The 57,177-nt window shown below is 64.6% G+C and carries 51 protein-coding genes (2 of these 51 only partly in view); 22 read left to right on the forward strand and 29 right to left on the reverse strand.

What is annotated here, in order from left to right; genetic code table 11:
- Both AAHK21_RS18640 and AAHK21_RS18645 read right to left on the reverse strand, forming a co-directional pair.
- Positions 1-570: the 5' end (the start) of an ABC transporter substrate-binding protein gene (locus tag AAHK21_RS18640; protein ID WP_367858001.1), read on the reverse strand. 1,056 nt of this gene lie to the left of the window's left edge; 570 of the gene's 1,626 nt are visible here — the first part of the coding sequence; the start codon lies at positions 568-570; its stop codon lies beyond the left edge, outside the window.
- A gap of 312 nt (positions 571-882) precedes the next feature.
- Entirely contained in the window at positions 883-1,605 is a 723-nt protein-coding gene (locus AAHK21_RS18645; protein WP_102684911.1) for an SIMPL domain-containing protein, read from the reverse strand.
- 201 nt (positions 1,606-1,806) lie between these two features.
- Here AAHK21_RS18645 and AAHK21_RS18650 point away from each other — a divergent pair, with 201 nt between their 5' ends.
- Positions 1,807-3,063: an ATP-binding protein gene (locus tag AAHK21_RS18650; protein WP_038706754.1), complete on the forward strand. Its 1,257-nt coding sequence runs from the start codon at positions 1,807-1,809 to the stop codon at positions 3,061-3,063.
- Positions 3,063-3,623, forward strand: coding sequence for a response regulator transcription factor (locus AAHK21_RS18655; RefSeq protein ID WP_023632665.1), 561 nt, complete (start codon positions 3,063-3,065; stop codon positions 3,621-3,623). The genes AAHK21_RS18650 and AAHK21_RS18655 overlap by 1 nt, the downstream gene beginning before the upstream one ends.
- A gap of 134 nt (positions 3,624-3,757) precedes the next feature.
- On the opposite strand, the gene AAHK21_RS18660 is transcribed toward AAHK21_RS18655, so the two are convergent.
- Together AAHK21_RS18660 and AAHK21_RS18665 are read right to left on the reverse strand one after the other, a co-directional pair.
- Positions 3,758-3,949, reverse strand: coding sequence for a hypothetical protein (locus AAHK21_RS18660; protein ID WP_367858002.1), 192 nt, complete (start codon positions 3,947-3,949; stop codon positions 3,758-3,760).
- 14 nt (positions 3,950-3,963) lie between these two features.
- Positions 3,964-5,598: a phospholipase gene (locus AAHK21_RS18665; RefSeq protein ID WP_367858003.1), complete on the reverse strand. Its 1,635-nt coding sequence runs from the start codon at positions 5,596-5,598 to the stop codon at positions 3,964-3,966.
- A gap of 190 nt (positions 5,599-5,788) precedes the next feature.
- On the opposite strand from AAHK21_RS18665, the gene AAHK21_RS18670 reads away from it, so the two are divergent.
- The 6 genes from AAHK21_RS18670 to AAHK21_RS18695 all read left to right on the forward strand — a co-directional run bounded on the left by AAHK21_RS18670 (position 5,789) and on the right by AAHK21_RS18695 (position 11,504).
- Entirely contained in the window at positions 5,789-6,730 is a 942-nt protein-coding gene (locus AAHK21_RS18670; RefSeq protein ID WP_367858004.1) for an AEC family transporter, read from the forward strand.
- A gap of 49 nt (positions 6,731-6,779) precedes the next feature.
- The gene (locus tag AAHK21_RS18675; protein ID WP_046854285.1) at positions 6,780-8,135 is read left to right on the forward strand and encodes an amino acid permease; all 1,356 of its coding nucleotides are present in this window, start codon (positions 6,780-6,782) and stop codon (positions 8,133-8,135) included.
- A gap of 480 nt (positions 8,136-8,615) precedes the next feature.
- Positions 8,616-9,284, forward strand: coding sequence for a FadR/GntR family transcriptional regulator (locus AAHK21_RS18680; protein WP_367858005.1), 669 nt, complete (start codon positions 8,616-8,618; stop codon positions 9,282-9,284).
- A 13-nt stretch (positions 9,285-9,297) separates the two neighbouring features.
- A complete protein-coding gene (locus AAHK21_RS18685; protein WP_367858006.1) occupies positions 9,298-10,578 on the forward strand; it encodes a CynX/NimT family MFS transporter in 1,281 nt (426 codons plus the stop codon).
- Between the two features lie 115 nt (positions 10,579-10,693).
- The gene (locus AAHK21_RS18690) at positions 10,694-11,164 is read left to right on the forward strand and encodes a nuclear transport factor 2 family protein (protein WP_046854288.1); all 471 of its coding nucleotides are present in this window, start codon (positions 10,694-10,696) and stop codon (positions 11,162-11,164) included.
- Positions 11,165-11,207: 43 nt separating this feature from the next.
- Positions 11,208-11,504 carry a GIY-YIG nuclease family protein gene (locus AAHK21_RS18695; protein ID WP_102685471.1) on the forward strand — a complete coding sequence of 99 codons (297 nt, stop codon included), beginning with the start codon at positions 11,208-11,210 and terminating at the stop codon, positions 11,502-11,504.
- A gap of 115 nt (positions 11,505-11,619) precedes the next feature.
- On the opposite strand, the gene AAHK21_RS18700 is transcribed toward AAHK21_RS18695, so the two are convergent.
- Both AAHK21_RS18700 and yejK read right to left on the reverse strand, forming a co-directional pair.
- Positions 11,620-11,856, reverse strand: coding sequence for a hypothetical protein (locus AAHK21_RS18700; RefSeq protein ID WP_367858007.1), 237 nt, complete (start codon positions 11,854-11,856; stop codon positions 11,620-11,622).
- A gap of 353 nt (positions 11,857-12,209) precedes the next feature.
- Positions 12,210-13,217: a nucleoid-associated protein YejK gene (yejK, locus tag AAHK21_RS18705; protein WP_046854292.1), complete on the reverse strand. Its 1,008-nt coding sequence runs from the start codon at positions 13,215-13,217 to the stop codon at positions 12,210-12,212.
- 392 nt (positions 13,218-13,609) lie between these two features.
- On the opposite strand from yejK, the gene AAHK21_RS18710 reads away from it, so the two are divergent.
- On the forward strand, positions 13,610-13,891 hold the full coding sequence (locus tag AAHK21_RS18710; RefSeq protein WP_004882926.1) for an HU family DNA-binding protein: 282 nt from the start codon (positions 13,610-13,612) through the stop codon (positions 13,889-13,891).
- Positions 13,892-13,938: 47 nt separating this feature from the next.
- On the opposite strand, the gene rlmF is transcribed toward AAHK21_RS18710, so the two are convergent.
- From rlmF to AAHK21_RS18735, 5 genes are all read right to left on the reverse strand, one after another.
- Positions 13,939-14,889, reverse strand: a complete 951-nt coding sequence (rlmF, locus tag AAHK21_RS18715; RefSeq protein WP_367858008.1) for a 23S rRNA (adenine(1618)-N(6))-methyltransferase RlmF — start codon at positions 14,887-14,889, stop codon at positions 13,939-13,941.
- A gap of 119 nt (positions 14,890-15,008) precedes the next feature.
- Positions 15,009-17,855 (reverse strand): valine--tRNA ligase, encoded by a 2,847-nt coding sequence (locus AAHK21_RS18720; RefSeq protein ID WP_367858009.1) that lies wholly within the window; start codon positions 17,853-17,855, stop codon positions 15,009-15,011.
- Positions 17,856-18,014: 159 nt separating this feature from the next.
- A complete protein-coding gene (locus tag AAHK21_RS18725; protein WP_046854295.1) occupies positions 18,015-18,386 on the reverse strand; it encodes a hypothetical protein in 372 nt (123 codons plus the stop codon).
- A gap of 5 nt (positions 18,387-18,391) precedes the next feature.
- Positions 18,392-18,820 carry a DNA polymerase III subunit chi gene (locus tag AAHK21_RS18730; protein ID WP_023629112.1) on the reverse strand — a complete coding sequence of 143 codons (429 nt, stop codon included), beginning with the start codon at positions 18,818-18,820 and terminating at the stop codon, positions 18,392-18,394.
- A 50-nt stretch (positions 18,821-18,870) separates the two neighbouring features.
- Positions 18,871-20,364 carry a leucyl aminopeptidase gene (locus AAHK21_RS18735; protein ID WP_094011699.1) on the reverse strand — a complete coding sequence of 498 codons (1,494 nt, stop codon included), beginning with the start codon at positions 20,362-20,364 and terminating at the stop codon, positions 18,871-18,873.
- Between the two features lie 290 nt (positions 20,365-20,654).
- Between AAHK21_RS18735 and lptF the strand changes: the two genes are divergently transcribed.
- A complete protein-coding gene (gene lptF, locus AAHK21_RS18740) occupies positions 20,655-21,770 on the forward strand; it encodes an LPS export ABC transporter permease LptF (protein ID WP_023632478.1) in 1,116 nt (371 codons plus the stop codon).
- Positions 21,763-22,824, forward strand: coding sequence for an LPS export ABC transporter permease LptG (lptG, locus tag AAHK21_RS18745; protein WP_046854297.1), 1,062 nt, complete (start codon positions 21,763-21,765; stop codon positions 22,822-22,824). The genes lptF and lptG overlap by 8 nt, the downstream gene beginning before the upstream one ends.
- Positions 22,825-22,904: 80 nt before the next feature.
- On the opposite strand, the gene AAHK21_RS18750 is transcribed toward lptG, so the two are convergent.
- From AAHK21_RS18750 to arcD (AAHK21_RS18805), 12 genes are all read right to left on the reverse strand, one after another.
- Entirely contained in the window at positions 22,905-23,393 is a 489-nt protein-coding gene (locus AAHK21_RS18750; protein ID WP_046854298.1) for an RDD family protein, read from the reverse strand.
- Positions 23,394-23,486: 93 nt separating this feature from the next.
- A complete protein-coding gene (locus tag AAHK21_RS18755) occupies positions 23,487-23,699 on the reverse strand; it encodes a cold-shock protein (protein ID WP_046854299.1) in 213 nt (70 codons plus the stop codon).
- Between the two features lie 348 nt (positions 23,700-24,047).
- On the reverse strand, positions 24,048-25,169 hold the full coding sequence (gene gcvT / locus AAHK21_RS18760) for a glycine cleavage system aminomethyltransferase GcvT (protein ID WP_367858010.1): 1,122 nt from the start codon (positions 25,167-25,169) through the stop codon (positions 24,048-24,050).
- A gap of 26 nt (positions 25,170-25,195) precedes the next feature.
- Positions 25,196-26,572: an L-serine ammonia-lyase gene (locus AAHK21_RS18765; protein ID WP_367858011.1), complete on the reverse strand. Its 1,377-nt coding sequence runs from the start codon at positions 26,570-26,572 to the stop codon at positions 25,196-25,198.
- Between the two features lie 141 nt (positions 26,573-26,713).
- Positions 26,714-29,569 (reverse strand): aminomethyl-transferring glycine dehydrogenase, encoded by a 2,856-nt coding sequence (gcvP, locus tag AAHK21_RS18770; RefSeq protein ID WP_367858012.1) that lies wholly within the window; start codon positions 29,567-29,569, stop codon positions 26,714-26,716.
- Positions 29,570-29,580: 11 nt separating this feature from the next.
- Complete coding sequence (gene gcvH, locus AAHK21_RS18775) at positions 29,581-29,964, reverse strand: glycine cleavage system protein GcvH (RefSeq protein WP_367858013.1); 384 nt, start codon at positions 29,962-29,964, stop codon at positions 29,581-29,583.
- 302 nt (positions 29,965-30,266) lie between these two features.
- The gene (locus tag AAHK21_RS18780) at positions 30,267-31,775 is read right to left on the reverse strand and encodes a sigma-54-dependent transcriptional regulator (protein WP_263160179.1); all 1,509 of its coding nucleotides are present in this window, start codon (positions 31,773-31,775) and stop codon (positions 30,267-30,269) included.
- Between the two features lie 105 nt (positions 31,776-31,880).
- Positions 31,881-32,249 (reverse strand): DUF5064 family protein, encoded by a 369-nt coding sequence (locus AAHK21_RS18785; protein WP_031315061.1) that lies wholly within the window; start codon positions 32,247-32,249, stop codon positions 31,881-31,883.
- 56 nt (positions 32,250-32,305) lie between these two features.
- A complete protein-coding gene (gene arcC / locus AAHK21_RS18790; protein WP_367858014.1) occupies positions 32,306-33,235 on the reverse strand; it encodes a carbamate kinase in 930 nt (309 codons plus the stop codon).
- A gap of 85 nt (positions 33,236-33,320) precedes the next feature.
- Positions 33,321-34,331, reverse strand: a complete 1,011-nt coding sequence (locus AAHK21_RS18795; RefSeq protein ID WP_046854307.1) for an ornithine carbamoyltransferase — start codon at positions 34,329-34,331, stop codon at positions 33,321-33,323.
- A 68-nt stretch (positions 34,332-34,399) separates the two neighbouring features.
- Positions 34,400-35,656: an arginine deiminase gene (gene arcA / locus AAHK21_RS18800; RefSeq protein WP_367858015.1), complete on the reverse strand. Its 1,257-nt coding sequence runs from the start codon at positions 35,654-35,656 to the stop codon at positions 34,400-34,402.
- 32 nt (positions 35,657-35,688) lie between these two features.
- Positions 35,689-37,116 carry an arginine-ornithine antiporter gene (gene arcD, locus AAHK21_RS18805; RefSeq protein ID WP_046854309.1) on the reverse strand — a complete coding sequence of 476 codons (1,428 nt, stop codon included), beginning with the start codon at positions 37,114-37,116 and terminating at the stop codon, positions 35,689-35,691.
- Between the two features lie 425 nt (positions 37,117-37,541).
- On the opposite strand from arcD (AAHK21_RS18805), the gene arcD (AAHK21_RS18810) reads away from it, so the two are divergent.
- Entirely contained in the window at positions 37,542-38,969 is a 1,428-nt protein-coding gene (gene arcD / locus AAHK21_RS18810) for an arginine-ornithine antiporter (protein ID WP_367858016.1), read from the forward strand.
- Between the two features lie 24 nt (positions 38,970-38,993).
- Here the strand turns inward: arcD (AAHK21_RS18810) and AAHK21_RS18815 are convergent, their stop codons facing one another.
- From AAHK21_RS18815 to gap, 6 genes are all read right to left on the reverse strand, one after another.
- On the reverse strand, positions 38,994-39,407 hold the full coding sequence (locus AAHK21_RS18815) for a YbaN family protein (protein WP_046854311.1): 414 nt from the start codon (positions 39,405-39,407) through the stop codon (positions 38,994-38,996).
- Positions 39,408-39,456: 49 nt separating this feature from the next.
- The gene (locus tag AAHK21_RS18820) at positions 39,457-40,062 is read right to left on the reverse strand and encodes a biliverdin-producing heme oxygenase (RefSeq protein ID WP_038706745.1); all 606 of its coding nucleotides are present in this window, start codon (positions 40,060-40,062) and stop codon (positions 39,457-39,459) included.
- Between the two features lie 181 nt (positions 40,063-40,243).
- Positions 40,244-42,850 carry a TonB-dependent receptor gene (locus AAHK21_RS18825; RefSeq protein WP_367858017.1) on the reverse strand — a complete coding sequence of 869 codons (2,607 nt, stop codon included), beginning with the start codon at positions 42,848-42,850 and terminating at the stop codon, positions 40,244-40,246.
- Positions 42,851-42,975: 125 nt separating this feature from the next.
- Positions 42,976-43,938, reverse strand: a complete 963-nt coding sequence (locus tag AAHK21_RS18830) for a FecR domain-containing protein (RefSeq protein ID WP_367858018.1) — start codon at positions 43,936-43,938, stop codon at positions 42,976-42,978.
- 93 nt (positions 43,939-44,031) lie between these two features.
- Positions 44,032-44,544, reverse strand: a complete 513-nt coding sequence (locus AAHK21_RS18835) for an RNA polymerase sigma factor (RefSeq protein ID WP_023632569.1) — start codon at positions 44,542-44,544, stop codon at positions 44,032-44,034.
- 190 nt (positions 44,545-44,734) lie between these two features.
- Positions 44,735-45,736: a type I glyceraldehyde-3-phosphate dehydrogenase gene (gene gap / locus AAHK21_RS18840; RefSeq protein ID WP_217868516.1), complete on the reverse strand. Its 1,002-nt coding sequence runs from the start codon at positions 45,734-45,736 to the stop codon at positions 44,735-44,737.
- 266 nt (positions 45,737-46,002) lie between these two features.
- Between gap and edd the strand changes: the two genes are divergently transcribed.
- From edd to AAHK21_RS18890, 10 genes are all read left to right on the forward strand, one after another.
- Complete coding sequence (gene edd, locus AAHK21_RS18845; protein WP_367858019.1) at positions 46,003-47,829, forward strand: phosphogluconate dehydratase; 1,827 nt, start codon at positions 46,003-46,005, stop codon at positions 47,827-47,829.
- Positions 47,826-48,782: a glucokinase gene (locus tag AAHK21_RS18850; RefSeq protein WP_367858020.1), complete on the forward strand. Its 957-nt coding sequence runs from the start codon at positions 47,826-47,828 to the stop codon at positions 48,780-48,782. Before edd ends, AAHK21_RS18850 begins: the two co-directional genes overlap by 4 nt.
- A 68-nt stretch (positions 48,783-48,850) precedes the next feature.
- On the forward strand, positions 48,851-49,573 hold the full coding sequence (locus AAHK21_RS18855) for a response regulator (RefSeq protein WP_046854317.1): 723 nt from the start codon (positions 48,851-48,853) through the stop codon (positions 49,571-49,573).
- Positions 49,557-51,011, forward strand: a complete 1,455-nt coding sequence (locus AAHK21_RS18860; RefSeq protein WP_367858021.1) for an ATP-binding protein — start codon at positions 49,557-49,559, stop codon at positions 51,009-51,011. Before AAHK21_RS18855 ends, AAHK21_RS18860 begins: the two co-directional genes overlap by 17 nt.
- 121 nt (positions 51,012-51,132) lie before the next feature.
- Positions 51,133-52,350, forward strand: a complete 1,218-nt coding sequence (locus tag AAHK21_RS18865) for an AGE family epimerase/isomerase (RefSeq protein ID WP_367858022.1) — start codon at positions 51,133-51,135, stop codon at positions 52,348-52,350.
- A 115-nt stretch (positions 52,351-52,465) separates the two neighbouring features.
- The gene (locus AAHK21_RS18870) at positions 52,466-53,752 is read left to right on the forward strand and encodes an ABC transporter substrate-binding protein (RefSeq protein ID WP_367858023.1); all 1,287 of its coding nucleotides are present in this window, start codon (positions 52,466-52,468) and stop codon (positions 53,750-53,752) included.
- Positions 53,753-53,886: 134 nt separating this feature from the next.
- The gene (locus tag AAHK21_RS18875) at positions 53,887-54,795 is read left to right on the forward strand and encodes a carbohydrate ABC transporter permease (protein WP_023630395.1); all 909 of its coding nucleotides are present in this window, start codon (positions 53,887-53,889) and stop codon (positions 54,793-54,795) included.
- Entirely contained in the window at positions 54,788-55,633 is an 846-nt protein-coding gene (locus AAHK21_RS18880) for a carbohydrate ABC transporter permease (protein ID WP_217868522.1), read from the forward strand. Before AAHK21_RS18875 ends, AAHK21_RS18880 begins: the two co-directional genes overlap by 8 nt.
- A gap of 3 nt (positions 55,634-55,636) precedes the next feature.
- Positions 55,637-56,791 (forward strand): ABC transporter ATP-binding protein, encoded by a 1,155-nt coding sequence (locus AAHK21_RS18885; RefSeq protein ID WP_367858024.1) that lies wholly within the window; start codon positions 55,637-55,639, stop codon positions 56,789-56,791.
- A gap of 43 nt (positions 56,792-56,834) precedes the next feature.
- Positions 56,835-57,177, forward strand: the 5' end (the start) of a protein-coding gene (locus tag AAHK21_RS18890; RefSeq protein WP_111532118.1) for a carbohydrate porin. 1,001 nt of this gene lie beyond the right edge of the window; only the first 343 of its 1,344 coding nucleotides appear in the window; the start codon lies at positions 56,835-56,837; the stop codon falls past the right edge of the window.

The raw sequence follows: 57,177 nt of genomic DNA on the forward strand, positions 1-57,177 counted from the left end.
CTGGTCGGCGTATTCGGCCGACTGGATCGAGGCGAAGTGCATGGCCATGTTCTGGATGAACGCGGCGTCGACGTCGTTGAGGGTGAACTTCACAGTGTGCTCGTCGACCTTCTCCACCTTGGCGATGTTCTTGTCCATGCCCATGTCGGTGAAGTACGGGAACTCGGTAGGGTAGGCCTTGCGGAAGGGCTGGTCCTTGTCGAGCATGCGGTTGAAGGTGAACAGCACGTCGTCGGCGTTGAAGTCGCGGGTCGGTTTGAAGTAGTCGGTGGTATGGAACTTGACGCCTTCACGCAGATGGAAGGTGTAGGTCTTGCCGTCCTCGGAGACGTCCCAACTGGTGGCCAGGCCCGGAATGACCTTGGTGCCGCCGCGCTCGAATTGCGTCAGGCGGTTGAAGATGGTCTCGGCGGAGGCGTCGAAGTCGGTTCCGGTGGTGTATTGCCCCGGGTCGAAACCGGCCGGGCTGCCTTCGGAGCAGAACACCAGGTTGGACGCGGCGTGGGCGATCGGTGCACCGGCTAGCAAGCCTGCGCCTACCAGGAACGGAATGACTGCGTGTTTGAGCATGGTGGCCTCATTGTTGTCATTTTTCGAATTGAGGCGGCCTCGTGAGCCGACCTGCGGATACTTATGCAGGGGGTATTCCCAATGCAACACTCAGCAGGATGGTTGACGCCAAAAACGTGGTACTGACGTACATGGATGTCGCATCCATATAACTTTGGCGAATGTTGAACGTTTGCGAGGGGGAAAAGGGCGAAAATTTCAGGATATTTCGCACTTTATGTGACAAGCAGACGCACCCGTTTGGTGCGTAGGAAAGGTCTGAAACTGCTGTCCGAGACGGTTTTGACCATCTCGGACATCCAGTCGAGTGGGTCAGGGCACCTGGACTTCGATCAGGCCGTCGGCACTCATGCTCACTTCGCTGGTTCCGGCTTCGATATCCGGTGCCGGCGCGGATTCATCGGCGGCGCCCTTGGCCATCATCGCCATCGGCGCGTTGCGCAGGTAAGGGCGCGGGTAACCGCTGCTGTTGAGGTTCAGGCTGACCACCTTGTAGCCTTTGCCGCCCAGGGCATCGGTGGCCAGTTGGGCGCGGGCCTTGAACGCGGCGACGGCATCCTTGAGCAGCTCGTCTTCATTGGACTTGCGCGTGGCCGGGGCAATGGAGAAGTCCATGCCGCCCATCTTCAGGTCTTGCAGCAGGTCACCGGTGAGCTTGGACAGGGCCGGGAAGTCGGCGCTTTCCAGGCGCAGTTCGGCGCGCTCGCGCCAGCCGGTGATCTTCTGGCCCTTGGTGTCGTAGATCGGGTAGCTGTTGCGGCTGCCCTGGCTGATCTTCACGTCCTTGACCTGGCGGGCCTGCTGCACGGCCTTGTTCATGGTCTCGGTGATCTCTTTGGCCAGCTTGCCCGGGTCGGTGTTCTGCGCTTCGCTGTACAGCGTCACGACCATCAGGTCGCGTGCCACTTCCTTGCTGACTTCGGCACGCAGCGACACCTGGTTGTAGCGTGGCTCGTCGGCCGCCAGGGCCGGCAGGCTGGCGAGCATGCCGCAGGACAGGGCAACGGCGGCGGCGCCGCGACGGGTAATGTGCATGTGGAGCTCCTTGGCAGGGTAAGGCGTGGATGAGCAGATCCGTTCCACGCATGGCCGATCAGACCGGTGACAGTGTAGAGGGTTCAAAAGTGCCATCATGAATCTATGGCAAAGTGTGGCGCTTTGCCGCATCGCTGCAGTGGAGCGCCCGGCTTCGGTATACTCCAGCCGATTTTCCTGGAGCACTCATTGGGAGAGCTCATGCTCGCCGTCGCACATCCGTTGTCCGCCACACGCCAGAACCTCTGGCGCCTGACCTTCATCCGCATCCTCGTCCTGGCGGCCCAGGCGGGCTCGGTAGGCGTGGCCTACTGGACCGAGCTGCTGCCGCTGCCGTGGTTCTCGCTGGCAGTCACGCTGGCCCTGTCGTCGCTGCTGTGCGCGTTCACCGCCCTGCGCCTGCGCCTGTCGCTGCCGGTGACCGAACTCGAGTACGCCCTGCAGCTGGCCTGCGACCTGCTGATCCACAGCGCCCTGCTTTATTATTCGGGCGGCTCGACCAACCCCTTCGTCTCCTATTACCTGGTGCCATTGGCCATCGCCGCGGTGACCTTGCCGTGGCTCTACTCGCTGGTGCTCTCGGGTATCGCCCTGGTGGCCTACAGCCTGTTGCTGGTGCAGTACTACCCGCTGGAAACGCTGCCGCTGGCGCGCGACACCATGCAGGTCTACGGCATGTGGCTGAGCATCGCCCTGGCTGCGGGGGTGATCACCTTCTTCGCCGCGCGCATGGCCGAGGAGTTGCGCCGCCAGGAGAACCTGCGTGCCGAGCGCCGCGAGGAAAGCCTGCGCGACGAGCAGTTGCTGGCCGTGGCCACCCAGGCCGCCGGCGCCGCCCACGAACTGGGCACGCCGCTGGCGACCATGAGCGTGCTGCTCAACGAAATGCGCCAGGACCACGCCGACCCGTTGTTGCAGGAGGACCTGCAGATCCTCCAGGACCAGGTCAAGCTGTGCAAGGAGACCCTGCAGCAGCTGGTGCGCGCCGCCGAGGCCAACCGGCGCCTGGCGATCGTCGAGCAGGACGTCACTGCCTGGCTCGACGAGGCGCTCAACCGCTGGCACCTGATGCGCCCGGAAGCCAGCTACCGTTTCCAGCGCCTGCGCGATGGCGTGGTGCCGCGGCTGACGCCGCCACCAGACCTGACCCAGGCCCTGCTGAACCTGTTGAACAATGCCGCCGATGCCTGCCCGGACGACCTGGAGGTGCGCCTGGACTGGGACGCCCAGGACATCGTCATCAGCATCCGCGACCATGGCCCCGGCGTACCACCGGCCATCGCCGAGGCGATCGGCAAACCTTTCATTACCACCAAGGGCAAAGGCTTCGGCCTGGGCCTGTTCTTGAGCAAGGCCAGCGTGACGCGTGCGGGCGGTTCGGTGAAACTCTATAGTCATGAGCAGGGTGGCACCCTGACCGAATTGCGCCTGCCCCATGGCAAGCGAGGAGATGCATGATGAGCGAAGAAAACCAGGTCGAAGGCGAAGAGCTGCCGCACCTGCTGCTGGTGGATGACGACGCCACCTTCACCCGGGTGATGGCCCGGGCGATGTCGCGTCGTGGGTTCCGTGTGAGCACCGCGGGTTCCGCCGAGGAAGGCTTGAAACTGGCCGAGCAGGACCTGCCCGACTACGCCACGCTGGACCTGAAGATGGAGGGCGACTCGGGCCTGGTATTGCTGCCCAAGCTGCTGGAGCTGGATCCGGAGATGCGCGTGGTGATCCTGACCGGTTACTCGAGCATCGCCACGGCGGTCGAGGCGGTCAAGCGCGGGGCCTGCAACTACCTGTGCAAACCGGCCGATGCCGACGATGTGCTGGCGGCGCTGCTCTCGGAGCATACCGACCTGGACACCCTGGTGCCGGAAAACCCGATGTCGGTGGATCGCCTGCAGTGGGAGCACATCCAGCGCGTGCTGGGCGAGCACGAGGGCAATATCTCCGCCACGGCGCGGGCGCTGGGCATGCACCGGCGCACCTTGCAGCGCAAGCTGCAGAAGCGTCCGGTCCGACGCTGAAAAATCGCGGGGCAAGTCGGGTCGCCGCATCGCCGCTCCCACGCAGGTCATGCCCAGGGCTTCCAAGCTCTGGACGACCTTGTGGGAGCGGCGATGCGGCGGCCCGACTTGCCCCGTGATGGCGTACTACAGCGTTAAGCGGCTTTCCCTCCCGAGCGGTCAACCCGCACCGCCAGCTGTCCTGCTCCCAATGGCGCCTCGAACGCCACCTGTCCGCCTGCCGGCACTTTCGCCCGGCCAATCACTTTGCCATCACGCAGCAATTCCAGCGGCATGCCTTCCATCGACTGGCCCGAAGCCAGTTCCAGTTTGACCTTGATATTCATCGGTGACCTCCTTGTCACGCGTTGCGATCGATATAGAGCGTTGTCTTTGCGTCCAGGCTGGCGATCAGCTCCGGTGAGCCGCCGCGGAACTGGCGGAACAGGTTGCGCCCGCGTTGCTTGCCGTCCGCCGGCACCTGCACGCTCGGGTGGAACTGGTCGGTGAGCTCGGCATAGCCGCTCCATGGGCCAATGTACGACTCGTTGAGCTGGTCGGTGATGCTGAAGGCATAGCGCACCGCGTTGCCCCGTTGCCAGTTCAGGCCATCGGGTTCACGGCGCTCCCAGCCGGTGATCACCGGCGCGGTGGCGGGGGCATCGATGAAACCGGTGGGCTTGTTCGGCTTGTAGTCCTTGAGCAGCAGGTAGGTGCTCCAGCCCCACCAGTCGCCGATGCGGTTGCGGTCGTTGAGGTCGTTGACGTCCTTGCGCCGCAACACCGCCTTGCCGTCCTGGAAGTACAGCGCGGCGAAGTTGCCGGGCACCAGGTCCTGTTCGGCGGCGCGCAGGTCGGGCGCCAGGCGCAGGGCCGAAAAGTCCTTGGCCTGGGGCACGCGGCCCTCGGCGAAGGCCTGGAACACTTCATCGGCCGAGCGCTGCACGGCGCGCGTCACTTGACGACGGTTGGCCACATCGACGCTGTCGAAGTAGCGCTTGTCGCCGTAGGCGCGCCATTGCTCGCCCTCGGCATTGCGCACGGCCAGGCCGTACTTGCTGTCCTCGTCGTGCATGAAGCGCGAGATCAGCGAGCCGACATCGCTCGGCGTGACGGTGTCTGCCAAGGCCTTGCGCGGCACCCGCAGGTGGCCGGCGGAGAACAGGTCGGTGAGGAAGTGGTCGGCGAAGGCGTTCATCGCATAGGCCAGTTGTAGGTCGCGTTCGGCGCCGCTGGCGCGGGCTTTCAGCGCCTGCTGCAGGGCGGCGGCGTGGCCGGCCTGGTAGGCCAGCAGCGCCCAGGGGCCGAAATGGTCCCAGTTGCTGGCGGCCAGTTTCAGGTAGCGGCCAAGGGGGAACAGGTCGGAGGCGAAGCTGCCGCCGCCGGTGATGCGGTTCCAGCGTGCCGACAGGCTGTCGCCCAGTGCGTCATAGGCTTCATGGGGCTGCCGGCCGTCCTTGATGGCCTGGTTGGCGGCGCGGATTTCTTCCTGCATGACCGCGAGGATCTGTTCGGCTTCCGCCTTGGCCGCCGGCAGGCGCGCCAGGGAGTCGAAGGCCTGGATGAAGCGCTCGATCCGTTCGGCGTCGCTGCCGCCATCGGCGATCGGGCGCTCGGGCAGGCCGTAGAAGTCGCCGCCCAGGGCGATCACCTGGCCATAGGTCAGGTTCAGGCCGTTGGGCAGTGGCAGCGGCGACTGATGGGCGGGGATGCCCGGTTGGCCCACCTCGTAACGCAGCAGGGCGTTGTCGCCGATGGCGGTGTGTTCGGCGCCTTCGAAAAACAGTTCCGGGCCGCGCTGCGCAGTTTTGCCGCCAGTCGACGGTGGCGCAGGGCGGTGATACTTGAGGATGTGGTGGCCGTGCATGACCAGCACCAGATGGCTGTCGGGGCCGGGCAGGGCGATGCCTTGCTCATCGAACAGCTGGTCGAGGTCAGCGACCACCAGCGTGGCCTGGGCCTTCGCGGCCACAGGTGCAGCGTGCATTCCTGACATGATTTGCTCCTTGCAATGTCTGGATAATCCATTTTTATACTGTATGCATATACAGTGATATGCATCATATGCAGGAAATTTCCTACGTCAAGACCCCTTTGTGCTGGCATCTGGCAGCTGTGGCGGGCGCAAGCCCCCGGCTCTCACGTATGATTGCGCTCCCTAACGGCATTTCCCGGGACCACGTTGCATGCTCGCCCTACTCATCCAGACACTGAACATCACGGCCCCTGTGTTCGCCATGCTGTTCATGGGCGTGCTGCTCAAGCGCATCCGCTTGATCGACGACAACTTCAACCGGGTCGCCTCCAAGCTGGTGTTCAACGTGTGCATGCCGGCGCTGCTGTTCCTCGGCATCTACCACGCCGACCTGGCGTCGGCGGTGAAACCAGGGGTGATGCTCTACTTCGTCGGCGCGACGCTGGCGTGCTTCGGCCTGGCCTGGGGCCTGGCGATCTGGCGCTGCCCGCGGGCTGACCGCGGCATCTACACGCAAGGCGCGTTTCGCGGTAACAACGGCGTGATCGGCCTGGCACTGGCGGCCAGCCTGTATGGCGACTACGGTATATCCCTCGGCGCGGTGCTGGCTGGGTTGGTGATCCTCATGTACAACTCGCTGTCGGCGGTGGTACTGGCGGTGTACAGCCCGGACCTGAAGTCCGACCCGTGGAGCATCTGCAAGAGCATCCTCAGCAACCCGTTGATCCTCAGCGTGCTGGTGGCAACACCCATGGCCTACGGCCAGGTGCCGCTGCCCAACTGGCTGCTGACCTCCGGCGACTACCTGGCGCAGATGACCCTGCCGCTGGCGCTGATCTGCATCGGCGGCACCCTGTCGCTGGCGGCCCTGCGCGACAGTGGCAGGCTGGCCGTCGATGTCAGCCTGGTGAAGATGGTCTGGCTGCCGCTGCTGGGCACCCTGGGTGCCTGGCTGTGCGGGTTCCGTGGCGCCGAGCTGGGCATCCTGTTCCTCTACATCGCCAGCCCCACTGCGGCGGCCAGCTATGTAATGGCGCGGGAGGCCAACGGCAACCATGAACTGGCGGCGTCGATCATCGTGATCACTACACTGATGGCCGCCGTCACCACGAACATCGGGATTTTCTTCTTGCAATGGGGTGGATGGATCTAGCCCATTTGCAAGCAAAACCAATAACACTGCCTCACCTAAAGGACACTTCATGCAAGACCAGAGCACGCCCGAGCGCTTGCAGCGCGGGCTGAAGAATCGCCATATCCAGCTGATCGCGCTGGGCGGGGCCATTGGCACCGGGCTGTTCCTGGGCATCGCCCAGACCATCCAGCTGGCCGGCCCGTCGGTGCTGCTGGGCTACGCCATCGCCGGCCTGATGGCCTTCCTGATCATGCGCCAGTTGGGCGAGATGGTGGTCGAGGAGCCGGTCGCCGGCAGCTTCAGCCACTTCGCGCACCAGTACTGGAGCGAGTTCGCCGGTTTCGTCTCGGGCTGGAACTACTGGGTGGTGTACGTGCTGGTCGGCATGGCCGAGCTCACGGCCGTGGGGATCTATGTGCAGTACTGGTGGCCGGATTTCCCCACCTGGGCCACTGCGGCGATCTTCTTCGTGGTGATTAACGCCATCAACCTGACCCAGGTGAAGGTATATGGCGAAATGGAGTTCTGGTTCGCCCTGGTCAAGGTGGTGGCCATCGTCAGCATGATCGGCTTCGGCGCCTGGCTGCTGAGCAGCGGCCATGGCGGGCCGGATGCCAGCGTCGCCAACCTGTGGCAGTACGGCGGCTTCTTCCCCAATGGCGTCACCGGGCTGATCATGGCCCTGGCGGTGATCATGTTCTCCTTCGGTGGCCTGGAGCTGGTGGGCATCACCGCCGCCGAAGCGGCCAACCCGCGTGAGAGCATCCCGAAGGCGACCAACCAGGTGGTCTATCGCATCCTGATCTTCTATATCGGCGCGCTGGCCGTGCTGTTGTCGCTGTATCCCTGGCAGAAGGTGGTGCAAGGCGGCAGCCCGTTCGTGATGATCTTCCACGAACTGGACAGCGACCTGGTGGCGACCATTCTCAACATCGTGGTACTGACCGCCGCGCTGTCGGTCTACAACAGCTGCGTGTACGCCAACAGCCGCATGCTGTTCGGCCTGGCCACGCAGGGTGACGCACCGCGCCAGTTGCTCAAGGTCAGCCGCCGTGGCGTGCCGCTCACCGCGCTGGGCGTGTCGGCCTTCGCCACCGGCCTGTGCGTGCTGATCAACTACCTGATGCCAGGCGAGGCCTTCGGCCTGCTGATGGCCCTGGCGGTGTCGGCGCTGGTGATCAACTGGGCGAGCATCAGCATCACCCACCTGAAGTTCCGCAAGGCCAAGCTGGCGGCCGGCATCACGCCGTTCTACAAGAGCCTGTGGCACCCGCTGAGCAACTACCTGTGCCTGGCGTTCATCGTGCTGATCCTGGTGGTGATGTACCTCACCCCGCCAATCCGTATCTCGGTGATGCTGATCCCAGCGTGGATCGCCGTGCTGTGGGTGGCGTTCCGGATGAAGAAGGCACGTCAGGCCTGATCTGCTCCATGTCGGTTTGAGGATCGCAGTGGCGATAACATCGCCACTGCCAACCACGAAACTCGCATCTCTTGCTCTTGCTCTTGCTCTTGCTCTTGCTCTTGCTTCTAAGCGCACGGTAGCTCAGGCGCCGCCGATTGCGACTTCAGGAGGCCGAGTGCAGGGCTTGCGTAGGGAGGCGACGGGCATGGATGCCCGTCGAGCGCCGATCAGGCCATGGATGGCCCGTCGGCGCGTACTCCCGGAGCAAGCCCGGAGCGAGGGAACCCCGGAGCGCAGCGCAGGGGCCGTATGAACGGAGCCGAACGGTTTTGCCTCCTTTTCCCAAGAGAAAAGGAGGTCGCCGTAAAGGCGAAAAGGTGACTAAAAGTCGACATCTTCTAAAAATGTTGATGTAAAACTCAAAACAGCCACTTAAACATCTCCACCCGAGACCTTGCCCCACCCCCACCAACCCGCTATCGTCAAGCAATTCATCCGATGACTGGACGTAAACCCCCCGTGACCCCGCTCATCAAACGCAGCCTGGTAGAACAAGCCGTAGACCAACTCCGCGAGCGCATCGCCCAGGGCACCTGGTCAGTAGGCCAGCGCCTGCCCACCGAACCGGAGCTGGCCAGCGACCTGGGCATCAGCCGCAACACCGTGCGCGAGGCCATGCGCGTCCTGGCTTTCAGCGGCCTGGTGGAAGTCCGCCAGGGTGACGGCAGCTACCTGCGCACCGCCGTGGACCCGCTGCAGGCCGTGCAGGTGATGTCGCGCTGCGCCGTCGAACACGCCCGCGAAACCCGCTATATCCTTGAAACACAAGCCATCGGCCTGGCCGCGTTGCGCCGCACCGAAGCCGACCTGCAGGCACTGCGCGACGCCCTGCAGCACAGCGCGCAGCACTACCACGGCGATGTGGATGCCTATGTCGAATGCGACCTGGTCTTCCACCAGCGCCTGGTGGACGCCGCCCACAACCCCGCCTTGAGCGAGCTGTACCGCTACTTTTCCGGCGTGGTCGGCGCGGCCCTGCAGCACAACATGACGACCGTCCCCCGTTGCCAGGCCGTGTTCGACCTGCACGGGCAGATCCTCGACGCCCTCGAACAACGCGATCCGGAGCGGGCCAAGCACCTGAGCCGGACCCTCATCGAATCCTGACCACGAGAAGGCCATGGCCGAACAACTGACCCGCAACACCGCGCCCCGCGAGGCGGACCTCGAAGAACTGCTGATCGACGCCGAGGCCGACGATGAGCAAGTCCAGCAACAGCCCGTGGTGCTGCGCCGGCCCTGGCTGTTGTTGCTGGGCCTGGTACTGGTGGCGCTGAACCTGCGTCCGGCGTTGTCGAGCATGTCGCCCATACTTGGGCAGGTGTCCGAAGGGCTGGGGCTCAGTGCATCGCAGGCGGGGCTGCTGACCACCTTGCCGGTGCTATGCCTGGGGCTTTTCGCGCCGCTGGCGCCAATCCTGGCACGGCGCTTCGGCAGCGAACGAGTCATCCTCGGCATCTTGCTGACCCTGGCGCTGGGCATCCTGGTGCGCAGTGCCCTGGGCGCCACCGGCGTGTTCATCGGCAGCCTGATGGCCGGTGCGAGCATCGGCATCATCGGCGTGCTGCTGCCCGGCATCGTCAAGCGCGATTTCCCACAACATGCAGGCACCCTGACCGGCGTCTACACCATGGCGCTGTGTCTGGGTGCGGCAATGGCCGCGGGTGCCACTGTGCCCCTGACCCGGCACTTCGATGACAGCTGGGCGCTGGGGCTGGGCTTCTGGGTGCTGCCGGCGCTGCTGGCGATGCTGGTGTGGCTGCCGCAGTCGCGCCAGGGCCATGGCGTGCACAAGGTGGCCTACCGGGTGCAAGGCCTGTGGCGCGACCCGCTGGCATGGCAGGTGACCCTGTACATGGGCCTGCAGTCGTCGCTGGCCTACATCGTGTTCGGCTGGTTGCCGTCGATCCTCATCGGCCGTGGGCTGAGCCCGACCGAGGCGGGGCTGGTGCTGTCCGGCTCGGTGATCGTGCAACTGGTCAGTTCGCTGAGCGCGCCATGGCTGGCGACGCGCGGCAAGGATCAGCGCCTGGCCATCGTGGTGGTGATGCTGGTGACCCTGGGCGGGCTGTTCGGCTGCCTGTACGCGCCGCTGGAAGGGCTGTGGGGCTGGGCGATCCTGTTGGGGCTGGGCCAGGGCGGCACCTTTGCCCTGGCGTTGACCTTGATCGTGCTGCGCTCCAAGGACGCCCATGTGGCGGCCAACCTGTCGAGCATGGCCCAGGGAGTCGGCTACACGCTGGCCTCCATGGGGCCGTTCGCGGTGGGGCTGGTGCATGACCTGACCGGGGGCTGGGGCGCGGTGGGCTGGATCTTCGCGGTACTGGGGATCGGCGCCATTGCGTTCGGCTTGGGTGCCGGGCGTGCGTTGCATGTGGGTGTGGTCAGCGAGCGGGTCTGAGAGCTGTCGGCACATGCCTGGGGCTTTGGCACCATTCATGGCGCAAATGGCTGTGGCGCCAAAGCCGGGCGCGGACTATCTTGCGCTTCTCGAGCCCAAGCACGGATAACCGCCAATGAGCGATGCCAACAGCGCCCTGATCACCCGTTTCTACCAGGCCTTCCAGCGCCTGGACGCCGAGGCCATGGTGGCCTGCTACAGCGACGATATCGTTTTCAGCGATCCGGTCTTTGGCACCTTGCGCGGGCAGGATGCCGGGGACATGTGGCGCATGCTCACCCGCCGCGCCAAGGACTTCACCCTGACCTTCGACAACGTGCGCAGCGACGAACGTGGCGGCGGCGCGCATTGGGTGGCGACCTATCTGTTCAGCCAGACCGGGCGGGTGGTGGTCAACGATATCCAGGCGCGCTTCGTGATCCGTGACGGGCTGATCTGCCAGCACGACGATACCTTCGACCTGTGGCGCTGGTCGCGGCAGGCCCTGGGCATGCCGGGCGTGCTGCTGGGCTGGTCGCCGATGTTGCAGAACAAGGTGCGCCAGCAGGCGTTCAAGGGCTTGCGCGCATTCCAGCAGGCGCGCTGAGGCGTTAAGCTGGCGGCCTTCTTCCGTTGCACCGAACCGAGCCGTGAGCGAAACAGCGCCTTCCCCCGACTGCAAACCCTGGTACGTCTATCTGGTGCGTGCCGCCAACGGCTCGCTGTACTGCGGTATCAGCGACGATCCGCAGCGGCGTTTCATCAAGCACCAGAAAGGGCAGGGCGCGCGGTATTTCAAGACCAGCCCGGCGCAGGCGCTGGTGTATGTGGAGCAGTGGCCGGACAAAGGCGAGGCGCTGCGCCAGGAGCGTTTGGTGAAGAAGCTGCGCAAGGCGGCGAAGGAGGCGTTGGTGGCCTCCTATATTGGTGTCGCCACGGCCCCATGACACGTTGCGACGCTTTGGCCATGCTGTGCGGGCGCCATCGCGGGGCAAGCCCGCTCCCACGTAGCTAAGTACTGCGAAGCCCTGGTGTGGGAGTGGGCTTGCCCCGCGATCTGGCTTAATGCAACGTCGGTGCCGGCATCTGCACATGGATCAACGCCGCTTCGAGCAACACACGCAGCGACTCCATCTCATGCATCGACGCCATCATCAGCACGGCGGCCGGCGACCTGGGTTTTAGCTGCACGGCATGATGGGCCACGGTCAAGGCGCACAGGGCGTACTCGGTGGCCTGGATGAGGGTGTCTTCGAGAGAGTGAGGGTTGTGGGGTGGATCGGGGACAATCTTCAGCATGATGAATCCTCAATTTGAGATGGAACCATCACCATTCGCTGTCAAACAAAGGGTGGCAGCTGTACATGGGTTGACAGACCGGTCAAATAGAGGAAACCCGGCGCACCCGAGGATGCCCCACGCACAGCTGCCATAAAGGCAAAGCCATACGGTTCGTATTTGAGTCGGCCTGTCAAAGCACGGTCGCTGAATGTGCAGCGACCGTCCGAGACTAGAGGCCAACCCAGACCACCGCAATGGCTTGAAAGGGCTTGGGAGTATGTTTGGGAAATGGACTACAGGGAATGGGGAAAGTCTTATAAATCGAAGATCTTTCCGAGGTTGCCGGGGCTGCGCAGCAGCCCCAGACGATCTCAATCCTTGCGCCGTTTCAGCTGATCGATCAGCTGGGTCGGCAGGCCTTTGATGACCAGCGTCCCGGCTTCTTCGTCATACTCGACCTTCGAGCCGAGCAGGTGCGCCTCGAAGCTGATCGACAACCCCTCGGCACGCCCGGTGAAGCGGCGGAACTGGTTGAGGGTGCGTTTGTCGGCCGGGATCTCCGGCGACAGCCCATAGTCGCTGTTGCGAATATGGTCGAAGAACGCCTCGGGGCGGTCTTCGTCGATCAGGCTGGAGAGCTCTTCCAGCGTTACCGGCTCGCCCAGCTTGGTCTGGGTGGTGGCGTAGTCGACCAGGGTCTGGGTCTTCTCGCGGGCGGACTCTTCCGGCAGGTCCTCTTTCTCGACGAAGTCGCTGAAGGCCTTGAGCAGGGTGCGGGTCTCGCCCGGACCGTCCACGCCTTCCTGGCAGCCGATGAAATCGCGGAAGTAATCCGAGACCTTCTTGCCGTTCTTGCCCTTGATGAACGAGATGTACTGCTTGGAGTTCTGGTTGTTCTTCCACTCGGACAGGTTGACCCGCGCCGCCAGGTGCAACTGCCCCAGGTCCAGGTGGCGCGAGGGGGTCACGTCGAGCTCGGCGTTAACCGCAACGCCTTCACTGTGGTGCAGCAGGGCGATGGCCAGGTATTCGGTCATGCCTTGTTGGTAATGGGCGAACAGCACGTGGCCGCCGGTGGACAGGTTGGACTCTTCCATCAGCTTCTGCAGGTGCTCGACGGCAACACGGCTGAAGGTGGCGAAGTCTTTCTCTTCGTCCTGGTACTGCTTGAGCCAGCCGCTGAACGGATAGGCGCCGGACTCGCCGTGGAAGAAGCCCCAGGCTTTGCCTTGCTTGGCGTTGTAGCTGTCGTTGAGGTCGGCCAGCAGGTTCTCGATGGCGTCGGAGGCCGCCAGTTCGCTGTCGCGAGCATGGAGCACAGCGGGGCTGCCATCGGGCTTCTTGTCGATCAGGTGAACGATGCAATGACGGATTGGCATGAAATTCTCGGTGATAGGAGCGGTGAAAAGCCGCGCTGCAAAAGGCGTTCAGTTTAACCCAGGGCGAGGGTGGTGCAGTGGCCAGATGTTGGCGTATATGCCGGTTGTTCGTTTTTTGTTCAAATTTTTGCGATTTTTCTGAAAACCCCCGAAAAACCTGAACAAAAACGTGGTCGGCAGCGGATATTTATCGATTCCTGTGGTAGCTTTGCGCGGTCTTGCGCCCCTCGGGTGGCGCATTGCTGGCAGATCGCTTGCGCGGTGTCGAACCAAACGCCGATTTGCGTATCTACATACGCGATCGACGCGGCCTCTGGATTGTCCCGGGCTGGCCCGACCACCGACCAAGCACGCTGCACAACCACTGAATTTGATAGGGAAGGAACACCACCATGGCACTGACCAAAGACCAACTGATTGCCGATATCGCTGAAGCCATCGACGCGCCGAAAACCACCGCGCGTAACGCCCTGGAGCAACTGGGCCAGATCGTCGCCGACCAACTGGAAAACGGCGCCGAAATCACCCTGCCAGGCATCGGCAAACTGAAAGTCACCGAGCGTCCTGCCCGTACCGGCCGCAACCCTTCGACTGGCGCTGCCATCGAAATCGCTGCCAAGAAAGTCGTCAAGTTCGTTCCAGCCAAAGTGCTGACCGACTCGATCAACAAGTAATTGTTGATTTGACGAAACCGCGCCCGGCTTGCCCGGGCGCGGTTTTTTCATGCCCGTGATTTACGCAGGGCGTGCCATTGCTGGCGTGCGCCATCGTCCTGGAAGCTCCAGGCGACCATGCGGCTCTGCTTCTGCCCCTGGCCCATCTCGATGATGCGCAGGGCCTTCACCCCGGCCTTTTTCAAGGCTGCCTCGATACCCGGCAGGTTGCTGGCCTTGGACACCAGGCTGGTGAACCACAGCACCTGGGCGGCGTACTGCACGCTTTCGGCGACCAGCTGGGAGACGAAGCGGATCTCGCCACCTTCGCACCACAGTTCATTGTTCTGCCCGCCGAAGTTCAGCACTGGCAGCTTGCGCTTGGGGTCCTGCTTGCCGAGGTTCTTCCATTTGCGCTGGCTGCCGCGGGTGGCTTCCTCGCGCGAGGCGTGGAAGGGCGGGTTGCACAGGGTCAGGTCGAAGCGCTCGTCGGCCTGCAGCAGGCCGCTGAGAATGTGCTTGCGATCCGCTTGCAGGCGCAGGCCGATGGCCTTGTCGAGCTTGTTGGCCTGGACGATGGCCTTGGCCGAGGCCAGGGCCACGCTGTCGATGTCGGAGCCTGTGAAGCGCCAGCGGTAGTCGCTGTGCCCGAGCAGGGGGTAGATGCAGTTGGCGCCGACGCCGATGTCCAGGGCGTGCACCTGGGCGCCGCGGGGGATTTCGCCACCGTTGTCTTCGCCCAGCAGGTCGGCCAGCACATGGATGTAGTCGGCGCGGCCGGGGATCGGCGGGCACAGGTAGTCGGCGGGGATGTCCCAGTGCTGGATGCCGTACTGGGCCTTGAGCAGGGCGCGGTTGAACACCCGCACGGCTTCAGGGTTGGCGAAGTCGATGCTGGGTTTGCCGTAGGGGTTGGTGATGGTGAAGCGGGCCAGGTCCGGATGCGCCTTGATCAGGGCGGGGAAGTCGTAGCGGCCCTGGTGGCGGTTGCGCGGATGCAGGGTGGGTTTCTGGGTCATGGTGGGGTCCTGAAAAAGCATCGCCGGCAAGCCGGCTCCCACAGGATAGTGCAGTACCTGTGGGAGCCGGCTTGCCGGCGATGGGCTGCGAAGCAGCCCCCTATGGCTTCACGTTTGAATTACAGCGCAGCAATCCGCGCATGCTGTTCGGTGAAGTTGGCCAGGGCCTGCTCCGATTCGGCCAGCTTGGCGCGTTCCTTCTCGATCACCGCAGGCGGGGCCTTGTCGACGAAGGCGGCGTTGGACAGCTTGCCGCCGACGCGCTGGACTTCACCTTGCAGGCGCTGGATCTCCTTGTTCAGGCGCGCAAGCTCGGCGTCCTTGTCGATCAGGCCGGCCATTGGCACCAGCACTTGCAGGTCACCCACCAGGGCGGTGGCCGACAGCGGTGCTTCGTCCTGCTCGCCGAGCACGGTGAACGACTCGACCTTGGCCAGCTTCTTCAGCAGGGCTTCGTTTTCCTGCAGGCGACGCTGGTCGTCGGCGTTGGCGTTCTTCAGGAACAGCGGCAGTGGCTTGCCCGGGCCGATGTTCATCTCGGCGCGGATGTTGCGCAGGCCGACCATCAGCTCCTTGAGCCACTCGATGTCGCCTTCGGCGGCGGCGTCGATGCGGCTTTCGTTCGCTTCAGGCCAAGGCTGCAGCATGATGGTCTTGCCGTCGATGCCGGCCAGCGGCGCGATGCGCTGCCAGATCTCTTCGGTGATGAACGGCATGAACGGGTGGGCCAGGCGCAGCGCCACTTCCAGCACGCGCACCAGGGTGCGACGGGTGCCGCGGGCGCGCTCGACCGGGGCGTTCTCGTCCCACAATACCGGCTTGGACAGCTCCAGGTACCAGTCGCAGTACTGGTTCCAGATGAACTCGTACAGCGCCTGGCTGGCCAGGTCGAAGCGGAACTGCTCGAGCTGGCGGGTCACCTCGGCTTCGGTACGCTGCAGCTGCGAGATGATCCAGCGGTCGGCCAGCGACAGCTCGTAGGCCTCGCCGTTCTGGCCGCAGTCCTCGCCCTTGTCCAGCACGTAGCGGGCGGCGTTCCAGATCTTGTTGCAGAAGTTGCGGTAGCCTTCGACGCGGCCCATGTCGAACTTGATGTCACGACCGGTGGAAGCCAGCGAGCAGAAGGTAAAGCGCAGGGCGTCGGTGCCGTAGCTGGCGATGCCTTCGGGGAACTCAGCCTTGGTCTGCTTGGCGATCTTCTCGGCGAGCTTGGGCTGCATCATGCCGCTGGTGCGTTTTTCCAGCAGGGCGTCGAGGGTGATGCCGTCGACGATGTCCAGCGGGTCGAGGACGTTGCCCTTGGACTTGGACATCTTCTGCCCCTGGCCATCACGCACCAGGCCGTGAACGTAGACGGTCTTGAACGGTACCTGCGGGGTGCCGTCCTCGTTCTTGATCAGGTGCATGGTCAGCATGATCATCCGGGCGACCCAGAAGAAAATGATGTCAAAGCCGGTGACCAGCACGTCGGTGGAGTGGAACTTCTTCAGGAACTCGGTCTGTTCCGGCCAGCCCAGGGTGGAGAAGGTCCACAGGCCCGAGCTGAACCAGGTGTCGAGCACGTCGTCATCCTGGCGCAGTTTCACATCGTTGCCCAGGTTGTGCTTGGCGCGCACTTCGGCCTCGTCGCGGCCGACATAGACCTGGCCGGCCTCGTCGTACCAGGCCGGGATGCGGTGGCCCCACCACAGCTGGCGGCTGATGCACCAGTCCTGGATGTCGCGCATCCAGGAGAAGTACATGTTCTCGTACTGCTTGGGCACGAACTGGATGCGGCCGTCTTCGACGGCGGCGATGGCAGGCTCGGCCAGCGGCTTGGTGGAGACGTACCACTGGTCGGTCAGCCATGGCTCAATGACGGTGCCGGAGCGGTCGCCTTTCGGTACTTTCAGGGCGTGGTCGTCGATGCTGACCAGCAGGCCTTGGGCGTCCAGGTCGGCGACCATCTGCTTGCGCGCGACGAAGCGGTCGAGGCCGGCGTACTGGGCCGGCAGCGAGGTGTCGAGCTGCTCGTTGACGCTGCCGTCGAGGTTGAATGCCTGGACAGCGGCCAGCACGGTGGCGTTCTTGTCGAAGATGTTCAGCAGCGGCAGGTTGTGGCGCTTGCCGACTTCGTAGTCGTTGAAGTCGTGGGCCGGGGTGATCTTCACACAGCCGGTGCCGAATTCGGGGTCGCAGTAGTCGTCGGCGACGATCGGGATCAGACGACCGACCAGCGGCAGTTTGACGAACTTGCCGATCAGGGCCTGGTAGCGCTCGTCGGTCGGGTTGACGGCAACGGCGACGTCACCGAGCAGGGTTTCCGGACGGGTGGTGGCGACCACCAGGTGGTCCTTGCCGTCGGCGGTCTTGGCGCCGTCGGCCAGCGGATAGCGCAGGTTCCACAGGTGGCCCTTCTCATCGTGGTTTTCCACTTCGAGGTCGGAGATCGCCGTGTGCAGCTTGGTGTCCCAGTTGACCAGGCGCTTGCCGCGGTAGATCAGGCCGTCTTCATGCAGGCGCACGAAGGCTTCCTTGACCGCCTCGGAGAGGCCGTCGTCCATGGTGAAGCGCTCGCGGCTCCAGTCCACCGACGAGCCCAGGCGGCGGATCTGGCGGCTGATGTTGCCGCCCGACTGGTCCTTCCACTCCCAGACCTTCTCCAGGAACTGCTCACGGCCCAGGTCGTGGCGGTTCTGGCCCTTGGCCTCGAGCTGGCGCTCGACCAGCATCTGGGTGGCGATACCGGCGTGGTCGGTGCCCGGCTGCCACAGGGTGTCGCGCCCTTGCATGCGGCGGAAACGGATCAGGGCGTCCATGATCGCGTTGTTGAAGCCGTGGCCCATGTGCAGGCTGCCGGTCACGTTCGGCGGCGGGATCATGATGGTGTAGGACTCGCCTGCACCTTGTGGGGCGAAATAGTTCTCGGACTCCCAGGTGTTGTACCAGGAAGTTTCGATGGCGTGCGGCTGGTAGGTCTTATCCATGCGCGGCGGGACCCTTAGGCATTAATTCGGGAAAGCCGGGAAGTATAACGGAGCCGCGAGCTTCAAGCGACAAGCTGCAAGACGCAATGGATGCGTGGGAGAGGTGACAACAGTCGATGGCCCTTCCGCGGGTAAACCCGCGAAAGGCGGGGGCTGGTCTTATTCGGAACGCTTGAGCAGCCGCTCCAGCCGCGCATCGAGGCGGCGCTTGATCTCGGTCTCGATGTGCGGGGTGAAGTCGTTGATCACGTCCTGCATGATCGACTGCGCCGCGGCGCGCAGTTCGGCGTCCAGATGCAGCAGGGTGTCCTGGCGGCGGGTCTGGGCATCCTCTTCAGGTGCCGGAGTCGGCGCCGGCGCTGCGGCGGCGGGCGCTTCGGCACTCGGCTCGTCGAGCAGCAGGGGGATCTGCTCAACCGTTTCGGTCAGCAGGGGCGGTTGCAGGTCGGCGTCACCCAGCAGCTCGCGGATCGACTCGAGGTCGTCGAGCAGGTGGGCGGAATGGGTCAGGGAGTTCAGCTGCTTGTCCATCGTCGTCAAAGTCGCTGTAAGCGGTGGTCTTGCAGAGCATAGCCCTGTTCGCGGTAGAAACGGAATCGCTCGCGAGCGGCCAGGCGGATGGCCGGCTCCTCGACGACGATTTCGGCGACCCGTTCGAACTGGCCGACAAAGGCCGGAACCTCGCCGCCCAGGTTGATCAGCAGGTCACGGTGTTGGCCAGCATCGGCGCCGACACCCAGCGCGACAACGGCGTCCGGATGCTGTTCGGCATGGTCGTGGGGCAAGAAGGCCTCGCCCTTGAACTGCCACAGGCGCAGGTCAAGTTCGCTGCGCTGCGCCTCGTCCTGGCAGTGCAGGTAGACCCGGTGGCCGAGGCGCCAGGCCTTTTCGCACAGCTTGCAGGCGAAATCCAGGCGCACCGACAGCGAGTCGCTGGGCAGGATGTAGAAATCGACTTTGCTCATGATCGTTCAGTGCCGGCCGGTGGCGCAGGGGCGCCACCGGCTGCGCGCCATCAGGCGCCGGCGCGGTCCAGCAGGTACTGGGTGAGCAGCGGTACCGGGCGGCCCGAGGCGCCCTTGTCCTTGCCGCCGCTGATCCAGGCGGTGCCGGCGATGTCCAGGTGCGCCCAGTGGTAGGCCTTGGCGAAGCGCGACAGGAAGCAGCCGGCGGTGATGGTGCCGGCCTTCGGGCCACCGATGTTGGCGATGTCGGCGAACGGGCTGTCCAGCTGCTCCTGGTACTCATCGAACAGCGGCAGCTGCCAGGCGCGGTCGTCGGCGCGCTTGCCGGCGTCGAGCAGTTGCCCGACCAGCGCGTCGTCATTGCCCATCAGGCCGGAGGTGTGGCTGCCCAGGGCGACGATGCAGGCGCCGGTCAGGGTGGCGATGTCGATCACCGCCTGCGGCTTGAAGCGTTCGGCATAGGTGAGGGTGTCGCACAGCACCAGACGGCCTTCGGCGTCGGTATTGAGAATCTCGACGGTCTGCCCGCTCATGGTGGTGACGATGTCGCCCGGACGGGTGGCGCCGCCGCTCGGCATGTTTTCGGCGCAGGCCAGCAGGCACACCAGGTTGATCGGCAGCTGCAGCTCGAGCACGGCGCGCAGGGTGCCGAACACACTGGCGGCGCCGCACATGTCGTACTTCATCTCGTCCATGCCGGCGCCGGGCTTGAGGCTGATGCCGCCGGTGTCGAAGGTGATGCCCTTGCCGACCAGCACGAACGGTTTTTCGCTCTTCTTGCCGCCCTGGTAGTTGAGCACGATCAGCCGTGGTGGCTGGTCGCTGCCCTGGCCCACGGCGTAGAAGGCGCCCATGCCCAGGTCCTTGATCTTCTTCTCGTCCAGCACCTCGACCTTGAGGCCCTTGTGCGCCTTGCCCAGGTCCTTGGCCTGTTCGGCAAGGAAGCTCGGGTGGCAGACGTTCGGCGGCAGGTTGCCCAGGTCGCGGGTGAAGGCCATGCCGGTGGCGATGGCGCTGGCATGCTTGACGGCGCGCTCGGCCTCGGCCTGGCCGGCCTTGGCGGTGAGCAGGGTGACTTTTTTCAGGGCGCGCGGTTCGGCCTTCTGGCTCTTGTAACGGTCGAACACGTAGTTGCCGTCGAGCAGGGTCTCGGCCAGCAGGCGGTACTTGCCGTAGTGGCCATCGCGGCCGGTGACGGCGATGTCGTCCAGGGCCAGTACGGCGTCGCCGCCACCCAGGCCCTTGAGCACGCCGGCGACGCTGGCCACCAGCTTGCGCCAGGCGCGGTCGCCGAGGGCTTCGTCCTTGCCGCTGCCGACCAGCAGCACGCGCTCGGCCTTCAGGCCCGGCAGGCTATGCAGCAGCAGGGTCTGGCCCGGCTTGCCGGCCAGGTCGCCACGCTTGAGCAGCGCGCTGATGGCGCCTTCGGTGGCCTGGTCGACGGCCTTGGCGGTGGCGCCGAGCTTGCGGCCTTCACCCACCGGCACGACCAGGGTGGCGGTCTTGACGGATACAGCGGCTACGCTTTTTACAACCAGTTCCATGTCTGGGGTCCCCGAATGATCTGTCAGTTGGCGCTGTCTTGTGCAAGCGCTCGTAAAACCGCCCCGGCCACCTTTGCCGGCCAGCGGAAAAGCTGCCAGTTTGAGCTTGCCGCGACCTTGCTGACAACCCCGTCATGCGCCAAGGTGCGCGGCCAAGTGACAGGCGCCGTCAATCACAGGATAATGCGCGCACTTTTACATGGAGGTTCGCCTTGGCGAACCGGCATTGGTCTTGGCTGTCCGAATCGTTCGTCTGGCTTTGAGCCCCTGACAACCCAGGAGTGTCTGGTTTGATCGTCTTTCGTTATCTGTCCCGCGAGGTCCTGGTGACCTTGAGCGCCGTCAGCGCCGTGCTGCTGGTGATCATCATGAGCGGGCGCTTCATCAAGTACCTGGCCCAGGCGGCCCAAGGCATGCTCGACCCGGGCGTGCTGTTCATGATCATGGGGTTCCGCCTGCCGGGCTTCCTGCAACTGATCCTGCCGCTGGGGCTGTTCCTCGGTATCCTGCTTGCCTATGGCCGGTTGTATCTCGAAAGCGAGATGACCGTGCTCTCGGCCACTGGCATGAGCCAGCAGCGCCTGCTGGCCGTGACCATGGTGCCGGCGGCACTGGTCGCCCTGCTGGTGGCCTGGCTGAGCCTGAGCCTGGCCCCCCTGGGGGTTGCCCAGGTGCAGAAGATCATCGCCCAGCAGGACACCCTGACCGAGTTCGACACCCTGGTGCCGGGCCGTTTCCAGACCCTGCGCGATGGCTCCCGGGTGACCTACACCGAGCAGCTGTCCGATGACCGCATCAACCTGGCGGGCGTGTTCATCTCCGAGAAACGCTTCAACCAGGACAAGACCAAGGACCGCGCGCCTTCGGTGCTGGTCGCCGAGAAGGGCCACCAGGAAGTGCAGGCCGACGGCAACCGCTACCTGGTGCTGCAGAACGGTTACCGCTACGACGGCAATCCCGGCCAGGCCGACTACCGTGCGATCAAGTACGACACCTATGGCGTGCTGCTGCCAAAGCCTGAGGTCGCCGAGGAGGTGACCGAGCGCGAAGCCATCCCGACCTCCGACCTGTTCGGGCACCAGGGGCTGCGTGAGCGCGCCGAGCTGCAGTGGCGCCTGTCGCTGCCGCTGCTGGTGTTCGTGGTCACCCTGCTGGCGGTGCCGCTGTCGCGCGTCAACCCGCGCCAGGGCCGCTTCCTCAAGCTGCTGCCGGCGATTCTCCTGTACATGGCTTATCTGACAATGCTGATTTCCGTGCGTGGCGCCCTGGAGAAGGGCAAGTTGCCTATCTCGCTGGGTATCTGGTGGGTCCATGGCCTGTTCCTGCTGATCGGCCTGGCGCTGATGTACTGGGAGCCGCTGCGTCTGAAGCGTGCCGCTCGCCGTGCGGAGGTGGCCCGTGGTTAAACTGGATCGCTACATCGGCCAGAGCGTGCTGCTGGCCATTCTCGCTGTGCTGGGCATCATCCTCGGCCTGGCCTCGTTGTTCGCCTTCATCGACGAGATGGGCGACCTGAGCGACACCTACACGGTCATGGACGCCAGTAGCTTCGTGCTGCTCACCGCGCCGCGCCGGCTCTACGACATGCTGCCGATGGCGGCGCTGATCGGCTGCCTGATCGGCCTGGGCAGCCTGGCCAGCAGCAGCGAGCTGACCATCATGCGCGCCGCCGGCGTGTCCATCGGGCGCATCGTCTGGGCGGTGATGAAGCCGATGCTGGTGCTGATGCTGGTCGGCCTGCTGGTCGGCGAATACGTGGCCCCGGTGACCGAGAACAAGGCCCAGGCCGACCGTTCGCTGGCCCAGGGCGGTGGCGAGGCACAAAGCTCCAAGCGCGGCATGTGGCACCGCCAGGGCGAGGAGTTCGTGCACATCAACTCGGTGCAGCCCAATGGCCTGCTGCTGGGTGTGACCCGCTACCGCTTCGACAGCGAGCGCAAGATCCAAACCTCCAGCTTCGCCCGCCGGGCGCAGTACGTCGATGGCAAATGGATGCTCAACGACGTGGCCACCACCTACTTCCGCGGTGACCACACCGAAGTGGTCAAGAGCCCCGAAGAAGTGTGGGACGTATCGGTGACCCCGGAGCTGCTCAACACCGTGGTGCTGGCACCGGAGTCGCTGTCGATCACCGGGCTGTGGGACTACATCCACTACCTGTCCGACCAGGGGCTGAACAACGCCCGCTACTGGCTGGCGTTCTGGACCAAGGTCCTGCAGCCGGTGGTCACTGCGGCGCTGGTGCTGATGGCGATTTCGTTCATCTTCGGCCCGTTGCGTTCGGTCACCCTTGGCCAGCGCGTGTTCACCGGTGTGCTGGTGGGCTTCGTGTTCCGCATCGCCGGGGAACTGCTGGGTCCATCGAGCCAGGTGTTTGGCTTCCCGCCGCTGCTGGCGGTGGTGATCCCGGCCGGCATCTGTGCGCTGGCGGGCTTGTGGTTGATGCGCCGGGCGGGTTGATGGCCTGAGCTGCACAAAGAAGCCGACCCTTGGGTCGGCTTTTTTGCGGGTGCTTTTCGCAGGCCTGATGCCCGCGCAGCTCACTTCTTGCGCTTGGGCAGGCGTACCAGCTGGGTCTCGGAATAGATGTCGTGCCAGCTGCGTTTACGTTTGTCGAACAACGACCAGATGAAACCCAGCCCCAGGCACAGCCACGACGCGATCGACACCACGAAACGCAGCAACGCCTGCCAGAGGCTGATGGCGCTGCCATCGGCGTTCTGCACGCGCATGCCCCACACCTGCATGCCGAGGGTCTGGCCGCCGTGGGTCCAGAACTTGGCGAAGAAGCCGAACAGGGCGAACAGCAGGATCGTCGACAGCAGCGGGTCGCCGTCCAGGGCACCGGCCTCGGTCAGCTCACGCATGCGCGCCTCGCCGATGATCGCCATCTGGATCATCTTGTAGGCGCCGGCAGTCACTATCAGCAGGGCGGTGCACAGCAGGAAGTCGTAGAACATCGCGGCCAGGCGACGGCCCAGGCCGACCGGCGGGAAATCACCCTGGGGGTTGAGCAATGGCTTGGACATGCATGACAGCTCCAGATGGCAAAGGCCCATTCTATGGAATTGCGCGCACAAAAAAGCCCCTGTGCGTCAACACAGGGGCTTTTTATCGGAAGATCAGCCTTCGGCCTGGACTTCGTCAGCCTGCATGCCTTTCTGGCCCTGGACGGCCACGAAGGTCACTTTCTGGCCTTCTTTCAGGCTCTTGAAGCCGTTGCCTTGGATGGCGCGGAAGTGCACGAACAGATCCGGACCGCTTTCTGGGGTGATGAAGCCGTAACCTTTCTCGTCATTGAACCACTTGACGGTACCGTTCTGACGCTCAGCCATTGTCTTATTTCCTATGAAGCTTAAATATTGATGACAGTTTCTTTCACACTTTTTGTAAGTGAAAGACTACTGGGCTGGGTTGCAGGAAAGTAAGAGACGTCGAACGGGTTGTAGCAGATTGCGGCTACTGGCCCAGGTCACGAACTGTTGCGACCCATGCAAACACAGTGCAGTGACTCTACGCCAACTGCCGAGCGAAAAACAAGCCCTCGCGACGGGTGAAAATCAGGCTTTTCCCGATCACCGAACGATTTGCCGGAAACGCCGTGGCGCCTGGCCTGGCGCTATGTTCAGAAGTTATTGGACAGGTTCGAAAACGAATATGTCGAACCCGTCCAATCCACTCATTCAGCCACGGTAGTAACGTTGCGCCACGAAAGGCATTTTGCTGACTTTCATGGCAACTTGCTTGCCGCGCACCATTGCAAACAGCGCAGTGTCCAGGGTCGCGTGTTCGTTATCGACATAGCCCATTGTGACCGGCGCGCCGAGCGTCGGGCCGAAGCCGCCGCTGCACACCTCGCCGACCACCTTGCCTGCCGCGTCGACGATCTGCGCGCCTTCACGCACCGGGGTGCGCTCCTGGGGCAGCAGGCCTACGCGCTTGCGCGCCACGCCGGCCTGTTGCTGGGCAAACACAGCGTCGGCACCCGGGAAACCACCGGCACGTGCACCGTCGGCGCGGCGCACCTTGGAGATGGCCCACAGCAGGCTGGCCTCGATCGGCGTGGTGGTGGTGTCCATGTCGTGGCCGTACAGGCACAGGCCGGCTTCCAGGCGCAGTGAGTCGCGTGCGCCCAGGCCGATTGGCTGTACCTCTGGCTCGGCCAGCAGCTGGCGCGCCAGCTCTTCGGCCTTGTCGGCCGGCACGGAAATCTCGAAACCGTCCTCACCGGTGTAGCCCGAGCGGCTGACATAGCAGTCGGCACCGAGCAGTTGAACAGGCTGGAACTGCATGAACGTCATCTTCGCCACCGCAGGTGCCAGGCGCTCCAGCACCTTGACCGCCGCCGGGCCTTGCAGGGCCAGCAGGGCGCGCTCCTCGAACAGCGGCTGGATCTCGCAGCGGCTGCCGATGTGCTGGCGCAGGTGGGCCAGGTCCTGGTCCTTGCAGGCGGCGTTGACCACCAGGAACAGGGTATCGTCACCGAGGTTGGCGACCATCAGGTCGTCGAGGATGCCACCCTCGGCATTGGTGAACATGGCATAGCGCTGCATGCCCACCGGCAGGTCGATGATGTCCACCGGCACCAGGGTTTCCAGGGCCTTGGCGGCGTCGTTGCCGCGCAGGATGATCTGGCCCATGTGCGAAACGTCGAACAGGCCGGCCTGTTCGCGGGTGTGCAGGTGCTCCTTGAGCACGCCCAAGGGATATTGCACTGGCATGTCGTAGCCGGCGAACGGCACCATGCGTGCGCCCAGTTCCAGGTGCAGGGCGTGCAGCGGGGTCTTGTGCAGTGTTTCGGACATCGGTGACTCCTTGGTTTTTATTCGGGTCAACATTCGATGATGTTGACGGCCAGACCGCCGCGGGCGGTCTCCTTGTATTTGCTTTTCATGTCGGCGCCGGTCTGGCGCATGGTGCGGATGACCTTGTCGAGGGAAACGTAGTGCTGCCCGTCGCCGCGCAGGGCCATGCGCACCGCGTTGATCGCCTTCACCGAGCCCATGGCGTTGCGCTCGATGCAGGGCACCTGGACCAGCCCGCCAATGGGGTCGCAGGTCAGGCCCAGGTTGTGTTCCATGCCGATCTCGGCGGCGTTTTCCACTTGTTGCGGGGTACCGCCCATCACTTCGCACAGGGCGCCTGCGGCCATGGAGCAGGCCACGCCGACCTCGCCCTGGCAGCCCACCTCGGCCCCGGAGATCGATGCATTCTCCTTGTAGAGAATGCCGATTGCCGCGGCAGTGAGCAGGAAGCGCACTACCCCGTCCTCGTTGGCGCCGGGCACGAAGCGCATGTAGTAGTGCAGCACCGCGGGGACAATGCCGGCCGCACCATTGGTCGGCGCCGTGACCACACGTCCGCCATAGGCGTTCTCCTCGTTCACCGCCAGGGCATAGAGGTTGACCCAGTCGAGCACCGACAGCGCATCACGCAGGCTGGCTTCCGGATGCCGGCTGAGCTGGCGGTACAACGCCGGAGCCCGGCGCTTGACCTTCAGCCCGCCAGGCAGGATGCCTTCGTGCCGGCAACCGGCCTCGACGCAGTCCTGCATCACCTGCCAGATGCGCAGCAGGCCGGCACGGGTCTCGGCTTCCGGGCGCCAGGCAGCCTCGTTGGCCAGCATCACCTGGCTGAACGACAGGTGCTGCGCGGTGCAGTGGCCAAGCAGTTCCTTGCCGGTCTTGAAAGGGTAGGGCAGCACGGTGCTGTCCTCGACGATGCGGTCATGGCCGGCCGCATCCTCGTCAACCACGAAACCGCCGCCCACCGAGTAGTACTCGCGGCTACGGATCTGCAGGCCGGCGGCATCGAAGGCGCGGAAGATCATGCCGTTGGGGTGGTAGGCCAGCGGTTTGCGGATCATCGCCAGGTGCTGCTTTTCGACGAAGGCGATGTCGTGTTCACCGAGCAGGCTGAGCCGACCGCTTTCACGAATGGCTTGCAGACGGGCGGGGATGGCTTCGGTATCGACGCTGTCCGGATGCTCGCCTTCCAGGCCAAGCAGCACGGCCTTGTCGCTACCGTGGCCCTTGCCGGTGGCGCCGAGCGAGCCGTACAGCTCGGCCTTGACCGTGGCTGTGCCGGCCAGCAGGCCATCACGGCGCAAGCCTTCGGCGAAGCGCGCGGCGGCGCGCATCGGCCCGACCGTGTGCGAGCTGGAGGGGCCGATGCCGATCTTGAACAGGTCGAAGACGCTCAAAGACATGCTGCTTCCTCCTGATGATGGCCAGTAAGCCCATTGGGGGCTGCAACGCAGCCCATCGCCGGCAAGCCGGCTCCCACAGCTTAGCGCTGAACCTGTGGCAGCCGGCTTGCCGGCGATGGGGCGCGCAGCGGCCCCACCCGATCAGACGTCCTGATAGCTCTCGATCGACGGGCAGGCGCAGACCAGGTTGCGGTCGCCGAACACGTTGTCGACCCGGCCGACCGGTGGCCAGTACTTGCCTTCCACCAGGCTCGGCAGCGGGTACACCGCCTGCTCGCGGCTGTAGCCGTGGGCCCATTCGCCGGCCAGTTCCGCCGCGGTGTGCGGGGCGTTCTTCAGCGGGTTGTCGTCCTTGTCCAGGGTGCCGTTCTCGACCGCGCGAATCTCTTCGCGGATCTGGATCATGGCGTTGCAGAAGCGATCCAGTTCCTCTTTCGACTCGCTTTCGGTCGGTTCGATCATCAGCGTGCCGGCCACCGGGAAGGACATGGTCGGGGCGTGGAAGCCGAAGTCGATCAGGCGCTTGGCGACGTCGTCGACGCTGATGCCGCTGGTGTCCTTGAGCGGACGCAGGTCGAGGATGCACTCGTGCGCCACCAGGCCGTTGCCGCCGGTGTACAGCACAGGATAGTGCTCTTCCAGGCGACGGGCGATGTAGTTGGCGTTGAGGATCGCCATCTGCGAGGCGCGCTTGAGGCCCGCGCCACCCATCATGCGAATGTACATCCAGGTGATCGGCAGGATGCTGGCGCTGCCGAACGGTGCGGCGCATACCGCGCCCTGGGTGTTCTCCAGCTGGGCATGGCCCGGCAGGAATGGCGCCAGGTGCGACTTGACGCCGATCGGGCCGACGCCCGGGCCGCCGCCGCCGTGGGGGATGCAGAAGGTCTTGTGCAGGTTCAGGTGCGAGACGTCGCCGCCGAATTTGCCCGGGGCGCACAGGCCGACCATGGCGTTCATGTTGGCGCCGTCGATGTACACCTGGCCGCCGTTGTCGTGGATGATCGCGCAGATCTCGCCGATGGCTTCCTCGAACACGCCGTGGGTCGACGGGTAGGTGATCATGATCGCCGCCAGGCGCTCGCGGTGCTCGATGGCCTTGGCGCGCAGGTCGTCGATATCGACGTTGCCGCGCGCGTCGCAGGCGGTCACCACCACGCGCATGCCGGCCATGTGCGCGGTGGCCGGGTTGGTGCCATGGGCCGAGGACGGGATCAGGCAGATATCGCGGTGGCTGTCGCCACGGCTGCGGTGGTAGGCGCGGATCGCCAGCAGGCCTGCGTACTCGCCTTGGGAACCGGCGTTGGGCTGCAGCGACACGGCGTCATAGCCGGTGGCGGCGCAGAGCATGGCTTCCAGCTCGCTGGTCATCTGCAGGTAGCCTTGGCTTTGCGCGGCCGGGGCGAACGGGTGCAGGTTGCCGAACTCGGCCCAGGTCACCGGGATCATTTCGCTGGCGGCGTTGAGCTTCATGGTGCACGAGCCCAGCGGGATCATGGTGCGGTCCAGGGCCAGGTCCTTGTCGGCCAGGCGGCGCAGGTAGCGCATCAGCTCGGTTTCGCTATGGTAGCGGTTGAACACCGGGTGCTCGAGGATCGCCGACTGGCGCAGCAGGCCGGCCGGGAGGCGCACGGCGACCGCGTTGGCCAGGGCGGTGAAGTCAGGGCTGGCCTGGCCGTCGGCGAACAGCTGCCACAGGGCCTCGACATCGGCCTGGGTGCTGGTTTCGTCCAGCGACACGCCCAGCTGGGCGGCGTCGACCTGGCGCAGGTTGATGCCCTGGGCGCGGGCCTTGTCGTGCAGCGCACTGGTGCTGGCACCGGTGGCCAGGGTCAGGGTGTCGAAGAAATCGCCGGTGACGACCTTGATGCCCAGCTTGGTCAGGCCGGTAGCGAGGATCGCGGTCAGCGCATGGGTGCGCTCGGCAATGCGCTTGAGGCCGGCAGGGCCGTGGTACACGGCGTACATGCTGGCGATGTTGGCCAGCAGCACCTGGGCGGTGCAGATGTTACTGGTGGCCTTCTCGCGGCGGATGTGCTGCTCGCGGGTCTGCATGGCCAGGCGCAGGGCCGGCTTGCCGAAGCGGTCGATCGACACGCCCACCAGACGGCCCGGCATGTCGCGCTTGAAGGCGTCGCGGGTGGCGAAGTAGGCCGCGTGCGGGCCACCGAAGCCCAGCGGCACGCCGAAGCGCTGGGCACTGCCGATGGCCACGTCGGCGTCGAATTCGCCCGGCGGGGTGAGCAGGGTCAGGGCCAGCAGGTCGGCGGCCACGGCCACCAGGGCGCCTGCGCCGTGGAAGCGCTGCACCACCTCGCGGTAGTCGAACACATCACCGTTGCTGGCCGGGTACTGCAGCAGGGCGCCAAAGAAGGCGCTGACGTCGCCCAGTTCGCGCTCGTCGCCCACCACCACCTCGATGCCCAGCGGTTCGGCGCGGGTGCGCAGCACGTCGAGGGTCTGCGGGTGGCAGTGCACGGAAGCGAAGAAGGCATGGCTGGCCTTGTTCTTCGACAGGCGCTTGCAGAAAGTCATGGCTTCTGCGGCGGCGGTGGCTTCGTCGAGCAGGGAAGCGTTGGCGATCGGCAGGCCGGTGAGGTCGCTGATCAGGGTCTGGAAGTTCAGCAGCGCTTCCAGACGGCCCTGGGAAATCTCCGGCTGGTACGGGGTGTAGGCGGTGTACCAGGCCGGGTTTTCCAGCAGGTTGCGCAGGATCGGCGCCGGGGTGTGGGTGTTGTAGTAGCCCTGGCCGATGTGGCTCTTGAACAGCTGGTTCTTGCCGGCGATGGCTTTCAATGCGGCGAGGGCATCGGCCTCGCTCTGCCCGTCGTGGCTGCCGAGCACGCTGGTGCCCTTGATGCTGTCGGGGATGACGGCGGCGGTCATCGCGTCCAGCGAGTCGAAGCCCAGGGTCGTGAGCATGGCCTGCTCGTCAGCGGCGCGTGGGCCGATGTGGCGGGCGATGAATTCGTTGGCGGTGCCGAGGTTGATGGTCATGGTGCGGTACCTCAGGCGTCGTCGTTGGCTTTGAGCAGGCGGTCGTAGGCGTCCTGGTCGAGCAGGGCGGCAACTTCGTTCATGTCGGCGGGGATGAAGCGGAAGAACCAGCCTTCGCCCAGCGGGTCTTCGTTGACCAGCTCGGGGCTGTCGTTCAGGCCTTCGTTGACCGCGACCACTTCACCGGCCAGTGGCATGTAGACGCCGCTGGCGGCCTTGACCGACTCCACGGTGGAGGCTTCGGCGCCCTTGTCGTACTGCTGCAGCTCCGGCAGTTGCACATAGACCACATCACCCAAGGCGTTCTGGGCGTAGGCGGTGATGCCCACGGTGACGCTGCCATCGGCTTCGACGCGCAGCCATTCGTGATCTTCGGTGAAACGCAACTCGCTCATGGGAATTCCTCGGGAAGCAGGGGCGTTGGGCGCGGTAGGCTCCGCGCTCTTAAGGTTGGAATTCCCTTAGCAATAATGCGGCCAGTCTTAAAAATTATTATAAATCAATTAGTTAAGATGTTTATGCAATCGATTCGTCATTCTTGTGGAATGAAATCGATACAGGAGGAGGGTGATTCAAAAGCACTGCGGGATCAAACCCTTGTGCACAGGCACCCAGATGGGTGTGTAGCGAATTCGGTACGGTGTAATGAATTCAATACGGTCTGCTTCCGGGGCAGGGCTGTCCCGACGAAGCAGCATCAGGCCTTGTTTGGAATACCGTACTTGCGCAAGCGCTGGGCTATCGCGGTATGCGAGGTTTGCAAGCGCCCGGCCAACTGCCGCGTCGAGGGATAGCTGGCATACAGGCGTTGCAGCAACTCCCGCTCGAAATCCCCCACGGCCTGTTCCAGGCTGGCCACCTCGCCATCCTGCCCCCGGGCCACCGAAGTGCCGGCGATGTCCAGGTCGTCGATATCCACCACATTGCTTTCGCAGATGGCCGCGGCGCGGAAGATCACGTTCTGCAACTGGCGCACATTGCCCGGCCAGGGGTTGCCCAGCAGCGCCGGATGGGTGGCGGGCGCCAGGCGGCAGGGCGGGCGCTGGATCTGGGTGCAGGCCTGCTGCATGAAGTATTGCGCCAGGGACAGGATGTCCTGGCCGCGATCACGTAGGGGCGGCACCTGCAGGTTGAGCACGTTGAGGCGGTAGAACAGGTCTTCACGGAAGGTGCCCTCGGCGACCATGCGCTCAAGGTCGCGGTGGGTGGCGCTGATGATGCGCACATCCACCTTCACCTCGCGGTCGCCGCCGACGCGGCGGAAGCTGCCGTCGCTGAGGAAGCGCAGCAGTTTGGCCTGCAGGTACGGCGACATCTCGCCGATCTCGTCGAGGAACACCGTGCCCTGGTTGGCCAGCTCCATCAGCCCGGGCTTGCCGCCGCGCTGCGCGCCGGTGAAGGCGCCCGGGGCGTAGCCGAACAGCTCGCTCTCGGCCAGGCTCTCGGGCAGTGCCGCGCAGTTGAGGGCGAGGAACGGCGCGGCATGGCGGCTACTGATGGCGTGGCAGGCGCGGGCCACCAGCTCTTTGCCGGTGCCGGTTTCGCCATGCACCAGCAGCGGCGCGTCGAGGGCCGCCACGCGCAGGGCGCGGGCCTTGAGGGTGCGAATCGCCGGGGAATCGCCGAGCATGGCGTCGAAGCCTTCGGCGTGGTCGTGGTGCAGGGCCGAAAGGCGCTCGCCCATGCGGTTTGGCGGATACAGTGTCAGCAGGCCGCCGGCATGGGTGATCGGCGTGGCGTCGAGCAGCAGGCTCTGGCCGTTCAACTGCATTTCGCGCATGGGCAGGTGGAAATTGTTATCCAGCAGGGCCTGCAGCAGGTCGGGGTCGCCGAACAGTTCGCCCACCGAACGCCCGGCGGACTCACGCCCGCACAGGGCGATCAGCGCCGGGTTGGCCAGCAGCACCTTGCCCGCGCTGTCCACCGCCAGCACCGGGTCGCTCATGGCGGCGAGCAGGGCGTCGAGCTGCAGGTGCCGGCGTTGGCCGGGGAGGATGTCGACCACTTCCACCGATTGCACGCCGCGTACCTCGAACAGCGCGTCGTGCAGCTCTTCGAGCACGGCGGGGCTCAGGGTCGGGGCGTCGATGTAGACGTTCGGCGGGACCATCTCCACGGCATCGAGGTTGAGGTTGCGGGCGCCGAGCAGGGCCAGGACTTCCTGGGTGATGCCGACGCGGTCGATGAAGCTGACGTGGATGCGCATGGGGAGATCGGGGCAGTGGCCAAGCGAGTGCGCCAGTATGCCTTGGGAAGCGCTCTAAACCCAATCGCGGGGCAAGCCCGCTGCCACGAAGCCCCGCGATTGCACTCAGCCCAGATGCTCAGGCTTGATCGAATCGCCCGATTTCACATCGAGCTTCTGGCGAATGTCTTCGAACATGTAGTCGTAGAGCTTGTGCGGCGAACCGAGACTCTCGAATTTCTTCGGCGCTGGCAGGTACGACTGGGCCTTGCGGCTCAACTGCATCAGAAAGCTGGGTAGCACCTGGTCCTTGGCCAGGAAGAACTTCTCATCGACGGCCTTGCCCTCGATGTGGCCATGCATGCGGAACTGGATGCCGCGGCCTTCGCTGGGATCCGACACGGCCTCGTAGTCGATGCACAGGTCGTAGCTGTGGTCGTTGGTGTTCAGCGCAGTGCGCTCGATATGCACGTGACCGGGTTGATACTGGGCCATGGCGAGGTCCTCCGGAAGGTTGAAAACGGCCGGTGCCAGGCACCGGCCAACTGCGTTCAACGGTAGCTGATTCCCGGCTTGGCGGTGGAAACGCGGGTACCGGCGGTGCCTTTGACGATGTCCTCGATGTTCTCCAGCGAGCTGATTACCGCGACCTTGCCGGTATGCCGGGCGAAATCGCAGGCGGCCTGCACCTTGGGCCCCATGGAGCCGGCGGCAAAGCCCAGCCTCTCGAGCTCGTCGGGGTGCGCCTGGGCGATGGCCTTTTGTGTCGGCTTGCCGAAATCGATGTACGCAGCGTCGACGTCGGTGGCGATGATCAGCAGGTCGGCATCCAGCTGTTCGGCCAGCAGCGCCGAGCACAGGTCCTTGTCGATCACCGCCTCGATACCCTTGAGCTTGCGGTTTTCGTCGTACATGGTAGGGATGCCGCCGCCGCCGGCGCAGATCACGATGCTGCTTTTTTCCAGCAGCCATTTGATCGGACGGATCTCGAAGATGCGCTTGGGTTTCGGGCTGGCCACCACCCGGCGGTACTTGTCGCCGTCGGGCTTGACCACCCAGCCTTTTTCCTTGGCCAGGCGCTCGGCCTCGTCCTTGGCGTACACGGGGCCGATGAACTTGGTCGGGTCCTTGAACGCCGGGTCGTTGGCGTCCACTTCAACCTGGGTGAGCAGCGTGGCGAACGGCACCTCGAAGTCCAGCAGGTTGCCCAGTTCCTGTTCGATCATGTAGCCGATCATGCCTTCGGTTTCAGCGCCAAGCACGTCCAGCGGATAGGCTTCATCCGGCTTGTACGACAGCCCCTGCAGCGACAGCAGGCCGACCTGCGGTCCGTTGCCGTGGGCGATGACCAGTTCGTTGCCGGGATGGATCTTGGCGATCTGTTCGGTGGCGGTGCGGATATTGGCGCGCTGGTTGTCGGCGGTCATCGGCTCGCCGCGGCGCAGCAGGGCGTTGCCGCCCAATGCAACAACGATACGCATGGGGAATGTCCTTTGCGATTTAGGGTGAGCGCCTCATTCCTTTGTGGGAGCCGGCTTGCCGGCTCCCACAAAGTCAAGGCCGCTGTCAGAGATCAGCCAGGGTCGACACCAGGATCGCCTTGATCGTGTGCATGCGGTTTTCCGCCTGCTCGAAGGCGATGCACGCCGGCGACTCGAACACGTCATCGGTCACTTCGATGCCGTTGGCCAGGTGCGGGTACTGTTCCGCGATCTGCTTGCCGACCTTGGTGTCGGAGTTGTGGAACGCCGGCAGGCAGTGCATGAACTTGGTGCGCGGGTTGCCGGTGGACTTCATCAGCTCCTTGTTCACCTGGTAAGGCAGCAGTTGCTGGATACGCTCGCCCCAGGCCTCGACCGGCTCACCCATCGATACCCAGACGTCGGTGTGGACGAAATCCACACCCTTGACCGCGGCTTTCGGGTCTTCGGTCAGGGTGATGCGGGCGCCGCTTTCTTCTGCGTACTTCTTGCAACGCTCGACCAGGTCGTCATGCGGCCACAGCGCCTTGGGCGCGGCGATGCGCACGTCCATGCCGAGCTTGGCGCCGATCAGCAGCAGCGAGTTGCCCATGTTGTTGCGGGCATCGCCCAGGTAGGCGTAGCTGATGTCGTGCAGCGGCTTGTCGCTGTTCTCGCGCATGGTCAGCACGTCGGCGATCATCTGGGTCGGGTGGTACTCGTCGGTCAGGCCGTTGAATACCGGCACGCCGGCGAACTTGGCCAGTTCCTCGACGATCTCCTGCTTGAAGCCGCGATACTCGATGGCGTCGTACATGCGCCCGAGCACGCGGGCGGTGTCCTTCATGCTTTCCTTGTGGCCGATCTGCGAGGAGTTGGGGTCGATGTAGGTGACGTTGGCGCCCTGGTCATAGGCGGCGACTTCGAAAGCGCAGCGGGTGCGGGTCGAGGTCTTCTCGAAGATCAGGGCGATGTTGTTGCCCTTCAGGTGTTGCTGCTCGGTGCCGGTGTACTTGGCGCGCTTGAGGTCGCGGGACAGGTCCAGCAGGTAACGCAGCTCGCGAGTGGTGTGATGTTCGAGGCTGAGCAGGTTACGGTTGTGGATGTTGAACGCCATGATGATTCTCCTTGAGTTCGGTAATCCCCCGGCCGCCGCTGGGTGGGCGCGGCCGGGGTGATGGACGTTTAGTAGTCGATAGGGTCGCGCACGATCGGGCAGGTCATGCAGTGACCGCCGCCGCGGCCTCGGCCCAGTTCGCCGGCGCTGATGGTGATGACCTCGACCCCGGCCTTGCGCAGCAGGGTGTTGGTATAGGTGTTGCGGTCGTAGCCGATGACCACGCCGGGCTCCACGGCCACCACGTTGTTGCCGTCATCCCACTGTTCGCGCTCGGCGGCGAAGCTGTTGCCGCCGGTCTCGACCACGCGCAGCTTCTTGAGGTTGAGCGATTCGGCCACCACCTCGATGAACGATTTGTTCTCGCGACGCACATCCATGCCGTAAGGCTTGCTGCTATCCGGACGGATCACGAATGGCACGATTTCCTTGACCACTTCGGGGAAGACGGTGACCAGGTCGCGGTCGCAGAAGCTGAACACGGTGTCCAGGTGCATGGCGGCGCGGGATTTCGGCAGCCCGGCGACCACCACCTTCTCTACCGCGCCTTTGGCGAACAGTGATTGCGCCAGTTGGCCGATCGCCTGGCGCGAGCTGCGCTCACCCATGCCGATCAGTACGACACCATTGCCGATCGGCATCACATCGCCACCTTCAAGGGTGGCCTTGCCATGGTCCTTGTCCGGGTCGCCGTACCAGACTTCGAAGTCGGCATTGGTGAACTCTGGGTGGAACTTGTAGATGGCGCTGGTCAGCAGCGTTTCCTGGCGTCGCGCCGGCCAGTACATCGGGTTGAGGGTGACGCCACCATAGATCCAGCAAGTGGTGTCACGGGTGAACTGGGTATTGGGCAGTGGATCGAGCAGGAAACTGGAGTGGCCAAGGTAGTCGCGATACATCTTGATCACGCTCGCGCCTTCGCTGTCCGGCAGGTCTTCACCTGCCACACCGCCGATCAGGAACTCGGCCAACTTGCGTGGCTCAAGGCCTTCGAGCCAACTGCGCACTTCGTTTTTCAGGCCGATGCCAACCGTGTCGTCGGTGAGCTTGCGGTCGAGGATCCATTTGAGCGCTTCGGGGTTCTGCACGGTCTCGGTCAGCAGGTTGTGCATTTCCAGCACTTCGATGCCGCGTTCACGCATCTTGGTGACGAAGTCGAAATGGTCGCGCTTGGCCTGGTTGACCCAGATGACGTCGTCGAACAGCAGCTCGTCGCAGTTGCTCGGGGTCAGACGTTGGTGCGCCAGGCCCGGGCTGCAAACCATCACTTTGCGCAGCTTGCCGGCTTCGGAATGAACGCCGTATTTCTGTTTCTCAGTGGACATGGTGAATCCTCCTGTAATGCGAAGACATGGGTTCAGAGCGTCAGGAAGCCGTCATACAAGCCGTAGGCAGCCACCAGGGCGCCCGCGACCACGGCGGCGAAGATCAGTTTTTCCACGCTGGTGAAGATCGGCTGGCCGACCTCGCGCTTGGCCTTGGCGAACAGGATCGCGCCGGGGGCATAGAGCAGGGCCGAGAGCAGCAGGTACTTGACGCCACCGGCGTACAGCAGCCAGATCGCGTAGAGCAGGGCGATGCCGCCGATGATCAGGTCTTTCTTGCGTTCGGCCAGGGCCTGTTCGTAGGTTTCGTTGCGCCAGGCGAGCAGGAAGGCATAGGCCGCCGACCACAGGTAAGGCACCAGGATCATCGAGGTGGCGAGGTAGATCAGCGACAGGTAGGTGCTGTTGGAGAACAGGGTGATGACCAGGAAGATCTGCACCATGGCGTTGGTCAGCCACAGGGCGTTGGCCGGCACATGGTTGGCGTTCTCGCGGCGCAGGAACTCCGGCATGGTGTGGTCCTTGGCGGCGGCGAACATGATCTCGGCGCACAGCAGCACCCACGACAGCAGCGCCCCCAGCAGCGAGATGATCAGGCCGACGCTGATCAGCACCGCGCCCCAGTGGCCCACCACATGTTCAAGCACGGCGGCCATCGACGGGTTCTGCAGCTTGGCCAGCTCGGGTTGGGTCATCACGCCCAGCGACAGCACGTTGACCAGCACCAGGAACAGCAGCACGGTGACGAAGCCGATGACCGTGGCCTTGCCGACGTCGGAGCGTTTTTCCGCACGGGACGAGAAGATGCTCGCGCCCTCGATGCCGATGAACACCCACACGGTGACCAGCATCATGTTGCGCACCTGGTTCATCACGCTGCCCAGCTCTGGTGTGCCAAGGGCCCAGATATCCGCGGTGAAGATGTCGAGCCTGAAGGCGAACAGGCAGATCAGGGCGAACAGGGCCAGCGGCACGACCTTGGCCACGGTGGTGACCAGGTTGATGAACGCCGCTTCCTTGATGCCACGCAGTACCAGGAAGTGCACGGCCCAGAGCAGGACCGAGGCGCCGATCACCGCCGCCGGGGTATTGCCCTCGCCGAAGATCGGGAAGAAGTAGCCCAGGGTGCTGAACAGCAGCACGAAGTAGCCGACGTTGCCCAGCCAGGCGCTGATCCAGTAGCCCCAGGCCGAAGAAAAGCCCATGTAGTCGCCGAAACCGGCCTTGGCGTAGGCGTACACACCGCCGTCAAGGTCAGGTTTGCGGTTGGCCAGGGTCTGGAACACGAAGGCGAGGGTGAGCATGCCCACCGCGGTGATGGCCCAGCCGATCAGCACGGCGCCGACACCGGCACTGGCGGCCATGTTTTGCGGTAACGAGAAGATCCCGCCGCCGATCATCGAGCCCACTACAAGTGCAACAAGCGCACCCAGTTTTAGTTTTCCGGGAGAATCAGACATTTATCGACTCCGTACCAGGAGAAAGTTGACCTCAGAATAAATCTGACGCCTGGATCATTCGCTGACTTAGATCAGTTCATGCCCGCATGAAGGTAAGAAAAATCCTTCATGCGTCTCCTGGAGGATGCCGACAGCTTCGGCGCAGGCCTTGTGCGCTGGCACCTCCATGTCCTTCTGGAGCAAACGCTCCGTTTTGCCTGCGAACCATGAAGTTAGTCTCTTTTAGGGTTTTCGCAAATTTTTCACAGTAAATAGCGACGTATTTAGGTGGTGGGTGAGATACTTCGCAACTGTCATTTTTATCAGGTGGCTGGTATAGACAGTCCGGTTATGAGTGCTATAGCTTTAATGGCTCGATTCAATAAGAAACTTGTAACATTTATGTTGGTTAATACGTTTACGCGCGTGCGCGCACGAGGAGCCCCATGAGCGAACCGGGACAGAAGCTACGTCTGGGCGCGCTGATTGCGCTGGTGGTCGGCTCGATGATCGGCGGCGGGATCTTTTCGTTGCCGCAGAACATGGCGGCGCGAGCCGATGTCGGTGCCGTGCTGATTGGTTGGGGTATCACCGCCGTGGGCATGCTGGCGCTGGCCTTCGTGTTCCAGACCCTGGCCAACCGCAAGCCCGAGCTGGACTCGGGGGTGTATGCCTATGCCAAGGCCGGTTTCGGCGACTACATGGGCTTTTCCTCGGCCTGGGGCTACTGGATCAGTGCCTGGCTGGGCAACGTCGGCTACTTCGTGCTGCTGTTCAGTACCCTCGGCTTCTACTTCCCGGTGTTCGGCCAGGGCAACACGCCGGTGGCCATCGGCTGCGCCTCGTTGCTGCTGTGGGCGGTGCACTTCCTGGTGCTGCGCGGCATCAAGGAGGCGGCGTTCATCAACCAGGTGACCACCGTGGCCAAGGTGGTGCCGTTGCTGATGTTCATCGTCATCGCCGCGTTCGCCTTTCGCGCCGATATCTTCACCCGCGACATCTGGGGGCTGAGCAATCCGCAGTTCGGCAGCGTGCTGGAGCAGGTACGCAACATGATGCTGGTGACAGTGTTCGTGTTCATCGGCATCGAGGGGGCGAGCGTCTATTCGGGGCGGGCGCTGCACCGCTCGGACGTGGGCAAGGCGACGGTGATCGGCTTTCTTGGCGTGCTGGCGCTGCTGGTGCTGGTCAACGTGTTGTCGCTGGGGGTGATGACCCAGCCGGAGCTGGCCGGCTTGCAGAATCCCTCTCTGGCCTCGGTGCTGGAGCATATCGTCGGACCCTGGGGCGCGTTGCTGATCAGCATCGGCCTGGCGGTGTCGCTGATCGGGGCGTTGCTGTCGTGGGCGCTGCTGTGTGCCGAGATCCTCTTCGCCACCGCCCGTGACAAGACCATGCCGCGCTTCCTGGCGCGGGAAAACGCCAACCAGGTGCCGGCCAACGCGCTGTGGCTGACCAATGTGATGATCCAGGGCTTCTTGCTGATCACCCTGTTCTCGGCTGGTACCTACACCAGCCTGATCTACCTGGCGTCGTCGATGATCCTGGTGCCGTACTTCTGGTCGGCCGCCTATGCGGTGTTGCTGACCGTACGTGGCGAGAGTTACCAGGGGCAGGCGGGGCTGCGGCGCAAGGACATGCTGGTCGCGGTGATCGCGCTGTTGTATGCGGTGTGGTTGCTGTATGCCGGTGGGCTCAAGTACATCCTGCTGTCGGCGTTGCTCTATGCGCCGGGGGTGATCCTGTTCGCCCGGGCCAAGCGCGAGCAGGGGCAGGTGCTGTTCACCACATGGGAGAAGCTGATTTTCGCGGCGGTGCTGGTGGGCGCCGGGTTGGCGGCGTATGCGCTGTATTCGGGGTTGCTTAGCCTCTGACTGTTCATGTCGGGCGCGATTGAATCAATTTTGCAGTTCGACGCTGCCTTGAGGGGTGGGCCGTTCCGGGCGTGACCAGATCCACAGGTTACCCAGCGCCATGCCGCCGATGGCGAGGAACACGGGCCAGTGGTGCTCCAGGACGATCAGCATGAGGCTCGCGCACAGCAGCATGCTGATGGTCGCGCTGACCTTGGCGCGGCGCTGGATCACCTTGCCGTTGCGCCAGTTGAAAAGGATCGGGCCGAACAGCCGATGATTCTCCAGCCACGCGGACAGCCGCGGCGAGCTGCGGGTGGCGGCCCAGGCGGCGAGGAGAACGAACTCCGTGGTGGGCAGCCCGGGAATGACAATGGCCACCAGGCCAATCCCCAGGCTGACGTAGGCCAGGATCGCGTAGAGCAGGCGGGATACTTTGGAGCGGGCGATTCGGGTCATGGTCTCACTGCAACGGTGCGGCCGCCCGCAGGCGGCCGGGTAAAGCGTGTCAGGCCAGCGCCGCGTCGGCGGCGTAGGCATGCTTGAGCAGCTCGGTGAAGCGCTCGAAGGCGGCGACCGCGCCACGTTCGGCGGCGGCGTCTTCCTCGGGCGACAGGTCCAGGCTGTCGAGAATGCGGGTGAACTGCTTCCAGCCTTCGGCGCGACCGCCGGCCGGCTCGCCCAGGTGACGGGCGCCGAAGGTTTCGGACAGTTCCAGGGCCACGGCGCGCTTGATCAGGAACGCGGCGCCCAGTTTGGAGCCTTCGGAGACGAAGATCCAGCCCAGGGCTTCGCCCAGGCTTGGCTTGCCCAGGGCGCCGGCGAAGGGCGCGGGCACTTCGGTGTCGAGGTCGGCCAGGTCGAGGCGGGCCTGCTCGGCGCGGCAGCGCTCGGCCAGGTCAGGCACGATGGCGATCAGTTGCGGGTCGGTGTACAGCGCCTGCAGCTCGGACTGGAACAGGTACTGGGCGACCACGAAACGGGCGAAGCTCTCGCGGCTGTCGAACGGCTTGTGCGACTTGACCAGGGCGTCCAGCTCGGTGTGCGGGGCGTGGGTGACCTGGTTCAGGCGCTGGGAGCGCAGGTTGGCGCGTTCGGTGGAAGGGGCGGTCATGGGGGCATCCTTGGAAAATGGGGCGTCTAGTGACAAGACGAAAAAGGAGACGCAGAACAGTAAAAAATCCTCACCTGCGAAGTGAAATCATTCGCACAGGGCTCGACGCAGCGCGGGGCAAGTCCGCTCCCACAGGCGAGCTGGGGGAACGGGCTTGTCCGGCGATGGCGATCTCGACCCGTCAGATGTCCCACACCAGGTTGATGGCGAAGTTGCGACCCGGCGCCGTCAGGCGATCGAGGTTGGCCGGCTGGGTGGCGGCCGCTTCGCTTTGGCCATTGGGGCTGCCCACCATGGCGTACTTGCGCACATCGTCCCACTGCCAGTACTTCTTGTCGGCCAGGTTGTAGACGCCGCCGTTGATGGTCAGGTCGTCGGTGATCCGGTAGAACCCGGTGAGGTCGAGCACGCCGTAGCCTGGCGTGCGGAAGTCCGAGCTGGAGCCGTCCGGGGCGAAGAACTTGGTATCGTCCACCCGGTTCTTGCGCTTGACCACGGTCCAGCTGAGCTGGCTGCCATAATCCGCTTGCTCGTAGCCGACCCCGAATACGCCGGTCAGTGGATTGACACTGTTCAATGGCTGGCCGGTGTCGTCATTGCGACCATAGGCATAGGCGATCGAGCCGATGCTGTAGAGGCCTTCCGGGGCACCGAAGCGGTCCAGGTTCAGGCGGCCCTTGACCTCGGCGCCCTTGATGGTGGCGTGCTTGATGTTGCTGGTCTGGAAGGCACTACCCAGGTTGGAGGACTTCACCGCCTCTTCGTTGATGAAATCCCGGTACTTGTTGTAGAAGACCGCCACATCGAAGCTGCCGGCATCGAAGTTGCCACGCAGGCCGGTTTCGTAGCTTTTGCTCTTTTCAGGTTGCAGGCCTGGGTTTGGCTCCACCACGTAGCCACCGGCCGGGTTTTCGAAGCGGCCCCAGATGGCCTTGGCGCTGGGAGTACGGAAACCTTCGGCATACTGGCCGTACCAGGTGTAGTTGTCGTTGAAGGCATAGGTCACACCGAGCTTGGGTGATACCCGGTGCCACTTCTTGTTCTCGTCGTTGCGGCTGGTTTCCGGAGTCGGGCTGGTGTCCTGCGCGCCGCGCAGGTATTCGGCGGTCATCTTCGGATCGATGCGGGTGTAGTCGTAGCGCGCGCCCGGCAGGAAGGTCCAGTTGTTCCAGCGGATCTCGTCCTGGACGAACAGGCTGTAGGTGTCGATGGTCGGATCGGGGAAGTCGCTCACGGGCGCCTGGTAGTCAGCCGGGCTGTTCTGGCCCACGGCCCGGCAGCTGCCGCCGACCACCAGGCAGGTCCCGCTGCCGGTGCGCAGGCCCGTGACCTTCTCGTGCTTGAACGTTGTGCCATAGGTCAGCAGATGGTCCGTGGCACCGATGCTGAAGGCCTTGTCCAACTGGGCGTCGAGTACCCATTGGCGGTCCTTGTAGGTGGTGTCGCGTTGGCGTTGGACGGTGCGGCTGAACGGGAAATAGATTTCCGAGGTGGCCTGGTCGGTCTTGGCGATCTGGTAGTTCAGGCTCCACTTCACGTGGTCGGCGACCAGCGAATCCAGGCCGAACTCGTGATTGAGGCCGAAGCGCTCCCGGGTGACCGTGTCATTGCCGTTACGGCTGCGGTACATGCCCAAAGGACGACTACCATCGAACGGCCCGCCCACTGCGCTGAGGATGTTCTGGTCGCGGTCGTCCTTGTAGCGCTCGTAGGTGAAGCCCAGGCGAGCGTCGTCGGCGTAGTTCCAGCCCAGCTTCGCCAGCACGTTGGTGGTGCGTACGTCTTCGGGGTTGGCCTTGGTGCGATCGATGCCGGTACCGCCGTGTTCGCCGTAGGACTCGGTTTCGTGGCCGTTGCGCTGGCTCAGGTGCAGCAAGCCATCGAAATCACCGTGGCGCCCAGCGACCGTGGCGGAAGTCAGCCAGCTTTCATCGGCCGAGCTGTAGCCGGTTTTCAGGCGGGCGCCGACATCCTTGCCCGGCTTGATGATGTCCTCGGGGTCGAGAGTGAAGTAGCTGACCGCTCCGCCGATGGCGTTGCTGCCATACAGCACCGAGGCCGGGCCTCGCAGGATCTCCACGCGTTTGACGACCTCGGGGTCGACATAGTTGCGCTGGGTCTGGGCAAAGGGACCGTAGAAGAAGCTGTCGGGAATCGACACGCCGTCCACCTGGGTCAGCACCCGGTCGCCATCGATACCACGGATGTTGTAGCCGTTCAGGCCGCTGCGCTGGCCGGTGCCAGACACCGACACGCCAGGCTCGTAACGTACCAGCTGCTTGATGTCGTTGACGTTCTGCCGGTCCAGTTGCTCGCGGGTCTGCACGCTGACGGTGCTCGGCACTTGGCTGACGTCCTGGGCGCTGCGGGTGGCGCTGACGGTCACCTGCTGCAGGGCGATGGCGTTGCCAGCGGCCTGGCGTTCCAGCACCACGTTGCCATTGCTGATTTTGCGGTAGCCCAGGCCGGTGCCGCGCAGCAGGCGCTGCAGCGCCGCTTCCGGGGCCAGCGAGCCCTGTACACCCGGCGAGGCCACACCGTCGGCGAGCTCGGCACTGAAGCCGACCTGCCAGCCGGTGACCTGGCTGAAGGCATTGATGGCCTCGACCAGCGGTTGCTGGGCGATGGCGAAGCGGTAGTCGCCCATGCGCGGGCTGCTGGCCTGGGCCGGTTCCACGGCCAGCGCGGGCAGGCTGCAGGCGCCGCTGGCGAGCAAAGCCAAGGTCAACAGGGACAATTGCCCGCGGCGGCGGGAAGAAGAGGACGGGCGGGTTTGACCTGTGGGCATCGAAAGCGCTCCCTGTCGCGCGTGAGTCATAGACAGTGTTTGTTCTCGTTTTCGAACGAGAATCAATCGTATTGGCTATAACGAGACGGGCGAGGTGTGGCGATCGCGTAAAAAAACTTACAAGGTCAGTTAAGAATTACTACGGCTGGGTATTCATGCAGTTGCGCCGAGGTGATGTGGGCCAGGGCACGCAGCGTTTCCAGCGGCTGGTCGAGGCGGTAGTTGCCGGTGACCGCGACCTGCTCCAGGTGCGCGTTGCGGTTGATGATCCAGCCCGGGTAGTAGCGGCGGACCTCCGCGAGCACCTGGCTCAGCGGGCAGTTTTCGAACACCAGGCGGCCTTCGATCCAGGCCAGGTCCTTGCTCATGTCGGGGCGCTGGCGCTGGCCGAAGCCCTTGGGGCCGACGCTGATGCTGTCGCCGGCGCTCAGGCGGATGCGTTGGTCGCTCGCGGCCTGCAGGTCGACATCGCCACGTTGTACCCGCACCTGGGCCTCGCCATCGAGGTAGCGTACGGCGAAATCGGTGTCGCGCACGCTGGCGCGCAGTGGGCCGGCCTGGACTTCCAGCGGCGGCTGGCTGGCGTTGGACACCTGGAAGTACGCCTCGCCCTGCAACAGCCGGGCGACCTTGCGGCCTTCGCGCTCGTCGCTGGCAAAGGCCGAATTGGTGTTGAGCAGCACCTTGGCGCCGTGGTCCAGCTCCAGGCGCTGACGCTCGCCGACCACGGTCAGATGGTCGGCCTGCAGGCGCACCGGCAGGTTGCCGAACGTGAATAGCCCGACCAGCAGCACCGCGGCGGTGGCCAAAGGTTTCCAGTGGCTGCGCAGGCGCCCGGCGAGCGAGCGCTTGCGCCTTTGCTGCAACTGCCCGGCCACCTGGCGCAGCGATGCGCCGTTCCACATCGCCTCGGCTTCGACATAGGCCTCGGCGTTTTCCGGCTCGGCGCCCAGCCAGTGCTCGAAAGCGCGAGTGTCGTCTTCGCTGGCGTATTGCAGGCGGATCAACCAGTCCAGCGCCTCTTCGCGGGCACGGGCGCGGGCATCAGGCTCGGCGGGTGACGGGCGAGGGGTGGGGTGGTCGGTCACGGGGGATCCTTGCATCGGGCATTTTTTGCGCATGATCAGTGCAGACCTTGCCCATGGCAAGGGCTTTGCGCTGACCAGCGGCGAGCGGTCACGTCACTGGTGACGATCGGCCACGCCCATGCAGATGGCCATGATCAGTTTCAGCTCCTTCTGCACGGTACTGGCCGAGACGCTCAACTGCTCGGCGATTTCCAGGTAGCTGGCGCCGTGCAGGCGGCTGAGGATGAAGATGCGCTGCTGGCGTTCGCTCAACTGGCCGAGGCTGACGCTCAGGTGCTTGAGCAGTTGCTCGGCGTGGGCGGCGTCCTCGCTGCTGGCGGCAGGCGCCGCGACGTTATGCAGGACTTGCTCGGGCACGTCGTCCACCAGTGTGCGCGCCTGCACCCGGCGCGTGCGCAGGTGGTCCAGGGCAAGGTTGCGGGCGGTCTGGAACACGAAAGGTTCCAGGTGCTCGATCGGGCGCTCGCCCAGGGCGCGGGTGACCCGCAGGTAGGTTTCCTGCAGCAGGTCCTCGGCGGTGCTGGGATTGCCCACCATGCGCTGCAGCGTGCGCAGCAAAGTGAGACGCTGGGTGAGGAACACTGAGTTGAACCGGGACTGACTCACGGGGGAACCTGGGCGCTTTGGGGTGAATGATAATGCTTATCATCACTAGCCAAGGTCAAGCATGGAAATGTCATGAATGAGTAAAGCTTTGTGGCGGCAGCCTTTTGTGGGATCGGGCTTGCCCCGCGAACAGTCATCGCGGGGCAAGCCCGATCCCACAACATCCTCCTCTGACGGCCTTGCCCCTGTCTCAGCGCGCGTTGAATAACGCCAGGCAGTTGTCCAGCATGCGGTTGGAGAAGCCCCACTCGTTGTCGTACCAGGCCAACACCTTGAGCATTCGCCCGTTGGCGCGGGTGTGGTTGGCGTCGAAGATCGATGACAGCGGGTTGTGGTTGAAGTCGCACGACACCAGCGGCAGGGCGTTGTAGCCCAGCACCCGGGAATGACGGCTGGCCTCGAGGAACAACTGGTTGACTTCCTCGGCGCTGGTTTCGCGCTGCAGGTTGACGGTGAGGTCGACCAGCGACACGTTGATCACCGGCACCCGTACGGCCATGCCGGTGAGCTTGCCGGCCAGTTCCGGCAGTACCAGGCCGACGGCCTCGGCGGCGCCGGTCTTGCTCGGGATCATCGACTGGGTGGCCGAGCGGGCGCGGTACGGGTCGCCATGGTAGACGTCGGTGAGCACCTGGTCGTTGGTGTAGGCGTGGATGGTGGTCATCAGGCCTTGCTCGATGCCGAATTCGCGGTGCAGCACCTGGGCGATCGGCGCCAGGCAGTTGGTGGTGCACGAGGCGTTGGAGATGATCTGGTGCGAGGCGCGCAGCACATCGTGGTTGACCCCGTAGACCACGGTGGCGTCGACACCCTTGGCCGGGGCGCTGACGATCACCTTGCCGGCCCCGGCGCTCAGGTGCGCGGCGGCCTTGGCGCGTTCGGTGAACAGCCCGGTGCATTCGAACACCACGTCGATGGCCAAGGTTTTCCAGGGCAGCTCGGCAGGGTTGCGGATGGCGCTGACGGCGATGCGGTCGCCATTGACGGTGAGGCTTTCGTGGTCGGCCTCGACAGTGGCGTCGAAGGTGCCGTGGACGCTGTCGTACTTGAGCAGGTGGGCATTCATCGCGCTGTCGCCCAGGTCGTTGATGGCGACGACCTGCAGGTCCTGGCGGTAGCCCTGCGTGTACAGTGCGCGCAGGACGTTGCGTCCGATGCGGCCGAATCCGTTGATGGCGATGCGTAGGGTCATGGTATTACCTCTGGCAGTCGGGTGAAGCCTGTGGCACAAAGGACAGCTTCACTGAAACGGTTTTGTTGTTGGAATTACAAGATTATTCACCGAGAGATAGAAAACAAGCCTTTTTGCTGGCAGTATTTTGTTTAAACATACAACGAGTGGTTGGGTTGTCCCCTTGTCGAGCGGTGCTGGCGCCTTTTCTTAGAGACTAGGTCGCAATCGTTTGGAGGGAAAATGCCCCAGTAAAGCCGCCCCACAGTTAGCCTGGAGTCCAGTACATGCATCCGCGCATCCTTGAGGTCACCGAACGGCTGATCGCCCGCAGCCGCCGTACCCGTGAACGCTACCTTGAGCTGATCCGTGGGGCGGCCAGCGACGGACCCATGCGCGGCCAGTTGCAGTGCGCCAACTTCGCCCATGGCGTGGCTGGCTGTGGCGGCGAGGACAAGCAGACCCTGCGCCTGATGAACGCGGCCAACGTGGCCATCGTCTCGGCCTATAACGACATGCTCTCGGCGCACCAGCCGTACCAGCACTTCCCCGAACAGATCAAACAGGCGCTGCGTGAAGTCGGTTCGGTCGGCCAGTTCGCCGGCGGCGTGCCGGCCATGTGCGACGGCGTCACCCAGGGCGAGCCGGGCATGGAGCTGGCCATCGCCAGCCGCGAGGTGATCGCCATGTCCACCGCCATCGCCCTGTCGCACAACATGTTCGATGGCGCGCTGATGCTGGGCATCTGCGACAAGATCGTCCCCGGGCTGATGATGGGCGCCTTGCGTTTCGGCCATCTGCCGACGATCTTCGTGCCGGGCGGGCCGATGGTCTCGGGCATCTCCAACAAGGAAAAGGCCGATGTGCGCCAGCGCTACGCCGAGGGCAAGGCGACTCGCGAGGAGTTGCTCGAATCGGAAATGAAGAGCTACCACGGCCCCGGCACCTGCACTTTCTACGGCACCGCCAACACCAACCAGCTGGTGATGGAGGTCATGGGCCTGCACCTGCCGGGCGCCTCGTTCGTCAACCCCTACACGCCGCTGCGCGATGCCCTCACCGCCGAGGCCGCGCGCCAGGTCACGCGCATGACCAAGGCCAGTGGCAGCTTCATGCCCATTGGCGAGATCGTCGACGAAAAGGCCCTGGTCAACTCGATCGTCGCCCTGCACGCCACCGGCGGCTCGACCAACCACACCCTGCATATTCCGGCCATCGCCCAGGCCGCCGGCATCCAGCTGACCTGGCAGGACATGGCCGACCTGTCCGAGGTGGTGCCGACGCTGTCCCACGTCTATCCCAACGGCAAGGCCGACATCAACCACTTCCAGGCCTCCGGCGGCATGGCCTTCCTCATTCGCGAGCTGCTCGACGCGGGCCTGCTGCACGAGGACGTCAACACCGTGGCCGGGCATGGCCTGCGCCGCTACACCCAGGAGCCGTTCCTCGAGGATGGCCGCCTGGTCTGGCGCGAGGGGCCGCAGCACAGCCTCGACGAAAGCATCCTGCGCCCGGTGGCGCGGCCGTTCTCCGCCGAGGGCGGTTTGCGGGTGATGGAAGGCAACCTTGGCCGTGGCGTGATGAAGGTTTCCGCCGTGGCGCCCGAGCACCGGGTGGTCGAGGCGCCTGCCCGGGTGTTCCACGACCAGCAGTCGCTGGCCGATGCGTTCAAGGCCGGCGAGCTGGAGCGGGATTTCGTCGCCGTGGTGCGCTTCCAGGGGCCGCGCTGCAACGGCATGCCCGAGCTGCACAAGCTGACGCCGTTCCTCGGCGTGCTGCAGGATCGCGGTTTCAAGGTGGCGCTGGTCACCGACGGGCGCATGTCCGGTGCTTCGGGCAAGATCCCGGCGGCCATCCACGTCTGCCCGGAGGCTTTTGATGGTGGCCCGCTGGCGCGGGTGCGCGATGGTGATATCGTGCGCGTCGATGGTGCCGAAGGCACGCTGCGGATCATGGTCTCGGCCGAGGAACTGGCCGATCGTGAACTGCCTGCGCCACCCAAGGGTAACGACCTGGGCTGCGGGCGTGAGCTGTTCGGCTTCATGCGTGTGGCGTTCAGTTCCGCCGAGCAAGGCGCGAGCGCCTTCACCTCGGCTCTGGAGAACCTCGAATGAAGGCCTTGCTGGTCGGCGACATCGGTGGCACCAACGCGCGTTTCGCCGTGTGGCGCGACAATGAACTGCAGGCGGTCCAGGTGCTGGCCACCGCCGACTACACCAGCCCCGAACAGGCCATCGAGGCCTACCTGGCCGACCAGGGTATCGCCCGTGGCGGCCTGGCGGCGGTGTGCCTGGCGGTGGCAGGCCCCGTGGACGGCGACGAGTTCCGCTTTACCAACAACCACTGGCGCCTGAGCCGCAGCGCGTTCTGCCAGACGCTGCAGGTCGATCGCCTGTTGCTGATCAACGACTTTTCCGCGATGGCGCTGGGCATGACCCGCCTGCGCGCAGGCGAATTTCGTGAAGTCTGCGCAGGTCAGCCCGATCCATCGCGCCCGGCGCTGGTGATCGGCCCCGGCACCGGCCTCGGCGTGGGCAGCCTGCTGCGCCACGGTGAGCACTGGCTGGCGCTGCCGGGGGAGGGCGGGCATGTCGACCTGCCGGTGGGCAATGCCCGTGAGGCGGCGATCCACCAGGAAATCCACCGGCAGATCGGTCATGTCAGTGCCGAGACCGTGCTCAGTGGCGGTGGGCTGGTGCGCTTGTACCAGGCCATCTGTGCGCTCGATGGTGCAACACCGACGCACAAGACCCCGGCGCAGATCACCGACGCGGCGCTGGCCAACGAGCCACGGGCGCTGGCGGTGGTCGAGCAGTTCTGCCGGTTCCTCGGCCGGGTGGCGGGCAACAATGTGCTCACCCTCGGGGCGCGGGGTGGCGTCTACATTGTCGGTGGCGTGATTCCACGTTTCGCCGAATTGTTCCTGCGCAGCGGCTTTGCCGCGAGCTTCGCCGACAAGGGCTGCATGAGCGGCTATTTCGCCGGGGTGCCGGTATGGCTGGTGACGGCGGAGTTTTCCGGGTTGCTGGGGGCCGGAGTGGCTCTGCAGCAGGCGCTGGACCTCTAATAGCCGGGGCCGCAAAGCGGTCCCCACAGCAGGCATCAAGATCTGCGTTTACAAAAGGACTGACCATTGTGACCACTGCCGGCAAATCGATCCTGATGGTCGACGACGACCAGGACATCCGCGAACTGCTGCAGACCTACCTCGCCCGCTGCGGCCTGCAGGTGCACGCCGAACCTGACGGCCAGGGCTTTCGCCGCGCCCTGGACGCCAACCCCTACGACCTGGTGATCCTCGACGTAATGCTGCCCGACGAAGACGGCTTCAGCCTGTGTCGCTGGGTTCGCCAGCACCCGCGCCAGGCGCGGGTGCCGATCATCATGCTTACCGCCAGCTCCGATGAGGCCGATCGGGTCATCGGCCTGGAGCTGGGCGCCGACGACTACCTCGGCAAACCCTTCAGCCCGCGTGAGCTGCAGGCGCGGATCAAGGCCTTGTTGCGCCGTGCCGATTTCGGCCAGGCGGCGCCGGCCAGTGCGGTGCTGGCCTTCGATGACTGGCGCCTGGACACGATCAGCCACCGTCTGTTCCACCGCGACGGCGAAGAGGTGATCCTCTCCGGCGCCGACTTCGCCCTGCTCAAACTGTTTCTCGATCACCCGCAGCAGATCCTCGACCGCGACACCATCGGCAACGCCACCCGTGGCCGCGAGCCGATGCCGCTGGATCGTATCGTCGACATGGCGGTCAGCCGCCTGCGCCAGCGCCTGCGCGACACGGAAAAACCACCCCGGCTGATCCGCACCGTGCGCGGCAGCGGCTACCTGCTGGCGGCCAATGTCTGCCCGGCCTGACGAGCGTCGCTGGCGCCTGCTGCCGCGCTCGCTGCTGGGGCGCATGCTGCTGCTTACCTTGCTGGTGGTGTTGCTGGCCCAGGGCCTGTCCAGCGTGATCTGGGTCGCGCAATTGCGCGCCAGCCAGCTGCAGGGCCTGCGCGCCAGCGCCAGCAGCCTCGCGCATTCGATGAGTGCCAGTGTCAGTTACTTCCGCTCGCTGCCGGTGGCCTACCGGCCCATGGTGCTGGACCAGTTGCGCAGCATGGGCGGCACGCGCTTCTTCGTCTCGCTCAACGTCAAGCCGCTGGAAATGCCGGTATTGCCGATCACCCCGCGCAAACAGGCGGTGATCGACGTATTCCAGGAGGTGCTGCACGAGCGCCTTGGCCAGCAGATGGAGATTTCCGTGGAGTTCGTCAGCCCCGACGATCTGCGCATCTTCAACAGCGGCCTGAAACTCGATGAGCTGCCCCGCTCCTGGGCGCACTATTCGCTCACCCTCGAGCCGCTCAACCCGCCGGTACTGGTGACCCAGATCCGCCTCGGCGAGGGCGAGTGGCTGTACATCGCCTCGCTGCTGCCCGAGCCCTACACCAGCCTCGAGGCCGAACGCCTGCCGCGTCAGCAGATCGGCTTCATTGCCCTGACTACCATGCTGTTGCTGCTGTTCATCGGCCTGCTGGTGCACTGGCAGAGCCGGCCGCTCAAACGCCTGGCACGGGCGGCGCGGGAAATGTCGCTGGGCGCCGACGTGGCCCCGGTGGCCGAGGGCGGCGGTAGCGAGGTGGTCGAGGTGGGGCGGGCGTTCAACAACATGCGCGAGCGGATCAGCCGCTACCTGACCGAGCGTTCCCAGCTGTTCAGCGCCATTTCCCACGACCTGCGCACACCGATCACGCGCCTGCGCCTGCGTGTGGAGCTGCTCGAGGACGAAAAGCTGCAGGCCAAGTTCAGCCGCGACCTCGATGAGCTGGAGCTGCTGGTCAAGGGCGCGCTGCAATGCGTGAAGGACACCGATATCCACGAGAACATCGAGCCGATCGATCTCAACCAGGTGCTGGAGATGCTGGCCGAGCCTTATCTCGGCGATGGGCGCATCACCGTGGAGGGGCAGGCATTGGCACCGTACCCCGGAAAATCGCTGGCCTTGCGCCGCTGCATCGGCAACCTGATCGACAACGCCATCAAGTACGGCGAGCGCGCGCAGCTGCGCATTATCGATACCGCCGAGAGCTTCGTGCTGCAGGTGGACGACCAGGGGCCGGGGGTGCCGGAGCAGCGCCTGGAACAGGTGTTCGAGCCGCACTTCCGGTTGGCCGGGCAACAGCAGGGCTACGGCTTGGGGCTGGGCATCGCGCGCAACATTGCCCATAGCCATGGCGGCGAGGTGAGCCTGTTGAACCTGCGCGAAGGTGGGTTGCGGGTGACCTTGTACCTGCCGCGTTCAGCCGAATGAGCCCTTGCTACGCGATAAGCGCTTCGATGTAACGATGTGGTGACAATCGAGCCGGGCTTCGTGACATGCCAGCCAGGACCGCTGGCTAGAATCGGCTGACAACAACAAGGAAGGTGCACCCATGGCCATCAGCTGGCTCGACTCCCCGACACACCATGCCTGGCTCGACGCCGAGGCCCTGCGCCTGCTCGCCTTCGCCAGGGCTTCGCGCCTGCCCCAGGGGTTCGGCAACCTCGATGACGAAGGCCGCCTGCCCCGTTGCGCCCTGGCCGAGACCATGAACACCGCGCGCATGACCCACGGCTTTGCCCTGGCGCATATCCAGGGCGTTCCGGGTTGCCGCGAGCTGGTCGAGCATGGCGTCGGCGCCCTGCTAGGCCCATTGCGCGACCAGGAGCATGACGGCTGGTACGCACAGCCCGAAGGTCATGGCGACACCGGCAAGGCCGCCTACCTGCACGCCTTTGTCGCCCTTGCCGCCAGCTCGGCGTTGGTGGCGGGCATCAGCCAGGCGACGGCGTTGCTGGAGGCGGTGACCCAGGTCATCGAGCAGCGCTTCTGGTGCGAAGAGGAGGGCGCCCTGCGCGAGTCGTTCTCCCGCGACTGGCAGCAGGCGGAGGCTTACCGGGGTGCCAACAGCAACATGCACGGCGTCGAGGCTTTCCTCGCCCTGGCCGACGTGACCGGCGACACGCAGTGGTTGCTGCGCGCCCAACGGATTGTCGAGCGCTTGATCCTGACCCGCGCCGCCGCCGACGGCATGCGCGTCACGGAGCATTTCGATGCGCAGTGGCAGGCGCTCCCCGACTACAACCGCGAAAACCCCGCCGACGGCTTCCGTCCCTACGGGACCACGCCCGGCCACGCCTTCGAATGGGCGCGCCTGGTGCTGCACCTGGAGGCGGCCCTGCAAAGGGCGCAACTGCCTGCGCTTGAGTCCTTGCTGCCAGCCGCCCGGGGCCTGTTCGACAGCGCCTGCCGCCACGCCTGGCAGGCAGATGGCGCGCCGGGGCTGGTCTACACCCTGGACTGGCACAACCGCCCGGTGGTGCGCGAGCGCCTGCACTGGGTGCATGCCGAGGCCTGTGCCACTGCCGCGGCGCTGTTGCGACGTACCGGTGAAGCCCAGTACGAATACTGGTACCGCTGTTTCTGGGACTTCATCGCCAGCCACTTCATCGACCGTGCCCACGGCAGCTGGCACCACGAACTCGACCCGGCGCTGCTGCCCAGTGCGCGCATCTGGGGCGGCAAGCCCGACCTCTACCATGCCTACCAGGCCCTGTTGTTGCCACGCCTGCCGCTGGCGCCGAGCCTGGCCACGGCCCTGGCTTTGTAACCAGACGATGACATTCGCGCATCCGTTCGTTACCTGACGTCGGGCGCGACCTCCCTACACTCCATGCCATGCAAGCGACAGTCTTGCCTCGCATAACAACAAGAAAGGTAATCCCATGCATCCGACGCTTCGTCTCGCCGCCGCGATCTCCTTCGCCTCCCTGTTCTCCCTCAGTGCCCAGGCCGCCGACTCCAAAGGCAGCGTGGAAGTCGTCCATTGGTGGACCTCCGGCGGCGAGAAGGCCGCGGTCGACGTGCTCAAGGCGCAGGTCGAGAAGGACGGCTTCACCTGGAAGGACGGCGCCGTGGCTGGCGGCGGTGGCGCCACCGCCATGACCGTACTCAAGAGCCGCGCCGTGGCCGGCAACCCGCCCGGAGTCGCGCAGATCAAGGGCCCGGATATCCAGGAGTGGGCATCAACCGGTTTGCTGGATACCGATGTGCTCAAGGACGTGGCCAAGGAAGAGAAATGGGACGGCCTGCTCGACAAGAAAGTCGCCGACACCGTCAAGTACGACGGCGACTACGTGGCCGTGCCGGTGAACATCCACCGTATCAACTGGCTGTGGATCAACCCGGAAGTGTTCAAGAAGGCCGGAATCGACAAGACTCCGACTACCCTCGATGAATTCTACGCCGCTGCCGACAAGCTCAAGGCTGCTGGCTTCATCCCGCTGGCCCACGGCGGCCAGCCGTGGCAGGACAGCACCGTGTTCGAGAATGTGGTGCTCGCGGTGATGGGCGTCGAAGGCTACAAGAAAGCCCTGGTCGAGCTGGATGAAAAGGCCCTGACCGGCCCCGAGATGGTCAAGGCGCTCACCGAGCTGAAGAAGGTCGCCACCTACATGGACCCGGACGGCAAGGGCCAGGACTGGAACCTTGAAGCGGCCAAGGTCATCAATGGCAAGGCCGGCATGCAGATCATGGGCGACTGGGCCAAGAGCGAATGGACCCTGGCGAAGAAGACCGCCGGCAAGGACTACCAGTGCGTTGCCTTCCCCGGCACCGACCAGGCCTTCCTCTACAACATCGACTCGCTGGTGGTGTTCAAGCAGAAGGACAAGGGTACCGCGGCAGGCCAGCAGGACATCGCCCGCAAGGTCCTGGGCGAGGACTTCCAGAAGGTCTTCAGCATCAACAAGGGCTCGATCCCGGTGCGTAACGACATGCTCGCCGACATGGGCAAGTACGGCTTCGACAGCTGCGCCCAGACGGCGGCCAAGGACTTCCTGGCCGACGCCAAGTCCGGCGGCCTGCAACCGAGCATGGCGCACAACATGGCCACCACCCTGGCGGTACAGGGGGCGTTCTTCGATGTGGTGACCAACTACATCAACGATCCCAAGGCCGATCCGGCCGATGCGGCGAAGAAGCTGGCCGCAGCCGTCAACGCCGCCAAGTAAGGCTCTGACGGCCCTATCGCCGGCAAGCCGGCTCCCACAGGTACAGCGATCAGCCTGAGCACACCTGTACCTGTGGGAGCTGGCTTGCCAGCGATGAGGCCCGTGCAGGCAATCTCGCATCGGGAACCCAGATCATGACTACAGCAACCGCCCGCCTGCGGGCCTCACCCCTGGACGCGCTGCAGCGCTGGCTGCCGAAACTGGTGCTGGCGCCGAGCATGTTCATCGTCCTGGTGGGCTTCTACGGCTACATCCTGTGGACCTTCGTCCTCTCGTTCACCACCTCGACCTTCCTGCCCACCTACAAGTGGGCAGGCCTGGCCCAGTACGCCCGGCTGTTCGACAACGACCGCTGGTGGGTGGCGAGCAAGAACCTGCTGCTGTTCGGCGGGCTGTTCATCGGCATCACACTGGCCATCGGCGTGTTCCTTGCGGTGCTGCTCGACCAGCGCATCCGCCGCGAAGGCTTCATCCGCACCATCTACCTGTACCCCATGGCGCTGTCGATGATCGTCACCGGTACCGCCTGGAAGTGGCTGCTCAACCCCGGCATGGGCCTGGACAAGCTGCTGCGTGACTGGGGCTGGGAAGGCTTTCGCCTGGACTGGCTGATCGATCCCGACCGGGTGGTCTATTGCCTGGTGATCGCGGCTGTGTGGCAGGCCTCGGGCTTCATCATGGCGATGTTCCTCGCCGGCCTGCGCGGCGTCGACCAGTCGATCATCCGCGCCGCCCAGCTCGATGGCGCCAGCCTGCCGCGCATCTACTGGACCGTGGTGCTGCCCAGCCTGCGCCCGGTGTTCTTCAGCTCGCTGATGATCCTCGCGCACATCGCGATCAAGAGCTTCGACCTGGTGGCGGCGATGACCGCGGGCGGGCCGGGCTACTCCTCGGACCTGCCGGCGATGTTCATGTATTCGTTCACCTTCAGCCGTGGGCAGATGGGCATGGGCTCGGCCAGCGCCATCCTCATGCTGGGCGCGATCCTGGCGATCATCGTCCCCTACCTGTACTCCGAACTGCGGGGCAAACGCCATGATTAGTCCTGTCGACAAACCCGCGCTGAACCTCAGCCGCATCGCCATCCACGCGGTGCTGCTGCTGGCGGTGCTGCTGTACCTGGTGCCGCTGGTGGTCATGCTGCTGACCAGCTTCAAGACCCCCGAGGACATCGGCAGCGGCAACCTGCTGAGCTGGCCGGCAGCGTTCACCGGCATTGGTTGGGCCAAGGCCTGGGCCACGGTCAACGGCTACTTCCTCAACTCGATCCTGATCACCGTGCCGGCGGTGCTGATCTCCACGGCCATCGGCGCGCTCAACGGCTACGTGCTGTCGATGTGGCGCTTCCGTGGCTCGCAGCTGTTCTTCGGCCTGCTGCTGTTCGGCTGCTTCCTGCCGTTCCAGACCGTGCTGCTGCCGGCCTCGTTCACCCTCGGCAAGCTGGGCCTGGCCAGCACCACCAGCGGCCTGGTGCTGGTGCATGTGGTGTACGGCCTGGCCTTCACCACATTGTTCTTCCGCAACTACTACGTGAGCATCCCCGAGGCTCTGGTCAAGGCCGCGCGCCTGGACGGCGCCGGGTTCTTCACCATTTTCGGGCGGATCATCCTGCCGATGTCGACACCGATCATCATGGTCTGCCTGATCTGGCAGTTCACCCAGATCTGGAACGACTTCCTGTTCGGCGTGGTGTTCTCCAGCGGCGACTCGCAACCGATCACCGTGGCCCTGAACAACCTGGTCAACACCAGCACCGGGGCCAAGGAATACAACGTCGACATGGCCGCGGCGATGATCGCCGGGCTGCCGACGCTGCTGGTCTACGTGATTGCGGGCAAGTATTTCGTGCGCGGGCTGACCGCCGGCGCGGTCAAGGGGTAAGTCATGGCAACACTCGAACTTCGCAATGTGCACAAGACCTACGGCGCTGGCCTGCCGGACACGCTCAAGGACATCCAGCTGGCGATCAAGGACGGCGAGTTCCTGATCCTGGTCGGGCCGTCGGGCTGCGGCAAGTCGACGCTGATGAACTGCATCGCCGGCCTGGAAAGCATCAGCGGCGGGGCAATCCTCATCGACGACGAGGATGTCAGCGGCATGAGCCCCAAGGATCGCGACATCGCCATGGTGTTCCAGTCCTACGCGCTGTACCCGACCATGAACGTGCGCGACAACATCGCCTTTGGCCTGAAGATCCGCAAGATGTCTCAGGCCGCCATCGACGAGGAGGTGGCGCGGGTGGCCAAGCTGCTGCAGATCGAGCACCTGCTGGGGCGCAAGCCCGGGCAGCTGTCCGGCGGCCAGCAGCAGCGCGTGGCCATGGGCCGGGCGCTGGCGCGGCGGCCGAAGATCTACCTGTTCGATGAACCGCTGTCGAACCTCGACGCCAAGCTGCGGGTGGAGATGCGCACCGAGATCAAGCTGATGCACCAGCGCCTGAAGACCACCACGGTGTATGTCACCCATGACCAGATCGAGGCCATGACCTTGGGCGACAAGGTGGCGGTGATGAAGGACGGCATCATCCAGCAGTTCGGCACCCCGCAGCAGATCTACAACGACCCGGCCAACCTGTTCGTCGCCAGCTTCATCGGCTCGCCGCCAATGAATTTCATCCCTGTGCGCCTGATGAAGCAGGACGGGCGGGTGCTGGCGCTGCTCGACAGCGGCCAGGCGCGCTGCGAGCTGCCGCTGGGCGTGGCGGCGGACGAGCTGGAAGGGCGCGAGATCATTCTCGGCGTGCGCCCTGAACAAATCTCGCTGGGCGCCGCGGAGGGCAACGGCATGCCCGCGATCCGCGCCGAAGTGCAGGTCACCGAGCCCACTGGCCCTGACCTGCTGGTGTTCGTCACCCTCAACCAGACCAAGGTCTGCTGCCGCCTGGCGCCGGATGTGGCGTGCCGGGTGGGCGAGAGCCTCAACCTGCAGTTCGACCCGGCGCGGGTGCTGCTGTTCGACGCCGGCAGCGGCGAACGCCTCGACCTCGCCGCCAGTGGCACTGCCATCAAGGACAACGTGACTCGCTTCAAAGGCCGTTGAATCGTCTAGAACAATGCATAACAAGAAAAGAGGACGCAAAGGGATGGAACATCGCAATCGCATCAAGACCCTGGGATCGCTCGCCTTGCTGGCGCTGGTCGGCAGCAGCGGGGCCCAGGCCGCCGAGGCTTTCTCGTCGGAATCGAAATGGATGACCGGCGACTGGGGCGGCACCCGCACCGAGCTGCTGGAGAAGGGCTACGACTTCACCCTCGACTACGTTGGCGAAGTGGCCGGCAACCTGCACGGTGGCTACAACGACGACAAGACCGCGCGCTACAGCGACCAGTTCGCCCTGGGCGCGCACCTGGACCTGGAGAAGATCTTCGGTTGGAAGGACACCGAGTTCAAGCTGGCGATCACCGAGCGCAGCGGCCGCAACCTGT

Source organism: Pseudomonas sp. TE50-2 (genome assembly GCF_040813665.1).
Taxonomy (GTDB): domain Bacteria; phylum Pseudomonadota; class Gammaproteobacteria; order Pseudomonadales; family Pseudomonadaceae; genus Aquipseudomonas; species Aquipseudomonas soli.

Excerpts from the sequence above, each read along its gene's own strand:
- AAHK21_RS18645 (WP_102684911.1), bottom strand. The coding sequence starts at position 1,605 with ATGCACATTACCCGTCGCGGCGCCGCCGCCGTTGCCCTGTCCTGCGGC.
- AAHK21_RS18650 (WP_038706754.1), top strand. The coding sequence starts at position 1,807 with ATGCTCGCCGTCGCACATCCGTTGTCCGCCACACGCCAGAACCTCTGG.
- AAHK21_RS18655 (WP_023632665.1), top strand. The coding sequence starts at position 3,063 with ATGAGCGAAGAAAACCAGGTCGAAGGCGAAGAGCTGCCGCACCTGCTG.
- AAHK21_RS18660 (WP_367858002.1), bottom strand. The coding sequence starts at position 3,949 with ATGAATATCAAGGTCAAACTGGAACTGGCTTCGGGCCAGTCGATGGAA.
- AAHK21_RS18665 (WP_367858003.1), bottom strand. The coding sequence starts at position 5,598 with ATGTCAGGAATGCACGCTGCACCTGTGGCCGCGAAGGCCCAGGCCACG.
- AAHK21_RS18670 (WP_367858004.1), top strand. The coding sequence starts at position 5,789 with ATGCTCGCCCTACTCATCCAGACACTGAACATCACGGCCCCTGTGTTC.
- AAHK21_RS18675 (WP_046854285.1), top strand. The coding sequence starts at position 6,780 with ATGCAAGACCAGAGCACGCCCGAGCGCTTGCAGCGCGGGCTGAAGAAT.
- AAHK21_RS18680 (WP_367858005.1), top strand. The coding sequence starts at position 8,616 with ATGACTGGACGTAAACCCCCCGTGACCCCGCTCATCAAACGCAGCCTG.
- AAHK21_RS18685 (WP_367858006.1), top strand. The coding sequence starts at position 9,298 with ATGGCCGAACAACTGACCCGCAACACCGCGCCCCGCGAGGCGGACCTC.
- AAHK21_RS18690 (WP_046854288.1), top strand. The coding sequence starts at position 10,694 with ATGAGCGATGCCAACAGCGCCCTGATCACCCGTTTCTACCAGGCCTTC.
- AAHK21_RS18700 (WP_367858007.1), bottom strand. The coding sequence starts at position 11,856 with ATGCTGAAGATTGTCCCCGATCCACCCCACAACCCTCACTCTCTCGAA.
- yejK (WP_046854292.1), bottom strand. The coding sequence starts at position 13,217 with ATGCCAATCCGTCATTGCATCGTTCACCTGATCGACAAGAAGCCCGAT.
- AAHK21_RS18710 (WP_004882926.1), top strand. The coding sequence starts at position 13,610 with ATGGCACTGACCAAAGACCAACTGATTGCCGATATCGCTGAAGCCATC.
- rlmF (WP_367858008.1), bottom strand. The coding sequence starts at position 14,889 with ATGACCCAGAAACCCACCCTGCATCCGCGCAACCGCCACCAGGGCCGC.
- AAHK21_RS18720 (WP_367858009.1), bottom strand. The coding sequence starts at position 17,855 with ATGGATAAGACCTACCAGCCGCACGCCATCGAAACTTCCTGGTACAAC.
- AAHK21_RS18725 (WP_046854295.1), bottom strand. The coding sequence starts at position 18,386 with ATGGACAAGCAGCTGAACTCCCTGACCCATTCCGCCCACCTGCTCGAC.
- AAHK21_RS18730 (WP_023629112.1), bottom strand. The coding sequence starts at position 18,820 with ATGAGCAAAGTCGATTTCTACATCCTGCCCAGCGACTCGCTGTCGGTG.
- AAHK21_RS18735 (WP_094011699.1), bottom strand. The coding sequence starts at position 20,364 with ATGGAACTGGTTGTAAAAAGCGTAGCCGCTGTATCCGTCAAGACCGCC.
- AAHK21_RS18750 (WP_046854298.1), bottom strand. The coding sequence starts at position 23,393 with ATGTCCAAGCCATTGCTCAACCCCCAGGGTGATTTCCCGCCGGTCGGC.
- AAHK21_RS18755 (WP_046854299.1), bottom strand. The coding sequence starts at position 23,699 with ATGGCTGAGCGTCAGAACGGTACCGTCAAGTGGTTCAATGACGAGAAA.
- gcvT (WP_367858010.1), bottom strand. The coding sequence starts at position 25,169 with ATGTCCGAAACACTGCACAAGACCCCGCTGCACGCCCTGCACCTGGAA.
- AAHK21_RS18765 (WP_367858011.1), bottom strand. The coding sequence starts at position 26,572 with ATGTCTTTGAGCGTCTTCGACCTGTTCAAGATCGGCATCGGCCCCTCC.
- gcvP (WP_367858012.1), bottom strand. The coding sequence starts at position 29,569 with ATGACCATCAACCTCGGCACCGCCAACGAATTCATCGCCCGCCACATC.
- gcvH (WP_367858013.1), bottom strand. The coding sequence starts at position 29,964 with ATGAGCGAGTTGCGTTTCACCGAAGATCACGAATGGCTGCGCGTCGAA.
- AAHK21_RS18780 (WP_263160179.1), bottom strand. The coding sequence starts at position 31,775 with ATGCGCATCCACGTCAGCTTCATCGACCGCGTCGGCATCACCCAGGAA.
- AAHK21_RS18785 (WP_031315061.1), bottom strand. The coding sequence starts at position 32,249 with ATGGCCCAGTATCAACCCGGTCACGTGCATATCGAGCGCACTGCGCTG.
- arcC (WP_367858014.1), bottom strand. The coding sequence starts at position 33,235 with ATGCGTATCGTTGTTGCATTGGGCGGCAACGCCCTGCTGCGCCGCGGC.
- AAHK21_RS18795 (WP_046854307.1), bottom strand. The coding sequence starts at position 34,331 with ATGGCGTTCAACATCCACAACCGTAACCTGCTCAGCCTCGAACATCAC.
- arcA (WP_367858015.1), bottom strand. The coding sequence starts at position 35,656 with ATGTCCACTGAGAAACAGAAATACGGCGTTCATTCCGAAGCCGGCAAG.
- arcD (WP_046854309.1), bottom strand. The coding sequence starts at position 37,116 with ATGTCTGATTCTCCCGGAAAACTAAAACTGGGTGCGCTTGTTGCACTT.
- arcD (WP_367858016.1), top strand. The coding sequence starts at position 37,542 with ATGAGCGAACCGGGACAGAAGCTACGTCTGGGCGCGCTGATTGCGCTG.
- AAHK21_RS18815 (WP_046854311.1), bottom strand. The coding sequence starts at position 39,407 with ATGACCCGAATCGCCCGCTCCAAAGTATCCCGCCTGCTCTACGCGATC.
- AAHK21_RS18820 (WP_038706745.1), bottom strand. The coding sequence starts at position 40,062 with ATGACCGCCCCTTCCACCGAACGCGCCAACCTGCGCTCCCAGCGCCTG.
- AAHK21_RS18825 (WP_367858017.1), bottom strand. The coding sequence starts at position 42,850 with ATGCCCACAGGTCAAACCCGCCCGTCCTCTTCTTCCCGCCGCCGCGGG.
- gap (WP_217868516.1), bottom strand. The coding sequence starts at position 45,736 with ATGACCCTACGCATCGCCATCAACGGATTCGGCCGCATCGGACGCAAC.
- edd (WP_367858019.1), top strand. The coding sequence starts at position 46,003 with ATGCATCCGCGCATCCTTGAGGTCACCGAACGGCTGATCGCCCGCAGC.
- AAHK21_RS18850 (WP_367858020.1), top strand. The coding sequence starts at position 47,826 with ATGAAGGCCTTGCTGGTCGGCGACATCGGTGGCACCAACGCGCGTTTC.
- AAHK21_RS18860 (WP_367858021.1), top strand. The coding sequence starts at position 49,557 with ATGTCTGCCCGGCCTGACGAGCGTCGCTGGCGCCTGCTGCCGCGCTCG.
- AAHK21_RS18865 (WP_367858022.1), top strand. The coding sequence starts at position 51,133 with ATGGCCATCAGCTGGCTCGACTCCCCGACACACCATGCCTGGCTCGAC.
- AAHK21_RS18870 (WP_367858023.1), top strand. The coding sequence starts at position 52,466 with ATGCATCCGACGCTTCGTCTCGCCGCCGCGATCTCCTTCGCCTCCCTG.
- AAHK21_RS18875 (WP_023630395.1), top strand. The coding sequence starts at position 53,887 with ATGACTACAGCAACCGCCCGCCTGCGGGCCTCACCCCTGGACGCGCTG.
- AAHK21_RS18880 (WP_217868522.1), top strand. The coding sequence starts at position 54,788 with ATGATTAGTCCTGTCGACAAACCCGCGCTGAACCTCAGCCGCATCGCC.
- AAHK21_RS18885 (WP_367858024.1), top strand. The coding sequence starts at position 55,637 with ATGGCAACACTCGAACTTCGCAATGTGCACAAGACCTACGGCGCTGGC.